Source organism: Bordetella tumulicola (assembly GCF_965138755.1).
In the GTDB taxonomy this organism is placed as follows: domain Bacteria; phylum Pseudomonadota; class Gammaproteobacteria; order Burkholderiales; family Burkholderiaceae_B; genus Bordetella_A; species Bordetella_A tumulicola.
Genome location: NZ_CBCSFP010000002.1, coordinates 717,390 through 773,180, shown reverse-complemented (window position 1 = coordinate 773,180; position 55,791 = coordinate 717,390). Strand labels below are relative to the sequence as shown.

General features: G+C 59.9%; 57 protein-coding genes and 1 pseudogene. 23 read left to right on the top strand and 35 right to left on the bottom strand.

Annotation, left to right across the window (positions count from 1 at the left end; translation table 11 throughout):
* The 8 genes from ACNAZS_RS09330 to ACNAZS_RS09295 all read right to left on the bottom strand — a co-directional run bounded on the left by ACNAZS_RS09330 (position 1) and on the right by ACNAZS_RS09295 (position 7,680).
* Entirely contained in the window at positions 1-1,353 is a 1,353-nt protein-coding gene (locus tag ACNAZS_RS09330) for a class-II fumarase/aspartase family protein (protein ID WP_415788484.1), read from the bottom strand.
* Positions 1,354-1,419: 66 nt separating this feature from the next.
* Positions 1,420-2,382 (bottom strand): Bug family tripartite tricarboxylate transporter substrate binding protein, encoded by a 963-nt coding sequence (locus tag ACNAZS_RS09325; protein WP_415788482.1) that lies wholly within the window; start codon positions 2,380-2,382, stop codon positions 1,420-1,422.
* Positions 2,383-2,412: 30 nt separating this feature from the next.
* The gene (locus tag ACNAZS_RS09320) at positions 2,413-3,081 is read right to left on the bottom strand and encodes a 3-oxoacid CoA-transferase subunit B (protein WP_415788480.1); all 669 of its coding nucleotides are present in this window, start codon (positions 3,079-3,081) and stop codon (positions 2,413-2,415) included.
* On the bottom strand, positions 3,078-3,749 hold the full coding sequence (locus ACNAZS_RS09315; protein ID WP_415788478.1) for a 3-oxoacid CoA-transferase subunit A: 672 nt from the start codon (positions 3,747-3,749) through the stop codon (positions 3,078-3,080). The genes ACNAZS_RS09320 and ACNAZS_RS09315 overlap by 4 nt, the downstream gene beginning before the upstream one ends.
* A gap of 37 nt (positions 3,750-3,786) precedes the next feature.
* On the bottom strand, positions 3,787-4,956 hold the full coding sequence (locus tag ACNAZS_RS09310; RefSeq protein WP_415788476.1) for an acetyl-CoA acetyltransferase: 1,170 nt from the start codon (positions 4,954-4,956) through the stop codon (positions 3,787-3,789).
* Positions 4,953-5,372 (bottom strand): Zn-ribbon domain-containing OB-fold protein, encoded by a 420-nt coding sequence (locus ACNAZS_RS09305; protein ID WP_415788474.1) that lies wholly within the window; start codon positions 5,370-5,372, stop codon positions 4,953-4,955. The genes ACNAZS_RS09310 and ACNAZS_RS09305 overlap by 4 nt, the downstream gene beginning before the upstream one ends.
* Positions 5,373-5,395: 23 nt before the next feature.
* Positions 5,396-6,298 carry an SDR family oxidoreductase gene (locus ACNAZS_RS09300; protein WP_415788472.1) on the bottom strand — a complete coding sequence of 301 codons (903 nt, stop codon included), beginning with the start codon at positions 6,296-6,298 and terminating at the stop codon, positions 5,396-5,398.
* Between the two features lie 362 nt (positions 6,299-6,660).
* A complete protein-coding gene (locus ACNAZS_RS09295; RefSeq protein WP_415788470.1) occupies positions 6,661-7,680 on the bottom strand; it encodes a LacI family DNA-binding transcriptional regulator in 1,020 nt (339 codons plus the stop codon).
* Between the two features lie 161 nt (positions 7,681-7,841).
* Here ACNAZS_RS09295 and ACNAZS_RS09290 point away from each other — a divergent pair, with 161 nt between their 5' ends.
* Both ACNAZS_RS09290 and ACNAZS_RS09285 read left to right on the top strand, forming a co-directional pair.
* Positions 7,842-8,717 (top strand): isocitrate lyase/PEP mutase family protein, encoded by an 876-nt coding sequence (locus ACNAZS_RS09290; protein WP_415788468.1) that lies wholly within the window; start codon positions 7,842-7,844, stop codon positions 8,715-8,717.
* A 93-nt stretch (positions 8,718-8,810) separates the two neighbouring features.
* The gene (locus ACNAZS_RS09285; RefSeq protein ID WP_415788465.1) at positions 8,811-9,782 is read left to right on the top strand and encodes a Bug family tripartite tricarboxylate transporter substrate binding protein; all 972 of its coding nucleotides are present in this window, start codon (positions 8,811-8,813) and stop codon (positions 9,780-9,782) included.
* A 171-nt stretch (positions 9,783-9,953) separates the two neighbouring features.
* Here the strand turns inward: ACNAZS_RS09285 and ACNAZS_RS09280 are convergent, their stop codons facing one another.
* From ACNAZS_RS09280 to ACNAZS_RS09270, 3 genes are all read right to left on the bottom strand, one after another.
* Positions 9,954-10,304, bottom strand: a complete 351-nt coding sequence (locus ACNAZS_RS09280; RefSeq protein WP_415788463.1) for a VOC family protein — start codon at positions 10,302-10,304, stop codon at positions 9,954-9,956.
* 146 nt (positions 10,305-10,450) lie between these two features.
* Complete coding sequence (locus ACNAZS_RS09275; protein ID WP_415788461.1) at positions 10,451-10,666, bottom strand: hypothetical protein; 216 nt, start codon at positions 10,664-10,666, stop codon at positions 10,451-10,453.
* Between the two features lie 101 nt (positions 10,667-10,767).
* Positions 10,768-11,097 carry a cupin domain-containing protein gene (locus ACNAZS_RS09270; RefSeq protein ID WP_415788459.1) on the bottom strand — a complete coding sequence of 110 codons (330 nt, stop codon included), beginning with the start codon at positions 11,095-11,097 and terminating at the stop codon, positions 10,768-10,770.
* Positions 11,098-11,200: 103 nt separating this feature from the next.
* Between ACNAZS_RS09270 and ACNAZS_RS09265 the strand changes: the two genes are divergently transcribed.
* From ACNAZS_RS09265 to ACNAZS_RS09240, 6 genes are all read left to right on the top strand, one after another.
* Positions 11,201-11,605 (top strand): group III truncated hemoglobin, encoded by a 405-nt coding sequence (locus ACNAZS_RS09265; RefSeq protein WP_415788457.1) that lies wholly within the window; start codon positions 11,201-11,203, stop codon positions 11,603-11,605.
* Positions 11,598-12,818, top strand: a complete 1,221-nt coding sequence (locus ACNAZS_RS09260; RefSeq protein WP_415788455.1) for an NnrS family protein — start codon at positions 11,598-11,600, stop codon at positions 12,816-12,818. The genes ACNAZS_RS09265 and ACNAZS_RS09260 overlap by 8 nt, the downstream gene beginning before the upstream one ends.
* An 80-nt stretch (positions 12,819-12,898) precedes the next feature.
* On the top strand, positions 12,899-13,819 hold the full coding sequence (locus ACNAZS_RS09255; RefSeq protein ID WP_415788453.1) for a LysR family transcriptional regulator: 921 nt from the start codon (positions 12,899-12,901) through the stop codon (positions 13,817-13,819).
* A gap of 180 nt (positions 13,820-13,999) precedes the next feature.
* Positions 14,000-14,986: a Bug family tripartite tricarboxylate transporter substrate binding protein gene (locus ACNAZS_RS09250; protein ID WP_415788451.1), complete on the top strand. Its 987-nt coding sequence runs from the start codon at positions 14,000-14,002 to the stop codon at positions 14,984-14,986.
* Positions 14,987-15,029: 43 nt separating this feature from the next.
* Entirely contained in the window at positions 15,030-16,394 is a 1,365-nt protein-coding gene (locus tag ACNAZS_RS09245; protein ID WP_415788449.1) for an acyclic terpene utilization AtuA family protein, read from the top strand.
* A gap of 51 nt (positions 16,395-16,445) precedes the next feature.
* Positions 16,446-16,772, top strand: coding sequence for a DUF4387 domain-containing protein (locus ACNAZS_RS09240; protein WP_415788447.1), 327 nt, complete (start codon positions 16,446-16,448; stop codon positions 16,770-16,772).
* A gap of 80 nt (positions 16,773-16,852) precedes the next feature.
* On the opposite strand, the gene ACNAZS_RS09235 is transcribed toward ACNAZS_RS09240, so the two are convergent.
* Positions 16,853-17,767, bottom strand: coding sequence for a LysR substrate-binding domain-containing protein (locus ACNAZS_RS09235; RefSeq protein WP_415788445.1), 915 nt, complete (start codon positions 17,765-17,767; stop codon positions 16,853-16,855).
* Positions 17,768-17,946: 179 nt separating this feature from the next.
* Between ACNAZS_RS09235 and ACNAZS_RS09230 the strand changes: the two genes are divergently transcribed.
* The 5 genes from ACNAZS_RS09230 (at position 17,947) to ACNAZS_RS09210 (ending at position 22,862) form a co-directional block, all read left to right on the top strand.
* Positions 17,947-18,894 carry a Bug family tripartite tricarboxylate transporter substrate binding protein gene (locus ACNAZS_RS09230; protein WP_415788443.1) on the top strand — a complete coding sequence of 316 codons (948 nt, stop codon included), beginning with the start codon at positions 17,947-17,949 and terminating at the stop codon, positions 18,892-18,894.
* Positions 18,891-19,655 carry an SDR family oxidoreductase gene (locus tag ACNAZS_RS09225; RefSeq protein ID WP_415788441.1) on the top strand — a complete coding sequence of 255 codons (765 nt, stop codon included), beginning with the start codon at positions 18,891-18,893 and terminating at the stop codon, positions 19,653-19,655. Before ACNAZS_RS09230 ends, ACNAZS_RS09225 begins: the two co-directional genes overlap by 4 nt.
* Positions 19,656-19,797: 142 nt before the next feature.
* The gene (locus ACNAZS_RS09220; RefSeq protein WP_415788437.1) at positions 19,798-20,571 is read left to right on the top strand and encodes an HpcH/HpaI aldolase family protein; all 774 of its coding nucleotides are present in this window, start codon (positions 19,798-19,800) and stop codon (positions 20,569-20,571) included.
* The gene (locus ACNAZS_RS09215) at positions 20,565-21,887 is read left to right on the top strand and encodes a Rieske 2Fe-2S domain-containing protein (RefSeq protein ID WP_415788435.1); all 1,323 of its coding nucleotides are present in this window, start codon (positions 20,565-20,567) and stop codon (positions 21,885-21,887) included. The genes ACNAZS_RS09220 and ACNAZS_RS09215 overlap by 7 nt, the downstream gene beginning before the upstream one ends.
* A gap of 15 nt (positions 21,888-21,902) precedes the next feature.
* On the top strand, positions 21,903-22,862 hold the full coding sequence (locus ACNAZS_RS09210; protein ID WP_415788433.1) for a PDR/VanB family oxidoreductase: 960 nt from the start codon (positions 21,903-21,905) through the stop codon (positions 22,860-22,862).
* A gap of 141 nt (positions 22,863-23,003) precedes the next feature.
* Here ACNAZS_RS09210 and ACNAZS_RS09205 read toward each other — a convergent pair whose 3' ends face one another.
* The 5 genes from ACNAZS_RS09205 to ACNAZS_RS09185 all read right to left on the bottom strand — a co-directional run bounded on the left by ACNAZS_RS09205 (position 23,004) and on the right by ACNAZS_RS09185 (position 28,092).
* A complete protein-coding gene (locus ACNAZS_RS09205; protein WP_415788431.1) occupies positions 23,004-24,017 on the bottom strand; it encodes a histone deacetylase family protein in 1,014 nt (337 codons plus the stop codon).
* 148 nt (positions 24,018-24,165) lie between these two features.
* A complete protein-coding gene (locus ACNAZS_RS09200) occupies positions 24,166-25,149 on the bottom strand; it encodes a threonine/serine dehydratase (protein ID WP_415788429.1) in 984 nt (327 codons plus the stop codon).
* 60 nt (positions 25,150-25,209) lie between these two features.
* Positions 25,210-26,493, bottom strand: a complete 1,284-nt coding sequence (locus ACNAZS_RS09195) for an MFS transporter (RefSeq protein WP_415788427.1) — start codon at positions 26,491-26,493, stop codon at positions 25,210-25,212.
* A gap of 25 nt (positions 26,494-26,518) precedes the next feature.
* Positions 26,519-27,703, bottom strand: a complete 1,185-nt coding sequence (argE, locus tag ACNAZS_RS09190; protein ID WP_415788425.1) for an acetylornithine deacetylase — start codon at positions 27,701-27,703, stop codon at positions 26,519-26,521.
* Positions 27,700-28,092, bottom strand: coding sequence for a RidA family protein (locus tag ACNAZS_RS09185; protein WP_415788423.1), 393 nt, complete (start codon positions 28,090-28,092; stop codon positions 27,700-27,702). The genes argE and ACNAZS_RS09185 overlap by 4 nt, the downstream gene beginning before the upstream one ends.
* A gap of 228 nt (positions 28,093-28,320) precedes the next feature.
* Here ACNAZS_RS09185 and ACNAZS_RS09180 point away from each other — a divergent pair, with 228 nt between their 5' ends.
* Positions 28,321-29,313 carry a helix-turn-helix transcriptional regulator gene (locus ACNAZS_RS09180; protein WP_415788421.1) on the top strand — a complete coding sequence of 331 codons (993 nt, stop codon included), beginning with the start codon at positions 28,321-28,323 and terminating at the stop codon, positions 29,311-29,313.
* A gap of 142 nt (positions 29,314-29,455) precedes the next feature.
* Positions 29,456-30,550, top strand: coding sequence for a molecular chaperone DnaJ (locus tag ACNAZS_RS09175; RefSeq protein WP_415788419.1), 1,095 nt, complete (start codon positions 29,456-29,458; stop codon positions 30,548-30,550).
* A 111-nt stretch (positions 30,551-30,661) separates the two neighbouring features.
* On the opposite strand, the pseudogene ACNAZS_RS09170 reads toward ACNAZS_RS09175, so the two are convergent.
* Positions 30,662-31,229: pseudogene (locus tag ACNAZS_RS09170) on the bottom strand (zinc-binding alcohol dehydrogenase family protein); the annotation flags it as partial.
* Between the two features lies 1 nt (position 31,230).
* Positions 31,231-31,672, bottom strand: a 442-nt coding sequence (locus ACNAZS_RS09165) for an alcohol dehydrogenase catalytic domain-containing protein (protein WP_415788417.1), incomplete at its 3' end; no start/stop codon positions are given.
* 89 nt (positions 31,673-31,761) lie between these two features.
* Here ACNAZS_RS09165 and ACNAZS_RS09160 point away from each other — a divergent pair.
* Positions 31,762-32,688, top strand: a complete 927-nt coding sequence (locus ACNAZS_RS09160; RefSeq protein ID WP_415788415.1) for a LysR family transcriptional regulator — start codon at positions 31,762-31,764, stop codon at positions 32,686-32,688.
* A 65-nt stretch (positions 32,689-32,753) separates the two neighbouring features.
* Here the strand turns inward: ACNAZS_RS09160 and ACNAZS_RS09155 are convergent, their stop codons facing one another.
* On the bottom strand, positions 32,754-33,389 hold the full coding sequence (locus ACNAZS_RS09155; RefSeq protein WP_415788413.1) for a LysE family translocator: 636 nt from the start codon (positions 33,387-33,389) through the stop codon (positions 32,754-32,756).
* 316 nt (positions 33,390-33,705) lie between these two features.
* On the opposite strand from ACNAZS_RS09155, the gene ACNAZS_RS09150 reads away from it, so the two are divergent.
* Positions 33,706-34,146, top strand: coding sequence for an SRPBCC family protein (locus ACNAZS_RS09150; protein ID WP_415788411.1), 441 nt, complete (start codon positions 33,706-33,708; stop codon positions 34,144-34,146).
* Positions 34,147-34,231: 85 nt separating this feature from the next.
* Positions 34,232-34,879 (top strand): class I SAM-dependent methyltransferase, encoded by a 648-nt coding sequence (locus ACNAZS_RS09145; RefSeq protein WP_415788409.1) that lies wholly within the window; start codon positions 34,232-34,234, stop codon positions 34,877-34,879.
* Between the two features lie 57 nt (positions 34,880-34,936).
* Here ACNAZS_RS09145 and ACNAZS_RS09140 read toward each other — a convergent pair whose 3' ends face one another.
* Genes ACNAZS_RS09140 through ACNAZS_RS09130 form a run of 3 tightly spaced genes read right to left on the bottom strand, consistent with a single transcriptional unit; the run spans position 34,937 to position 37,597 of the window.
* A complete protein-coding gene (locus ACNAZS_RS09140; RefSeq protein ID WP_415788407.1) occupies positions 34,937-36,124 on the bottom strand; it encodes an L-dopachrome tautomerase-related protein in 1,188 nt (395 codons plus the stop codon).
* Positions 36,115-36,558, bottom strand: a complete 444-nt coding sequence (locus tag ACNAZS_RS09135) for a GlcG/HbpS family heme-binding protein (RefSeq protein ID WP_415788405.1) — start codon at positions 36,556-36,558, stop codon at positions 36,115-36,117. The genes ACNAZS_RS09140 and ACNAZS_RS09135 overlap by 10 nt, the downstream gene beginning before the upstream one ends.
* 25 nt (positions 36,559-36,583) lie before the next feature.
* A complete protein-coding gene (locus tag ACNAZS_RS09130) occupies positions 36,584-37,597 on the bottom strand; it encodes a zinc-binding alcohol dehydrogenase family protein (protein ID WP_415788403.1) in 1,014 nt (337 codons plus the stop codon).
* Positions 37,598-37,738: 141 nt separating this feature from the next.
* On the opposite strand from ACNAZS_RS09130, the gene ACNAZS_RS09125 reads away from it, so the two are divergent.
* Entirely contained in the window at positions 37,739-38,665 is a 927-nt protein-coding gene (locus tag ACNAZS_RS09125; RefSeq protein ID WP_415788888.1) for a LysR family transcriptional regulator, read from the top strand.
* Positions 38,666-38,787: 122 nt separating this feature from the next.
* Here the strand turns inward: ACNAZS_RS09125 and ACNAZS_RS09120 are convergent, their stop codons facing one another.
* From ACNAZS_RS09120 to ACNAZS_RS09085, 8 genes are all read right to left on the bottom strand, one after another.
* Complete coding sequence (locus tag ACNAZS_RS09120; RefSeq protein WP_415788402.1) at positions 38,788-39,498, bottom strand: alpha/beta fold hydrolase; 711 nt, start codon at positions 39,496-39,498, stop codon at positions 38,788-38,790.
* 59 nt (positions 39,499-39,557) lie between these two features.
* Positions 39,558-40,433, bottom strand: coding sequence for a DMT family transporter (locus tag ACNAZS_RS09115; protein WP_415788400.1), 876 nt, complete (start codon positions 40,431-40,433; stop codon positions 39,558-39,560).
* Between the two features lie 62 nt (positions 40,434-40,495).
* Positions 40,496-41,032: a TetR/AcrR family transcriptional regulator gene (locus ACNAZS_RS09110; RefSeq protein WP_415788398.1), complete on the bottom strand. Its 537-nt coding sequence runs from the start codon at positions 41,030-41,032 to the stop codon at positions 40,496-40,498.
* 595 nt (positions 41,033-41,627) lie between these two features.
* Complete coding sequence (locus tag ACNAZS_RS09105) at positions 41,628-42,452, bottom strand: polysaccharide deacetylase family protein (protein WP_415788396.1); 825 nt, start codon at positions 42,450-42,452, stop codon at positions 41,628-41,630.
* Positions 42,449-43,321 (bottom strand): polysaccharide deacetylase family protein, encoded by an 873-nt coding sequence (locus ACNAZS_RS09100; RefSeq protein WP_415788394.1) that lies wholly within the window; start codon positions 43,319-43,321, stop codon positions 42,449-42,451. The genes ACNAZS_RS09105 and ACNAZS_RS09100 overlap by 4 nt, the downstream gene beginning before the upstream one ends.
* 19 nt (positions 43,322-43,340) lie before the next feature.
* A complete protein-coding gene (locus ACNAZS_RS09095) occupies positions 43,341-44,453 on the bottom strand; it encodes a C45 family autoproteolytic acyltransferase/hydolase (RefSeq protein ID WP_415788392.1) in 1,113 nt (370 codons plus the stop codon).
* Between the two features lie 32 nt (positions 44,454-44,485).
* A complete protein-coding gene (locus ACNAZS_RS09090; RefSeq protein WP_415788390.1) occupies positions 44,486-45,469 on the bottom strand; it encodes a Bug family tripartite tricarboxylate transporter substrate binding protein in 984 nt (327 codons plus the stop codon).
* A gap of 12 nt (positions 45,470-45,481) precedes the next feature.
* Positions 45,482-46,549: a Bug family tripartite tricarboxylate transporter substrate binding protein gene (locus ACNAZS_RS09085; RefSeq protein WP_415788388.1), complete on the bottom strand. Its 1,068-nt coding sequence runs from the start codon at positions 46,547-46,549 to the stop codon at positions 45,482-45,484.
* A 144-nt stretch (positions 46,550-46,693) separates the two neighbouring features.
* Here ACNAZS_RS09085 and ACNAZS_RS09080 point away from each other — a divergent pair, with 144 nt between their 5' ends.
* A complete protein-coding gene (locus tag ACNAZS_RS09080; RefSeq protein ID WP_415788386.1) occupies positions 46,694-47,590 on the top strand; it encodes a LysR family transcriptional regulator in 897 nt (298 codons plus the stop codon).
* Between the two features lie 180 nt (positions 47,591-47,770).
* Here the strand turns inward: ACNAZS_RS09080 and ACNAZS_RS09075 are convergent, their stop codons facing one another.
* A complete protein-coding gene (locus ACNAZS_RS09075) occupies positions 47,771-48,169 on the bottom strand; it encodes a Fur family transcriptional regulator (RefSeq protein WP_415788385.1) in 399 nt (132 codons plus the stop codon).
* 169 nt (positions 48,170-48,338) lie between these two features.
* Between ACNAZS_RS09075 and ACNAZS_RS09070 the strand changes: the two genes are divergently transcribed.
* From ACNAZS_RS09070 to ACNAZS_RS09060, 3 genes are read left to right on the top strand one after another with little or no spacing between them, the layout of a single operon-like run.
* The gene (locus tag ACNAZS_RS09070) at positions 48,339-49,319 is read left to right on the top strand and encodes a CobW family GTP-binding protein (protein ID WP_415788383.1); all 981 of its coding nucleotides are present in this window, start codon (positions 48,339-48,341) and stop codon (positions 49,317-49,319) included.
* Between the two features lie 49 nt (positions 49,320-49,368).
* The gene (locus ACNAZS_RS09065) at positions 49,369-51,480 is read left to right on the top strand and encodes a TonB-dependent receptor (RefSeq protein ID WP_415788381.1); all 2,112 of its coding nucleotides are present in this window, start codon (positions 49,369-49,371) and stop codon (positions 51,478-51,480) included.
* A gap of 6 nt (positions 51,481-51,486) precedes the next feature.
* Complete coding sequence (locus ACNAZS_RS09060; RefSeq protein ID WP_415788380.1) at positions 51,487-53,019, top strand: PepSY domain-containing protein; 1,533 nt, start codon at positions 51,487-51,489, stop codon at positions 53,017-53,019.
* Positions 53,020-53,033: 14 nt separating this feature from the next.
* Here the strand turns inward: ACNAZS_RS09060 and ACNAZS_RS09055 are convergent, their stop codons facing one another.
* The 3 genes from ACNAZS_RS09055 to ACNAZS_RS09045 all read right to left on the bottom strand — a co-directional run bounded on the left by ACNAZS_RS09055 (position 53,034) and on the right by ACNAZS_RS09045 (position 55,722).
* Complete coding sequence (locus tag ACNAZS_RS09055) at positions 53,034-53,783, bottom strand: SDR family NAD(P)-dependent oxidoreductase (RefSeq protein ID WP_415788378.1); 750 nt, start codon at positions 53,781-53,783, stop codon at positions 53,034-53,036.
* Between the two features lie 104 nt (positions 53,784-53,887).
* Positions 53,888-54,805: an MBL fold metallo-hydrolase gene (locus tag ACNAZS_RS09050; protein ID WP_415788376.1), complete on the bottom strand. Its 918-nt coding sequence runs from the start codon at positions 54,803-54,805 to the stop codon at positions 53,888-53,890.
* 89 nt (positions 54,806-54,894) lie between these two features.
* Positions 54,895-55,722 (bottom strand): alpha/beta fold hydrolase, encoded by an 828-nt coding sequence (locus tag ACNAZS_RS09045; protein ID WP_415788886.1) that lies wholly within the window; start codon positions 55,720-55,722, stop codon positions 54,895-54,897.
* Between the last annotated feature and the right edge of the window lie 69 nt (positions 55,723-55,791).

The window sequence follows — 55,791 nt, the reverse complement described above, 5'->3', positions numbered from 1 at the left end:
TCATACCGTGGGCAAGCCAAAGCTGCGCATGCGGTCGACCATCTGCGGAGCCGCACCCAAGTAGTTGGCAGGATCGCATAGGCGGTCGATAGCGGCACGATCGAGATGCTCTGTGATGCGCGGCTCGCGAGCCAGCACGTCGGCCAGGGGTCGCCGTTCGGCCATGGCCAAACGGCAGGCATCGTAGACCACGTCGTGGGAAACCTGGCGTCCCAGGTGCGGCGCCAGGCCCATCATCACCGCCTCGGACACAATCAGGCCGCCAGTCAGATCCAGATTGCTGCGCATACGCTGCGTGTCGACCTCCAGGCCGCCAAGCATGAATTTCGCCTGGCGCAGCGCACCCGCGGTCAGCACGAATGATTCGGGGATCGCCGACCACTCGATATGCCAGGGGCCGGTTGCACGCTCGAAATCCTGCACCATGGCGTCCAGCGCCAGGCCGGCGTGCTGTCGCACGGTCTTCGAAGCACTGAGCATGAGCTCGCAGGAAATGGGATTGCGCTTTTGCGGCATGGTGCTGGATGCGCCGCGGCTCTTGACGAAAGGCTCAAAGGCCTCGGCGATCTCGTTGGTCATCATCAGCATGATGTCCAGCGCGATCTTGCCCAGCGCGCCGGTGACCAGGCCCAGGAACTGCACGGTCTCGACCAGGCCGTCGCGCGCGACGTGCCAGGTGACGGGCGATGAGTGCAAGCCCAGATCGCGCATCAGTGCCTCGTGCACCGCAAGACCCTGATCGCCAAGCGAAGCCAGCGTGCCGGCCGCGCCGCCAAACTGGCCAATCAGCGCGCGCGGGCGCAACTGGGTCAGCCGCTCGCGATGGCGGCGCACCATCAGCAACCACACCGCAACCTTGTACCCGAAGGTGACGGGCAACGCGTGCTGCAAATGGGTGCGGCCGGCCATCGGCGTGTCGCGATAGCGCAGTGCCAGCGCATCGAGAATGTCATCCAGCTCGGCCAGGTCGGCCTCGACCAGAGCCAGCGCATCGCGCACCTGCAACACCGTTGCGGTGTCCATGATGTCTTGCGTGGTGGCTCCCCAGTGCAGATATTCGCCTTCGGGCCCACACATCCGCGCGAGCTGACGCACCAGCGGCAGGATGGGATAACCCACGATCTCGGTCTCGGCCTTGAGTACGTCCAGGTCCAGGCGTGCAGCGTCGGCGCGAGCGGCGATGGCGTCTGCCGCAGACTGCGGAATGATGCCAAGGCCGCCCTGCACGCGCGCCAACGCCACCTCGGTCTCGACATAGCGGCGCAAGGTGGCCGCGTCGTCGAACACGGCGCGCATGGCGGCAGTGCCGAACATGTCTTTGAAAATGGAGGATTCAATCACAGAAATAGGCATGGTATGCGTGCGGTCCAGATGCGGAAAAAGGCCGGCGCTGTCCCGCGGACTGCGCCGGCTCGAGGGTTACTGAAGCTTGATGCCGGCGTCCGTGATGACTTTGGCCCAGAACGTCGTTTGCTGCTTGATGTAGTCCATGAAACCCGAGGGTGTGGACGCCGTAGGGATATAGCCGAGATCCTCCACGGTCTTGACGAACTTGGGATCCGCCAGCGACTCGGATACGGCCTTGTTCAGCACGGCGATGATGTCGTCGGGCGTACCGGCCGGAGCCAGCAGGCCATACCAGCCCTGTACCTCGTAGCCGTCCAGGCCGGCTTCTTGCACGGTGGGCGTATCGGGCGTCAGCGCCAAGCGCTGCGGGCTGGTGACGGCCACCAGGTGCAACCTGCCCGCCTTTGCCAAGTGCAGCGAATCCGGGCCGGCAAACACCGCATCGACCTCGCCGCCCATTGCCGCCGTTACCGAGGGGCCGCCCCCCTTGTACGGCACGTGCAACAACTTCACGCCGGCCGTCGTGGCGAACAGCTCGGTCGCCAGATGACTGGTATTGCCATTGCCCGCCGAGGCCACCGATAGACTTCCCGGGTGCTCTTTGGCATATTGGATGAATTCGAGCACGGTCTTGGGCGCGAACTTGGGATTGGTGTAAAGCGCCAGCGGCAGCTTGGCCACCATCGATATGGGGGTGAAGTCCTTCACCGAGTCGTATGGCAGGTTGGCGTACAGGCTCGGGTTGATCGCGTGGGCGGCCAGCACCATCACCATGGTGTAGCCATCGGGCTTGGCGCGCGCCACGTACTGCGTGGCAATGGCTCCACCGGCTCCTGGTTTGTACGACACCACCACCGGTACGCCCAGCCGCTCCTGCATGACGGCAGCCAGCGGCCGAGCCACGGCGTCGGCGGTACCGCCGGGCGGATACGGAATGATCATCTCCACGGCGTGCTCGGGAAATGCCGCGGCGCAGGACGCTGCGGAAAATGCCAGCGCGACGGCGCCGAGCAGGTACTTGAATGGCTGCTTCATGGTTGTTGTCTCCCTTGTGCGAGGTTTTTTTCAAATAAAGAACAGTTGATCGGAAAAACTCAGCGGCGCGTCGGTGGCGGCCCGTAGCATTTCGCGCGTCAGGCCCTCGGCCATAGCTCGCACCACGAAACCCCGTTCATGATCGACGTCGATAACGGCCATGTCTGTGTAGACCACGTCGACCGAGCCCTTTCCTGTCAGGGGGAACGTGCAGGCACGCAGCAACTTGGGCCGGCCGTCGCGGGTGGTGTGCTCCATCACGACGATGACCTTGCGCGCGCCGGCCACCAAATCCATGGCACCGCCGATGCCAGGCACGGCCTCGGTATCATCGGTAGCCCAACTGGCGATGTCACCTTCGCACGACACCTGGAATGCGCCGAGGATGGTGGCATCCAAGTGGCCGCCGCGCATCATGGCAAACGACAAGGACTGATCGCTGATCGAAGCGCCCGGAATCAATTGCAGGCGCCCCTTACTGGCGTTGATGAGATCCTCGTCGCCCGCGTCGCCTGGCGTGACATCCTCAATACCCAAGATGCCGTTCTCGCTATGCAGGATGATCTCTTTGGCGGGATCGAGATACTTGGCCACCAGCGTGGGCATGCCCAATCCGATGTTCACGTAGCTGCCCGCAGCGATGTCCGCGGCCACCAGTTGCGCGACACGGTCGCGGCTCAGTTTCTTTGTGTTGTTCATAGTCCGCTGTCCTTGCGCACGACTCGGCCGACGAAAATGCCGGGAGTCACGATGGTATCGGGGGCAATGAGGCCCAGGGGCAGGATGTCGTCGACCTGGACTATCGCGGTGGTCGCCGCCATGCACATCACCGGCCCGAAACCGCGCCCGGCCAGGCGATAGGTAAGGTTCCCCCAACGGTCGGCGTGATAGGCCTTGACGAGCGCAAAGTCCGCACGCAGCGGCTCTTCCTGTACATAGCCCTTGCCTTGGTAGATGCACTGCGGCTTGCCCTCGGCGATGGGCGTGCCATAGCCGGTGGGGGTGTAGAACGGCCCAAGCCCGGCGCCGCCGGCACGCATGCGCTCGAGCAGCGTGCCCTGAGGCACCAGTTCCAGTTCGATTTTTTTCTGCCGGTACAGTGCCGTGAACACGTCGGCGCCCGACGATTTCGGATAAGTGCAGATCATTTTGCGCACGCGTCCCGCGGCCAGCAAGGCGGCCAGGCCGGTCGTGCCGGTGCCCGCGTTATTGCTGATCACGGTCAGGTCGGTGGCGCCGTGCTCGATCAATGCGTGCAGCAACTCGCGCGGCAGACCCGAATCGCCGAAGCCCGTTACCATCACCGAAGCGCCATCGCCGATGCCTGATACGGCATCGAGCAGGGAAGGAGAAATCTTGTTGATCATGTCTATCGTTTACCTATGATGAGCCGCGGATGAGTTTTCATAACGTCGCCGCACTACCCAGGATGGCCGTGGACTGGCTGGACAGCGTGGCGCCATTGCCGTGCACCAGGGCCACGTCGACCGATTGCTGGCGCTCGCCGGCTTCGCCGCGCAGTTGGCGCACAGCCTCGATCACCAGGAATACCCCATACATGCCCGGATGGCCGAACGACAATCCGCCCCCATTGGTGTTGACCGGCAGCGTGCCGCCGGGCGCAATCGCGCCACCGCTGACAAAGCGGCCGCCCTCGCCCTTGGGGCAAAACCCAAGGTCCTCCAGGAACAGGATGGTGTTGATCGTGAAGGCGTCGTATAGGCAAAGCAGATTCACGTCCTGCGGCGACAAGCCCGCCATGCGCAGTGCACGCGGCCCCGACTCGGTGGCCGCGGTGACGGTGAGATCTTCCATGCTGGAGATCTGCCGATGCCAGACTGCGGTCGCATTGCCCAGCACATAGGCGGGCGGATGCGGCAGATCCCGGGCGCGATCGCTACGGACCAGCACAAAGGCGCCCGCGCCGTCGGTAAGCAGGCAACAATCGCGCACGGTCAGGGGATCACATACCATGCGCGCATCCAGCACGTCCTGGATGGACAAGGGATCGCGTGAGTACGCTTCGGGATTGAGCCGAGCCCATGCACGCGCCGCCACCGCCACCTCGGCCAGTTGCTCGCGCGTGGTGCCGTACTGCGCCATATGGCGTCCGGCCGCCAGCGCATACGCGCTGATCGGCTGCAGCGGCTCATAGGGCGTCTCGTAAGGCTGCGGATCCAATACCTGGCGCATTTTCCCTACCTCCGCACGATTGACTGCACCGGTGCGCTGAGTGCTGCCATAGCAGACCAATACGGCGTTGCACTCGCCCGCCATCAACGCCTGGACAGCAGGCAGAAGATGGGCCACGAAGCTCGAGCCGCCCAGCATGGTGCTGTCGATGAAGCTGGGCCTGATGCCCAGGTATTCGGCCACAGGCATGGCCCACATCGTCGCCGACGCGCTGCACGTGCACAGTCCGTCTATGTCGGACATGCGCAAACCGGCATCGGCCACGGCACGCGCCGCGGCCTGGGCCAAGATCTCCATTTCCGTATAGCCGTGCGCCGAGCCCAGTCCGGCCTGGCCGACACCGACTACGGCGGCGGCGCCGCGCAATGCGTTCCCGCTCATTGGGCGCCCTCCAGCAACTCGAACACCACCAGACTCTGTTCGCCCGCGCGACGCACTTCCCCGTGCACGCGGTGGCCTATGCGAGGCACGGCCGGATCGACGCCTTCGATCCGGCTCATCATGCGTACGCCCTCGTCCAGATCGACCAGGCAAAGATTAAGGTCCCCGCCGGCCTGCGCCGGGCGACGCATCACCGTCGTGGCATAGATCGTGCCCAGACCGCACGGCGCGACCCATTCGAACTCTTGTCCGGCGCAGGTCGGGCAAGCGATGCGCGGATAAAACACGGCCTGGCCGCAGCCGCAGCAGCGCGGAATACGCCACTGGCCTTCCTGCAAATAGCGGAAGTACGTCTGTTGCGGGCCGATCGGGCCCGGCTCCCCGGCGGTGCCGGCCATTTTTGCTTGCACTGACATAGGCGTTGTCTCGCGAATAGATTTCAGATGGGATCCCAGCTCACCACGTCGGGCGAGCGCTCCAGGGCATGAAAGCTGGCCTGCAAGGCCGGCATGGCCACCTGGGCAATGCTGCATGGCGTCCAGCCATCACTCATGTGCACCGAGCGCACCGGACGAGGCTGGCTGAACAGGAATATCTCGTTGGCGCGCACACCGAAGATCTGGCCCGTGACTGCGGCAGCCGCATCGCTGGCCAGGTACACGGCCATGGGTGCAATCTTGCCGGCGTCCAGCTTCTTCAGCTTCTCGATACGCGCCTCGGCCTCGGGCGTATCGCCCGGAATAGAGTCGGTCATGCGGCTCCAAGCAAACGGAGCAATGCAGTTCGAGCGCACGTTGTACTTCTGCATGTCCAGCGCGATGGACTTCGAGAGCGCCACGATGCCAAGCTTGGCCGCCGAATAGTTCGCCTGGCCAAAGTTACCGACCAGGCCCGACGTGGACGTCATGTGCACGTAGGCACCACCGTTTTGACGCCGAAAATGTGGTGCTGCCGCGCGACTGACGAAAAATGTGCCGTTCAGGTGCACGTCGATCACCGAGCGCCATTCTTCCTCAACCATGTTGTGAAAGTAACGGTCACGCAGATTGCCGGCGTTGTTGATGACCGCATCGATGCGGCCATAATGATCGAGCGCGCAGGCCACGATGCGTTGGGCGCTGCTCCAGTCCGACACGCTGTCGGCGCATGCCACCGCCGTACCGCCCGCCGCACGCAACTCGGCCGCCAGGCTTTGCGCGACGCCGCTGTCGCCGCCTTGTCCCGACAACGAAACCCCCACATCGTTGACCACGATGCGGGCACCGGCACGGGCCAATGCTTGCGCAATGCCCCGGCCGATGCCGCCGGCCGCTCCGGTAAGAACCACTACTTTGTCTTCCATGCCACCTATCCGATAGAAAGGCCAAGAACGATCCACCTCTATGCGGATGCCCCTGTTCCCATGTCCAATGCATTCATTTTATTTGTATGGACCTAATAATAAGTATGAACATATTATTTTGTCAATTCAAATGCTGTGGCGGATATGAGCGCAGCGCATGCGGGCCAAGGGAGTCCAGGCATGGCCGATGCCGGGGCGCACGGCCGACCGGCATGTCCCCAAAAAAGTTTTCCTTGTCGTCATACAATCATATCGATATCATCTGAGCTTGCAGAGGCGGCAGCACCCTGCCCGAGCAGGCAGCCGCGCTCCAGGTAAAGGCAATCGGAAAACAAGGAATGCAGCGTTACGCCGCCAAGAGATCAGGTACTGCCGCGCTGGATGACGTCGAAGCCCAGGTCAACTGCGCGCGATCCGGCGTACCTATCCATGCTGCGAGCGATGATTGCCTCGGCGCTGCGCACGCCGATCTCGTAGCGCGGAAAACGCACCGTCGTCAGTGGAGGAATCGTATGCTGCATCAGGTCGTTGTCATCGGAAGCTGCCACCGCGATGCGATCAGGCACAGCCAGGCCGCGGCGCTGGCATTCGAAGACCGCACCCGCGGCAAGCACGTCGCCAGCGAAGAACACAGCGTCCACGGATGGATCCGTATCGACGATTTGTCCCAGGGCCTGCGCGCCGCTTTTCAGGCCAGGCTCGACCTCGAGGATGAGCGACGGCGCCACCGACAAGCCCAGTTTGCGCAAGCGCGTGATGAAGCCCCGCCGCCTTTCACGCAGCCGGTCGTTATTGCGCACCGGCAGGCTGGCAAAACCCATGTTGCGATAACCCCGCCCGGCCAGATGTCCGGCCATCGCGGCGCCCGCTGCATAGTTGGAATAACTGACCGCGATGTCGATGGGGTTGGACACCAGGTTGCCGGTCTCGACGCACGTGATGGAATGGTTGTTCTTCAAGATCTGCACGGCACGGGGGGTGTGCCGCGTATTGTGCAAGATGAGGCCGCAGACGCGCTGCGCCACGTAGGCGGCGATCAGTTTTTCTTCTTGCTCGAGCGAATAGCCGCAATCGGAAATCATCAACTGGAAATCGTGACGTCCGAGCACGTCGGAGATCCCCTGGATCATCTCGGCATACAAGGCGTTGCGCAGGCTGGGAACAATCAGCGCAACCAGCGTGGTGCGGTTCGAGGACAAACTGCCCGCCACCCGGTTGGGCACATATCCACTTTGCTCGATGGCGAGGCGGACCCGCTCTTGTGTTTCGGGCGACACCATGCCGGGAGCGCGCATCGCCCGAGACACCGTCATTGGCGACACGCCCGCGAGACGCGCCACGTCTTTCATCGACACATCCGGATTGATTGCTTTCCTGCCCACTTCGTATCCCAGTGCGAATTGCGCGGCGAAAGGCCCAGCCGCCGATTCTACGACAAACTACGACACTTCCCGCCGCCGCGTCCGACTTGCAGCCCGATTTTTCCGCGCGAAATGATATCGATACCATTCGCGCTCGCCCTTTATCCACATAGGAGAATGCATTGAACCGTTCCGCCAGATTCCGCGCCCTGCTAAAGAAGCCGCCCTTTGTCTGCATGGGCGCACATGACGCCGTCACGGCCATGCTTGCCGAACAGGCGGGCGCACCGGCCATTTATATCAGCGGATTTGCCGCCTCGGCCATCCTGGCCGGCCAGCCCGACGTGGGCGTGCTGACACAGACCGAGATGTTCGAGCACATCCGACGCATCTGCCGCGTAACCACGGTGCCCGTATTCGCCGACGCCGATACCGGCTACGGCGGCCTGCTGGACGTGCAACGCACGATCCGGCTGTGGGAAGAAGCCGGCGCTTCGGTGCTGCACCTGGAAGATCAGGCCGTGCCCAAGAAATGCGGCCACTTCGCCGGCAAACAACTGGTATCCAAGGAAGAAATGCAGCAGAAACTGCGCGCCATGCTGGATGCGCGCACCGATCCGGATTTCTTCGTGGTGGCCCGCACCGATGCCATTGCCGTGACCGGATTGGCCGACGCGCTGGACCGCCTGGAAGCCTATGCCGCCGCTGGCGCCGACGGGTTGTACGCCGATGCGCCGGAAAGCGTCGACCAGATGCACGAGATCGTGCGCCGCCTCAAACCGTTGGGCAAGCCGATTCTCTTCAACATGGCCCGTTCGGGCAAGAGCCCCTACCTGTCGCTTGCGCAAGTCCACGACATCGGCTTTGACTACGCGCTTTGCCCCATCGAGCCGATGTTTGCCATGCACAAGGCAGTAAAGGAAATGATGGAGACGTTCATGCGCGAAGGCTGCGCAACCAATGCCGTCGCCGACCGCTTGACGAGCTTCGACGATTTCAACAGTTTCGTCGGGCTGGACCGGGCCATCGCCCGCGAATCGAAGTACGCAGCAAAGTAAGCAGCACTTTCTTCCAACCGCAGTACCACACGCGGCGCGCGACCCGGCGAACATCGATACGCCGGTGCAGCGCGCCCATCAGGAGACAAAATCATGAAACAGTGGTTGCCCATTGCAATTCTCGCCCCTGCCCTAGCGCTGGGTCCCGTCGTCGCCTATGCGCAGGACAGCGATTTCCCCAACAGGCCCGTGACCCTGATCGTGCCCTATTCCCCCGGCGGCGGCAGCGACAACATCGCCCGCGCCACGGCGCAGTTCCTATCGAACCACTGGAAACAATCCGTGGTCGTGGAAAACAAGCCCGGCGCCGACGGGCTAATCGCCACGCGCATGGTCATGCGGGAAAAACCCGATGGCTATACGCTGCTGATATCGATCCCGGCGATCGCAGCGTTGAAGTACATCAACAAAGAACTAAAAGACGATCCACTGGTCAAGCTGCGCCCGGTCAGCATGCTGGCAACCGGCCCCACCGGCATCGTGGCCAAGGGCGACACCGACATCAAGACCATCACGGACCTGAAGAAAACATGCAGCCAACCGAACGCCCAATGCAGCTGGGCCAGCGGCGAACCCTTCACGTTGCTGGCGGGCTCGGGGCTGGTGGATAAGATGGGGCTCAATGGCAAGATGACCAACATCCGCTACGCCGGCACGTCAGCGGCCATCAATGACATCATCGGCGGGCGCGTCACCATGGTGGTGACGGGCACCTCTTCGGTATTGCCTCACCACAAGGCCGGCACCATGAAGATCCTGGCGGTCAGCAGCGCCCAGCGCCTGCCGCAAATTCCCGATGTGCCTACCTACGCCGAAGAAGGATTGGGCGACGTCGAATTCACCAACAACTGGTATGGGATCTTCGCACCCGCCGACACGCCCGATGCGGTGGTCAAGCGCATTGCCGATGCGATGAAACTTGCGGCCCAGGATCCTGGCGTACTGAAGGTGCTGCAGCCGCTGTTGATCACGCCCGTGGGCAATACCCCAGAAGAGTTCACCAGCATCGTGGCGCGGGACCAAAAGACCGTGGACAAGTTGTCGGATAGATTGCAGGCCCAGTAGCGTCGGAAACCGGCAGGTGGTCCGCCCTACCCCAGCCGCAGGCCCGTGGCCTTGATGATCTTGCCCCACTTGTCCATCTCGGCCTGGATAAACAGGCCGAAGGCCTGCGGCATGCAGGCTGCCACTGCGCTTCTGCGGCAGCCTGCATGACCTGAGCGATCGCCACCTCGATTAAATGTGAACAAGTATATTAATCAGTCTTTCAAATGGATCGCGGACGTAAAAACGCCTAACTCCCCAGGGCTCGCTTGCCGGCCCGTACTCGATCGAAAAGCCGGCATCCTTCATCTGTTGGTATGCCCCGTCAAGATCATCCACCTCGATTGACAAGTCCGGCACTGGCGTACCAGAGCCTCCTTCGGAGGCAAAACTGATTTGAACCGTCATCTGGCTTTGTGACCCGTAGGTCCGAATCCATCCGTGGTCCATCAATAAGTCCATGCCAAGGATGTCTTGGTAAAAAACCCGGGCGCGCTCCGGGTCTTTCGTAGCGAAGTTGGCGACTACACGCTTAACCTTCATTCGTTTACCTCATCCGTGATCTAAGCCATTTCTAGTGCGGCATCGTCCGTGATGTCAAGGTATCGCACGGCGCTAGGTAAGTGTGGTGGGCGATATGGCCTATGTGTTCTCGGTGAGCGCTTATCGATGATATTCAAGGTCCTGTATCATTTTCGACGCTCGCAGCGTTCTCTTCCCTTGTCAGTGAGCACCGCGATTTCCACACCAATTTTCTCTGGGTCGCTCGTTACCCCCTGTCGCACCGACATGATCAATCCCAGTCGTCGTAACACGCCAAATACGACTGGATTTTTGTGCCACGGAATTTGCCGCAACCGTACTTGCTCCAACACGGCAAGCACTTGACTCTCCGTCAAGTCCATTCTCTCCTCCATTCATTCCTTTCATCGCCCTCGCCCGGGATACATCAACCAAGAATACGCCTTTAACGAGACACATCGCGGTGTTTAGCGTGATGTATCAATCACGCGTTCCGCAGTAAGGTTACCAGTAACGTCGCATTCGACTGCGCATGGACGGCATGCTGCTTTCCGGCTGGTAGGGCGATCAACTGACCCGTCGTAATTTCACATGTTCGCGACGGCAGTACCACCCTAACCTTCCCGGTTAGGCATTGAATCGTTATTTCGCCTGCGACATGGTGTTCGGGCAGTTGCTCCCCGGCCCCAAGCACCAGTTGCATGACTTGCAAATGATTTGTCTTGAGCAGACTGCGACTGAACGTCCCACATTGATCTTCATCTGTGGCGTAAAGATCGATCACATCGAGCAATTGTGCATGTTTCAGAGCCACGACACTTCTCCGTTTAGATAAAGGATCACACGGTGATGCTTGCAAAATTCCTGCACAAGTATAAGATGTATTATAAATACACCTTATATTATCGGAGCAATTCTTGCGCTCGCCTAACTTATGCACCGAGCAGGAAATCACGGACCTGGTGCACAATTTTTATACCACCGTCCGCCGGGACGCTATGCTGGGCCCGATCTTCAATGCCCACGTTCAGGACTGGGACCATCATCTTGCCAAGCTCGTGGATTTTTGGTCCTCGATCCTGCGCGGCACGCAACGCTTCAAGGGTACTCCTATGCCCAAGCACGTGGCGCTGCCCAATTTGAATGCCGAGTTGTTCAAACGATGGCTAACTCTGTTTTGCGAAGCAACGGCGGCGCAGCCCAACGAGGCGATGGGACAGACAGCCTACGAAATGGCGCAGCGCATCGCTCAAAGCCTGTGGTACGGATACCAGCTTAGCCGCTGCCCTGCCGTGCCCCCTAGGGAACTGGGCCATGGCTGAAATGCTGCAAGTCTCTGAACCAGTGCGGCCCCGGCAGCCACCCCAATGGCGGGCCTTCCTTGAACTTGGTTTTCGACCTTTGTATCTGGCCGGCTGCTTTTGGGCCGCCTTCTCGGTCGCCCTGTGGGTCTACGCCCCCAACATGCTGACGGGAATCATGCCCGGCGTGCTTTGGCACGCGCACGAAATGCTCTGGGCGTTCATTGCCACTATCGCCGTGGGTTTTTTGCTGACCGCTGCCGCCACCTGGACCGGCATCAATCCACTTAGCGGACCGCTCCTTGGTGCGCTTGGCAGTCTATGGATAGTGGCGCGCGTCGGCTATCTGCTACCTGGCATGCCAGCATTCACGATCGCAGCCTGCAGTGAGCTAGCGCTCTTCGTCTGGGCGGCGGCAGCGTTGGGCAACGCGATCTACCGCACGCGCAGCCGCCGCAACTACGGCGTGCCACTGCTCGTGCTGGCGCTTGGCGTGACCGACGCACTCTATCTCTTCGCGCTGCTGGACGGCGATTACCTACTGCTGCTACAGCGCTTTAACACAGGGCTACTCTGCATGGCGGTGATTGCATTGCTGGTCGCCCGGCGCGTCATTCCGTTTTTCGCCATGCGCGCGATTCCGGGTCTGACCATTCCCATGCATACGCGCAGCGGCCAATGGCAGATTGGCGCGGGTGTCATCGCTGTCATTTGCAGCCTGCTGCAGTTTCACGTCGCATTAGCCATTGCGCTGGCCGTGGCCGGAGTGCTCGCCCTGGTGCAGGTGCGGGCCTGGAAGCCCTGGGCAGTACGGCGCGCGCCGCTGCTTTGGATTTTGTACACGGGCTACGGCGCGCTTGGCGCGGGATTACTGGTGGCGGCGGCACGGTCCGCAGACTGGGTCGGGCATGAGGCCTGGCCGGCGCACGTCATCGGCGTCGCGGGGTTTTCGGTCCTCATCATCGGCATGGTGACGCGCACCGCACTTGGCCACCTGGAGCGCCCCCTGCAGACCGACAACGCGATGGTAGCCAGTTATGCGCTGGTGATTGCGGCGGCCGCCCTGCGTCTGATCGCGCTTCTGCCGACGGCACTCTCGCTTGCCGCACTGCACGCCGCGGCCACAGCGTGGATATTGGCTTTTGTTCTCTGTCTTTGGCGCTTCTTTCCGATGATGATCCGACCACGCGCCGATAAATCGCCCACATCCCCGATTTCCTCTATATTGCGTTGAGGGCGGACTACGCATGCGCTTGACCACCATGAAAGTCCCCTATTGAGTCAGCCATCTGAAACGACGAACGTGCGATGCACATGAACCTGCGCCAACTCGAAGTATTCCGAGCCATCATGATCAGTGGGTCGGTCAGTGGCGCGGCGCAATTACTGCATGTCTCGCAACCCGCAGTCAGTCGCCTGATTGCATATACCGAGCAGAGACTCGAATTGGTGCTCTTCGAACGCATCAAGGGCAGGCTGTACGCCACCAAAGAAGCGCGACAGCTCTTTGGCGAATCCGAGAGTATTTATCAAAATCTGCAGCGATTCAACGAGCTGGCACATGGTCTGTCGCGCCAGGCTGGTGGTGCGCTGCGAATCGTCTGCAGCCCCAGTCTGGCCCACGGCCTGCTGCCGCTCGCCATCGCGGCTTTCGCTCGCGTCTACCCCGACGTCCGTATTACGTTGGCCGGCCTGCAGCTCAGCGATCTCGTCGACCGGGTAACCACTCAGCGTGCCGATCTGGCCGTTGCCATGGTGCCCTTGCAGCACCCGCACCTTCAGGTGCACAACGTCTTTCGCAACCGGGTGGTGGCAGTATTGCCGCCCGGGCATCGGCTATTGCGCAAGGCGCGCATTGCGGTGAGCGACCTACGTGGCGAGCGCCTCATCGGCTATCACCCGGATACGCCGCTTCAGCAAGCGATTCAGCAGATGTTCGACGCCAAAAAAATCCTACCCACGCGGGTGGCCGAAGTCGAGCAGATTCATGTGGCATGCGCCATGGTGCAGTTGGGCGTTGGCATTGCGCTGATCGATGAGCTTGCCGTACTCAACGGTGCGTGGTCGACCCTCGAAATTCGCCCCATCGTCGCGCCCATCGATCTGCAAGTTCGCTTGGGATACCTACGTTCCGAACCCCTCTCGGGCCTGGCGCAGACATTTGGCGGCATGTTGGAAAACCTGGAACACCCGGCGCTACATCGCGTCGTCGCACGGCCTGCAGGAAAACCCTAAGCAGCCCGCAGATAACGGCACAGCGCGGCACATAACGCCGTGTTATAGCATTTTGACATTTAGTAATACGACACGCGCGGCCACGCTTTCTAAGATCAGTTTCAGGGGAAGTCGGCACATGCATCCCACGATGGATCGGCCCGACTCATAAAACTGTTTGTTCGGCCGGGAAAATTAGCCATGAAATGCGCTGCCTTGCTTCGCCGTGTAATTGCCGTTCTCGCTGTCTGCTCAGTCGCCTTACCTGGGGGCGTCAGTGCCCAAGCAACCTTCCCTGATAAACCCGTACGGGTCATCGTCCCCTATCCGGCAGGCGCGTCGCTCGACGCGGTGATTCGGCCCATTGCCGATGCCTATATGAAAATGACCGGCCAGCCCATGATCATCGAAAACGTCGGCGGTGCGGGTGGCCAGATCGGGGTTTCGCAAATCCTGCAAGCCAAGCCCGACGGATACACCGTAATCATGGCCACCAACGCCCAGGTGTCGATCGCGCCCTTTGTCTACACCAATCTGCGCTACGACCCCGTGCAGGATCTCGTCCCGATCGTCCATTTGATCGACAGCACGGCGGTGTTATACGCCAGCGCCAAGTCGCCATACAAAACCTTTGCCGACGTGCTGGCCGATCCCCAGGCCAAGGCCGGCACGGTCACCTTTGCCTCTGCGGGCAAAGGGACGGTCACGCACCTGGCGCTTGAATTGCTCAGCCGCGAGTCCAAGATCAAGTTCAACCATATCCCCTACCGCGGCGCCGCACCAGCGTTGCAAGACTTGGCAGGCGGTCAGGTGTCGTTGCTGTTTACGTTCGTGGGTTCGGCTCAATCGTTGACGGCTTCAGGCATGGTGCAGCCACTGGCGGTGGCATCCAAGCGGCGGCTACCGGGCTTGCCCAACGTCCCCACATTTGCCGAGCTCGGGTATCCGGCCATGCAGGCATTTACCTGGATGGGTCTGATGGCCCCAAAAGGCACGCCCGAATCTTCGGTGCTGGCTTTCAACAAGCAGATCCAGGACATCCTCGCGCAACCCGAGATCAAGGCCCGCATGGACGCCTTGAGCACCGAAATCCGCGGCGGCGCTCCTACCGCGTTCAAGGCCATGATCGCGGCCGACACCGAGCGGTGGAAAAAACTGTCGACCACCGTCAATATCATCGCCGACTGATCGCCGTCCTTCACCGATCGTCTCACGCACTAGGGAAATCAGCATGAAACAAGTCATGGGTGTCGCGCCGTCAGGCTCGATGGGTAGCGGCTACAACATTGCGTCCTTTAAACGGGCCATGTCACTGTCGCCAGACTTCATCGGCCAGGATGCAGGCTCAACAGACATGGGGCCGTACTACTACGGCGCTGACAAGCCATTCCTACCCGAGTCGGCTTATCGCCGAGATCTAGAAATCATGTTGAGCGCGGCGCGCAGCGCCCGGATCCCACTTTTGATCGGTTCAGCCACCACCAATGGCTCGCGCCAGACGCTGGATCAGATGATCCGCCTGGTGCACGAAACGGCACAATCACAGAAACAATCCTTCAAACTTGCTGTGATCAATGCCGAGATCGATAAGTCATACCTAAAGACGAAGATCGCGCAAAATGGACCTCTCGAAAGCATTGGGCCGGAGGCGGTCTTGACGGCTGACACGGTCGATGCGGCCGGCCCCGTCGTGGCGCAAATGGGCATGGAGCCATTCATGGCCGCCCTGGACGCAGGTGCCGACGTCATCATCGCCGGCCGGGCCTGCGATGACGCGGTCTTTGCCGCCATGCCCGTCTTGCGCGGCTTTGACCGCGGCTTGTCGCTGCATTGCGGCAAGATTCTCGAGTGCGCGGGCTTGTCGGCCATTCCCTACGACCTCGGCGAGCCCATGGTTGGCCGAGTGCGCAAAGACCATTTCGAAGTCGAACCCGGCAATGCCGACTATCGATGCACTACGGTTTCGGTGGCCAGCCATTCACTTTACGAACGTTCGGATCCGTTCCTGCAGGCAGGTCCGGGCGGCATCAACAACCTCACCGGCGCGCAGTTCGAACAGATCGACCCACGCACCGTGCGCGTGACCGGCAGCACCTTCGTTGCCGACGATCAGTACCGAGTCAAACTCGAAGGCGCCGAGCATGTCGGTTACCGCAGCATTGTCATCGTCGGCATTCGCGATTCGGTCATGATCGAACAATTGGATTACGTTATCGAACACGTGCGTGAACGTGCCGAAGAGCGCTTCGGCATCAGCCGCGACGGCATTCATTTGATGTTTCGTGCCTATGGTCGCGATGGCGTGATGGGCGCCATGGAACCTGATCGCCACATCGTTCCCAAAGAAATCGGTCTGGTGATCGAAGCTGTGGCTGCCACCCAAGACCTGGCTACGGCCATTGTGATGTTCTCGCGTGGTGTGATGCAACATGCCGATTACCCCGGCATTCTGACGACAGCCGGCAATATGGCTTACCCCTTCTCGCCGTTCGGCATTCCCGTGGGCCCGGCATACCGATTTTCGGTCTACCACCTGATGCCCGTGGCCACGCCCCTCGAGTGCTTCCCGATTCACTACGAAGCCGTCAAGTACTAGGCACGTCATGCCAAACAAGCAACCGTTTTGTCTTCAACACCCGAGATCACTATGTCCACCACAGCCCGTCCGCTGACCGACTACGCGAAAGTCATTCGCAGTAAAAACTCAGGCCCGTTCGAAGTGACCTTCGATGTGATGTTCGATGACCGAGTACCCTACGAGATCGTCAAGAACAGCGGCGCCATTACGTTTGACACGATTGCCGCGGCCTTTGGGATTCCGCGCGAGCAGGTACTGGTGTGCACCCCGTTCGATGCCGGGATGGCGATCAAGATCACCATCCGTCGCAGCGTCAGTTCGGGCGATCTGGACGACCGCGATGTGTACGGTTGCCAGCAGCACGTACCGCTCACACGCATTGCGGTGCAAATGTAAGGGCATTGAGGGCGCGTTCGTCACCACTCGAACTGACAAGCCCTCGCGGGCCTTGCGCCCTACATCGATTACGGTCCACGCTATGCCACCGCGCCACGCCGCGAACCCTTCGCGCCCGGCGCGGCGTGCTTGAGCCATCTTCCGAATGCGAGAACCGCATCCAGTTTCGGCGAAGTTCTGGGGCAAAGCAACGCGTACGCTCGCCGAGCGGGCACCAGTTCGCCCGCGATGATGCATAGATTGCCTTTGCGCACCTCTTCCTGCACCAAGGCAATCGGGGCGAGCGCGACGCCCAGCGAGTCCATGGCCGCCACCAGCGCGAAATAGAGTTGGTCAAAGACCTTGGCCGCGGCGTCCGGTGCGCGCCGGATACCGTTACCGCGCATCCATTCCGACCAAGCGTTGTTCTCGGAACGGGACACGAGCAGCGTGGCTCGCACCAGATCTTGAGGCGAAAATACTTCATTGTTGCGCTGGTATTGGGGGCTACATACGGGTACGGAGCCGCCGTCCAGGAAGCGCTCGGCGCGCAGGCCGCGTGGCGTGGCATCGATACGCCGGATGGCCGCGTCGTAGCCACCTTGCTCGAAATCGACCGGCTCTATCGACGTCGACAACTCGATCTGGAAGCCGGGCTGGGTATTGTCGAGTTCGCTCAAACGCGGCATCAACCACCACATCGCCAGCGACGGTGGGACCGATACGCGCAGTGTCGATCCGGACTCGTTGAGTTGATGCAACGCGTCGCTCGCGTCGAGCAAGTTGTCGAATGCGCGCTCCACTGCGTGGGCCAGTTTGATACCTTCTTGCGTCAGCGTCAACGCTCTCGAGCCGCGTATAAAAAGCGCTATCCGAAAATGGCTTTCGAGCGTGGCAACCTGCCGGCTGACAGCGCCGTGTGTGACATGCAACTCGTCGGCCGCCTTGGTGAAGCTTCGATGCCTGGCAGCTGCATCGAACGCCTTCAGGGCATTTAGGGGAGGAAGTTGTCTCATCGCTCTCTCGCGCCGCAGCGGTCTCTGGACCTGTGAGTTTTTCTCACATTGTAGGTGAAAAAGTCGATTGTTTCCGATTCGTGTCATCACCCACAATGGCTATACGAAAACACCAATAATCCACGGAGAGACAAACAATGCGAGAGACCTGTAGAAAAGGCGTCCCATGGCGCCGCGCCATGCTGAGCATGGCAGTCACGTTGTTCGCCGCTACAGCATGGTCTGCCCAACCCATCCAGATCGAAGGTCCTTTGAGAATCGTGTTGCCATTCGGCCCTGGCAGTGGCACGGACATCTATGCACGGCTGGTGGCAGAAAAGCTGGGGCCCGCGCTGGGCACAACCGTCATCGTGGAGAACAAGCCGGGCGCCAACGGCATCATCTCTGCCGAGTCGGTGGCCCGTGCCACCCCTGACGGCAATACGTTGCTGTTCACAACGAACACGACGCATGCCGCCAACCCCAATATGTTCAAGCGGTTGTCATACGATCCGGTCAAAGACTTCGCGCCCATCAGTAAGCTCGGCAATCTGACCTTCCTGCTGGTCGTCGCTGCCGACTCACCCTACCAACGCCTGGGCGACCTGATTGCCGCCGCCCACGCGAAGCCAGAACGGGTGTCGTTCGGCGCATCAAACAGCTTCGGCACCGTATCGGGATACAAGCTCGGCAAAATCACCGACTCGCAGTTCTTGTATATCCCCTATAAGAGTTCGCCACAGATCATCACCGACCTGCTGGGCGGCCAAGTGCAATTCGCCTTTGTCGACGTCGCGGCTGCCACTCCCATGCTCAAGTCCGGCCGGATGCGTGCACTCGCCGTGCTGGCCGACCAGCGCTTTCCCACGCTACCTTCAGTGCCCACGATGAAGGATCTCGGTTACCCGCAATTTGATGTGGTGGCCTGGTTCGGCATGTTCGCGCCGGCCGGTACCCCCGGCCCGGTCGTGGACGCGCTCAACAACAAACTGGTTGCCGTACTGCAGGATCCTGCCCTACGACAACGCGGCGCCGAGTTGGGTATCGAGATCTTCGGCAGCTCTCCACAAGAGCTCGCCGATTATGTAGCGTCGCAGATTGATTTGTGGAAAGCCCTGACCGCAGATGCAGGATTGACGAAGCAATGAACTCCCTCAAAGCTCATCGCGTGGCGCTGATAACCGGCGCTTCACGAGGAATAGGCGCAGCAACGGCGGTGGCGCTGGCCCGGCAAGGCTTCCAGATGGTATTGGGCATGCGCGATACACGCCATGCCCTCGAGGTCTTGGGGCAGATCGAAGCAGTCGGCGTTGCAGCTTGGGCGGTGGAAATGGATGTGAGCAACTCAGACTCGGTGCAGGCTGCAGTCGACTTCTGTCTGAAACAAGCCGGGCAGCTGGATGCACTCGTTAACAATGCCGGCCGCATCGATCCCATCTCCCTACTTGCCGATACTGACGTGCAAGCATGGGTGGAAAGCCACAACGTCAACCTGGGCGGCCCTTATCGGGCCATACGATACGCGCTTCCCGCGTTGCTTCGCAGTCCAGCCCCTACCATAGTGAATCTGTCTTCAGGCGCCGCGCATGCCACGCGCGAGGGATGGTCGGCCTACTGCAGCGCCAAGGCAGGCCTGGCTATGTTGACCCGCTGCGTGGCACACGAGTATCCCCAGGTCGCCTGTTATGGCTTCCAGCCCGGATTCGTCGACACTGCCATGCAGGCGAGCATTCGCGCATCGGGCATCAACGACATCAGCCGCCTGGCACGCAGTGCGCTGGCGCCGGCGGAACACCCCGCCGCCTGCATCGCCTGGCTTTGCGCCACCCGGCCGAGCGACATAGCGGGACGCGAGCTGTCGATCAACGACACGGCGCTGCAGGCCTCCATGAAGGGATCAGCGAAATGAGGACGGCGGGAAAGACCATCATCACTTGTGCCGTGACAAGCGCTATCCATACGCCGAGCATGTCGCATTACTCAATGAAGTGCGGCAGATGCTGGCGCCAAAAGACCGCGATGCGGTCTCCTTCTGAGAAAAGAGCCTACAAATGAACCTATTCAAGGAAAAACTGCTGCGCAGACAGCCACAGTTCGGGCTATTCGCCATGTCGTTAACGGCACAGACAGCGGACGCCCTAGTGCCCAGCGGTTTCGATTTTCTGATGTTCGATGCCGAACACACACCGACGGCGCTGCCCATTCTTTATTCGCAAGTGCTGGCGCTCGCCTCGTCTCGCACTGCATGCCTGGTGCGCATGCCCGGACCGGACCCGGTGGCGTTCAAGCCGGTGCTGGACATGGGGATAGCCACCGTCATGGTACCGAACATACGTAATGCCAAAGAAGCAGCCCAGGCGGTGCGCGCCGTGCAGTATCCGCCTCGCGGCATCCGTGGAGTGGGCGGCAGTGTGCGCGCTACGCGCTACGGCCGCGATGCCGACTACTACGCGCAAAGCGCCGAACAGATCTGTCTGCTGCTGCAGATAGAAAGCGCGGAGGGTCTGTCCAACATCGAGGCGATCGCCGCCGTCGAAGGCGTCGACGGCTTGTTCATCGGGCCGGTCGATCTTGCCACTGACCTCGGGCATCTAGCCCAGGCGACTCATCCCGCCGTCATACAGGCGTGCCTGGATGGCGTGCGACGCATCCGGGCAACCGGCAAGGCGGCCGGCATCCTGGCGGGCGAATCCCAGGCGCAGGCGTATCTGGACGCCGGCGCCACCATGGTGTGCCTTGGTTCGGATTTGGGACTTCTCACCAAGGCGGCCGACGCTCTTGCCGCGCACTGGATTCAAAGTAACGCATCGGAGGAAGCATGCTAAGCAGAGCGGACAACGAGATATTGACCCGCACCGGTCCGGATACGCTCATGGGAAAGCTGTTCCGCAGCTATTGGCTGCCGGTTGCCCTGGCAGAAGAGGTAGCATCCCCCGACAGCCCGCCGGTGCGCATCAAAGTACTGAGCGAAGAACTACTCGTGTTCCGGGACAGTGAGGGCAAGGTCGGTGTCATCGAGCCCCGGTGTCCGCACCGTGGGGCGAACCTCTTCTTCGGCCGTAACGAAGAAGGCGGCATACGATGTGCGTTCCATGGTTGGAAGTTCAGCGTCATGGGCGAGTGCCTGGACATGCCTACCCTGGAGCCTGCGTCAGTGCCCAGAATGTGCGAGAAAGCGCGCATCAAGGCCTACCCCGCCCAGGAATGGGGCGGCTATATCTGGGCGTACATGGGCGGCGAGGACTTCCCTCCTCCCCTGCCGCACATGGAGTTTGCCCTGGTACCCGCCAGCCACCGGCACGTTTCCAAGAAGTTCCAGGAATGCAACTGGGCTCAAGCGGCGGAAGGCGGGGTGGATACGGCGCATTTCTCGTTCCTGCATCAACCGCTCGCCGAGTCCGACGACCAGTTGGCAGAGCGGGCTGCGCGCGCCACGCGCGGGTACTCCACACAGACCATGGGTCCGGACCATGTTCAATGGATGCGCGACGACGCGCGGCCCCGTTATGAAGTCAGGAAACACGCCAGTGGGCTTGTACTGGGTGCCTCGCGCAGGGCATCGGCCGGGCACGCATACTGGCGCATTGCACAGTATCTGATGCCGTCGCACGGTTACACGCCCAGTGCCACGCCGGGGCAGACATATCATGGCCAAACGTGGATACCCATCGACGATGAATCATGTTGGGTCTATGTGTATTCGTGGAATCCGTTACGACCGCTGACCGACGAGGAAATCGAGGGCTACCGCAGCGGCGGAGCCGTCTACCCTGCCATGGACGATCAATGGATGCCTTTGCGCAACAGATCCAACGACTATCTGATAGACCGGAGAATACAGAAATTGGAAAATTTCACCGGCATCGTCGGAGTATCGGAACAGGATGCCGCGATCCAGGACAGCCAGGGTCGCATTGCGGACCGGACACGGGAACTGCTCGGCCCCACCGATATTGGCGTGGTGCAGTTCCGCCGGCTAATGCTGGCGGCGGCCAAAGGCGTGGCGGCAGGCACGCCCCCTCCCGGCGTGGAGTCCGCCGACAGCTACCGGGTCCGGGCCGGTGGCATCGTGGCCGACGCATCGCTCGGCTTCGACGATGTCATGCGCGAGCGTTTCGGGCACGCTCTTGGCGAGTTTTGAAGGGTGGATTCGGCAATGGCGAGCTTCCTGCCGATGCGCATCGGCGAAATCCAGCGTATCGCCGATACCGTGGTCACGATTACGCTGGAAGGCGTCCAGGGCAGCCCGCTGCCCTCTTACGAACCGGGCGCGCACGTAGACATTCGGTTGCCTAACGGTCTGCTACGCAGCTATTCGCTAACCGCACCCTACGACCGCACACGCCCCTACACGATCGCGGTGCATCGTGGCCGGGCCAGTGGAGGAGGATCGTCGTACATTCACGAGCACCTGAGCCCGGGGGATGAGGTCGAGGTATCGGTGCCACGCAACCTGTTTCCCCTTTTGCCGGGCATGCACACCAGTGTGCTGATTGCTGGTGGCATAGGAGTCACTCCACTGTACTGTATGGCGCAACACCTCACCGCCCAGAGGCGGCCATGGCGTCTGGCTTATGCCGCCCGCAGCCGCGGCGCCGCTGCCTTCGCCGATGCATTGCAGACGCTGGCAAGCCAGGCGTCTGCGGGGCTCACCCTGCATTTCGATGATGAGGCGGCGGGCCATGTATTGAATATAGAGAACTTGATAAAAGAGGCGCCCGCCGATGCGCATTTCTATTGCTGCGGTCCGGGCCCCATGTTGGACGGGTATCACGCGGCATGCTCCGCCCTGGAGCGTGAACGGGTTCACTGCGAACGCTTTGGGGGTCAAGCCATCCAGGCTGCCAGTGGTAGCTTCGAGATCGAACTCACCCGCTCCAGCAGGACACTGCACGTCGGGCCGGACCAAACGATACTCGACGCGTTGCTGGATGCCGGCATCGACGTCGAGTATTCGTGCATGCAGGGTATTTGCGGAAGCTGCGTGACCCCTGTCCTGGACGGCGAGCCCGACCATCGAGATGCTTTTCTCAGCTTGGACGAGCAGGCGGCAGGTGATCGAATCATGATCTGCTGTTCGCGCTCCCGCAGTGCAAAACTGGTTCTCGATCGCTAACCAGTATCCCGTTCTGTCCACCTGAGATCAGGCATTCCGTACCAAACGAAACGTCGAGGATTGGTCGCGGCCGACCAACGTGTAAGCCGATCGCGACCTACCGGCTGCGCGCTGAAAAACGCGCAGCGCTTCGAGCTGTGTTCATCGCAGCCCCGCAAAGAACGCCTCAGCGTTTTCTTGCAGACCTTCGATGTAATAGCCGCCTTCCTGCACCACCAACACCGGCACACCAAAACCAGCCACCGCACGGCCGATGCGCTCGAAGCCAGCGCTGCTGACCGCGACCTTGGCCTGCGGGTCGCGTTCGAAGATGTCAAAGCCCAGCGCCAGCACCAACACATCGGGCTGGAACACCTGGATGGCCTCCACGGCAATGGCGAGCTTGTCGAAGAACACCGCTTCGGTCGATCCATGCGGCATGGGTAGATTCAGGTTGTAGCCAAAGCCCTCCCCGGCGCCTTTTTCGTTGTCGTAGCCGGCCACCACTGGGTAGAAATTTTCGGGGTCACCGTGGATCGACACGTAATAGACGTCGTCGCGTTGGTAGAAGATCTCCTGGATACCCTGCCCATGATGCATGTCGGTATCCAACACGACCACGCGGCCGTACTTGCCGCGCAGGCGCTGCGCGGCGATGGCGCTGTTGTTCAGATAGCAGAAGCCGCCCGCCGCATCGCGGCGAGCGTGGTGGCCGGGCGGGCGGCACAGCGCGTAGGCGTGACGATCGCCTGCCAGCAGGGCATCGGCACCGGCCACGGCCGACTGTGCTGACCAATAGGCCGAATGCCAGGTGGACGGCCCCACCGGACAGCTACCATCGGCCAAGTAGCGCGCTGCCTTGGCCAGCACGCCGCGCAGGGCATTGGGTTCGCGCACAAACACGTTGGACACGACTTCGTCGCCCCAGTCTTCGGGCAGTTGCTTCCATTCTTGATGGGCGGTCTTCAGAAACTGCAGGTAGTCGAGCGCATGCACGGCGGTCAGCGGCGCCATGCCCGCATCGGACGGCTGTCGCACGTCGAACCCCATGTGCTTGACCGCGCTGACCAATGCACTGGCACGGTCTGGCACTTCTTGCGGGGTGCGCATTTTGCCGCGCGAGAAATAGGTTTGCGGATGATGCAGGGCCTGGTCGGGATGGTAGTAGGCTTTCATGGCGGTCCGTGGGTTGGCGGGTTTACCGGGCGGTGCCCGGCGCGACAAGGGTGTAGGGCATTGTGGACCAGAATCGACGTGGGCCAAAGTACCAATTCCGCATTCGCGACACGTACCGCTTGGCCGGCAGGGCCGGCCGTATGGGTGTTCAGCCTATGCCCAGGTGCCGCGCGAACGTGGCCGGGTCGGTGTTGGTGCCGCACAGCAGCACACCGACGCGCTTGCCGGCCAGGTCGGTTTTCAGTGGGCCCACCAGCGCGGCAGTGGCGGTGGCGCAGGCCGGCTCGGTGGCCAACTTGAGCTGGTCGAACAGCAGGCGCATGGCACTGCGCAGTTCGTCGTCGGACACCTTGACCAGCCGGTCGACGTTGCGGCGGCACAGGTCGTAGCTGTACTGCTCGGTGTGTGGCGCCATCAGGCTGTCAGCAATGCTTTGCATGGGACCCATCTTGATGGGGCCGCCGGTCTCGAAGCTGCGGTGCATGGCGTCGGCGCCCTCGGGTTCCACGCCGATGACCTGGCATTGCGGGGCGGCCAGCTTCACGGCGGTGCTGATACCGGCCATCAGGCCGCCGCCGCCGATGGGCACGATCACAGCATCAAGATCGCCCGCCTGTTCCAGCCATTCGTAGCCCAACGTGGCGGTGCCCAGCACCGTACGGTAACCGTTGAAAGGGTGTACGAAAAAGCGCCCTTCCTCGCTTTCGATGCGATGCACGGTATCGAAGGCAGTCTGACCGTTCTCCGCCAGCACCACTTCCGCGCCGTACTGGCGGCACAGCGCCACGCGCGCGGGGCTGGCGGTCTTGATCATGACCACCTTGGCCGGAATGCCCAGGCGCATAGCGGCGTAAGCCACCGCCACAGCGTGGTTGCCCGCCGACACGCAGGTGACTCCGGCCGCACGTTGCGCGTCATCCAGCGCCAACAGGTTCGAGAATGCACCGCGTGCCTTGAACGTGCCGCTGGCCTGCAACAGCTCGAACTTGAAGTTCACTGCCGTACCCGCCACGGGTTCGAAGTCGGCCTTTTCCATGATGGGCGTGGTGCGCACCCAGCGCTGCAACTGGGCGTGCAGATCGGCGATGGCGGATAGATCGGGAAGAGTGGTGGTGTCGAGTTGCTGTGTCATGAGGGTTCCTGCTTGATACGAAACGGTGGCAGGCGCCTGCCACGGGCGGGCGGCCTGCCTTTAGCGTAGTCCCAGCCGTTTGCGTACGGCAAACAGCGAGGCGAGGCTGATCAGGGCAGCGAAAATCAGGTAGAAGCTGGGCGCCAGTTTGTTGCCGCTGACGGCGATCAGCCACACGATGATGAAAGGCGCAAAGCCGCCGAAGATGGTTACTGCAATGTTATAGGACAACGACATCCCGGTCGTGCGCGACTGGGTGGGGAACAGGTCAGTCAAGAGAGCAGGCAGCGCACCGAAGTAGCCCGACAACAGGATGCCGATGATGATCTGCACCACGATCATGGTACCGAAGGTCGGCGAAGCCGCCAACAGTGCGAAGAGCGGGTAGATCAGCACCAGGAACAGCACGGCCGCCGTGACCATGACGCCGGTGCGGCCATGACGGTCGGACCAGTGACCCACCATGGGCGCGCAGATGAACTGCACCACACCGGTGACCAACGTGGCCGCAAAAGCCGCCGCGGGCGGGATGCCCAGTTGCTTGACCGCGAAGGTGGGCATGTACAGCACCAGATACGTGGACACGGTGCCCAGCACCACGGTGCCGATGGCCAACACCAGGCGCAGACGATGGGTGGTGAACGTGTCGGCCAGCGGCGTTTCAGTGCGCTCGGATGCCAGGAACTCGGGCGTTTCGTTGATGCGGGTACGGATGTAGTAGGCCACCGGGCCGATCAGCAGTCCGAATAAAAACGGAATGCGCCAGCCCCACGATTCCATTTGGTCGGGCGTCAGCCATTCATTCAGGCCCGCGCCGAAGCCGGCGGCCAGCAGTGTCGTCAGGCCCTGGCTGGCCACTTGCCAACTGGCGAAGAAGCCGCGCCGGTTCGGCGTGTGCTCGGCCAGAAAAGCCGTGGCGCTGCCGAATTCGCCGCCGGCCGAGAAACCCTGGATCATGCGCGCGGCCACGATGCCGATGGGTGCCCAGATGCCGATAGTGGCGTAGGTGGGCATGATGGCGATCAGCAGTGTGCCCAGCATCATCAGCATGATGGACAACGTCAGCGTGGCGCGTCGGCCGACGCGATCGGCGTAGACGCCCAGTACTACCGCACCCAGCGGACGCATAAAGAACGACACGCCGAAGGTGCCCAGTGTCAGCAGCAGCGACATGCTTTCGTTATCACTGGGGAAGAACAGTCGCGCGATGGTGACGGCGAAGAAACCATAGACCACCAGGTCGAACCATTCCAACGCATTACCGATCGAGGCGGCGGCGATGATGCGCCACGCGGGGGGTGACGTCCTGCCGGCAACCGGTTGGAACGTCGTTGCGGTATTCATGAATGGCTCTCCCTGGGACTTGTGATTATGGTTGTGCAAGACTGTCGATGACGTTGGACAGGAACGTATGGCATTGCGCGACCTGTTCCAGTGCGACGAATTCGTTAGCCCGGTGGGCCTGCTGGATATCGCCCGGCCCGCAGATCACGGCAGGGATACCGGCCTGCTGGAACTGGCCGGCCTCGGTACCGTAGGCGACCTTGCGGTGGGCGGTATCGGCGGTCAGGGCGCGCACCAGTTGCGTGATGGCGGCCTGTTCGGATGCGTCCAGCGACGGCGCGCTGGCCAACGAGGTCAGCTCGATAGCGGCATCCGGATGCTCGCGTCGCATGCGCGGCAGCAACGTGTCCTGTGCATAAGACTGGATGCGCGCGTAGAACTGTTCGGGATCGGCCCCAGGCAAGTTGCGGTGTTCGAACTCGAACTGGCATTGGCCGGGAATGGTGTTGACGGCGATGCCGCCCTGGATGGTGCCGACCTGGGCCGTGCTGAAGGGCACATCGAAGGCCTCATCGAACGGTCCGGCGGCGCGCATGCGGTCGGCCTGCTCGCGAATGAAGCAAATCAGTTGCGCGGCGTACTCGATGGCGTTCAGACCCTTGGGGGTCAATGACGAATGGGCGGCATGCCCGCGTACGCAGCAGCGCCAGACATTGATGCCCTTGTGAGCCACGATCACCCGCATCGAGGTCGGTTCGCCGACGATGCAGCCGTCGGGCCGCACACCACGCGCCTTCAGCTGAGCCAACATCAGTGGCGCGCCCACGCAGCCCACTTCTTCGTCATACGACAGGGCGAAGTGAATAGGTTTTTTCAAGGCAATGCCGGTCATGCGCGGCAACAGCGACAGCGCGGTACCGATATAGCCTTTCATGTCGCAGGTGCCGCGGCCGTACAGCCTGCCGTCGCGCACTTCGGGTCGGAACGGGTCGCTGTCCCAGTCCCGGCCATCTACCGGCACGACGTCAGTGTGGCCCGACAGCACAATGCCGCCCTGCGTGCTGCCGTCGGCGGCCGGCACGGTGGCATACAGGTTGGCCTTGGCACCGCTGGCATCGTGGCTCAGGTGCGATTCGATGCCGGCCTGACGCAGCGTGTCGCGCACCATCTCGATCAGGCCCAAATTAGAATGCCGGCTGGTGGTGTCAATGCCGACCAGACGCTGGATCCAATCAACTGCCGCCTGGGGCGCGACGCGATCGGTGCTCATGTGCGCACCCCGGCATGGCACGCCGTGGCTTCGATCTCGACCAGCGCGCCCGGCACCATCAGGTCGGCGCGCACGGTCGAGCGGGCAGGCAGCACGACGTTGCCAAAGAACGTGCCATAGGCCGCGTCGAATGCGGCAAAGTCTTCGACGCGGGTCAGCCAGACGGTGGTCTTGACGATGTCGCTCGCGCCCAGGCTGGCGGCCGAGAGCTGGCGCACGATGTTTTCCAGGCAAGTACGGGTTTGCGCGGTCACGTCGTCGCCTACGATGCGGAATCCTTCGTCAAAGGCCATCTGGCCCGACACGAAGACCAGTTCGCCAGCGCGCCGGGTCATGGAAAAGTTCGGTTGGCGGCGGGGCGCGGAAGTGGCCGTGACATCGTGCTGCATCAGAAAACTCCAGACGGATCGGTGGGGGCAGCTTAGCCCTCTACGCATAGGTACGCTTATGCGCACGTGCATGCTTTGTTTGCTGAATGGTAGAAATCGCCACAATCGCGCTTCTTATTCGGGTTTTCCCGCGGTTTTCGGCATGAATCACACCTTGGCTTGACGATGCGTAAAGCCCCCCGGTAACGTTACTGCCGCCCCCTCTGGCTCCGCCTGGACTGCTTCGCCGTGAATAACCTAGTCGTCAATCGCTTGCATGCCTATGTGCCGCACACCTACGAGGTGGTCGGCCTGGAACCCGTCGGCTCGGCTTGCTTCATCAAGACACGGCCGGTGGGTGCCGGTATGTCGGGCTACCGCGATACGCTAGTGCTGGGCGCCGGCCTGTCGGCCAGCTGGGCCGACGTTACCCGGCCACGCGCCATGGAAGAACACTATGACTGCAGCGGTGCGCTGAAGATTCACCTGCGCATGGCCGGTTATTCGTCGGTGACCGACGGCGGCGAAGTGCCGCATGGCGTAGAGGCGTTGTCATGCAGTGCCTTGCTGCAGCCGCGCGGCGCCCGCAAGATCGAAATTTTCGGCACCGGCGACCGCGAACGGTCGGTCACCATTTCGTGCACGCGTGCTTACCTGGTAGACGAACTGGGGCTGGATGCCGGCCGCTATGGCGGTGCGCTGGGTCGCTACCTGGACGACGATCCGGTCGCGTTCGCGCTGTTCCGGGCCGGCATGACGGCCGCCATGCAGCAAGCCGCGCAATGTTTTTTCGAACCGACAGATGACCGCCACATGCGCCGCCTGCTGTTGCAGGCACGCGCCGAAGACATCGTGCGGCATTTCTTTGCCTGCATGCCCACAGGCGACACAGCAGGCGAGGTGCGGCCGCGCGATCGGGCGATGGCCGACCGGGTGGCCGCACACCTGGACGATGCGTTCCGTGATCCGCCCAGCGTACGGGAACTGGCCGACCAGGCCGGCGTCAGCGTCTCGAAGCTGTCGCGCACGTTCAAGGCCGTACATGGCGCCACGCTATCGGAATACTTGCTGTCGGTCAGAATGCGGCATGCCATGGCGCTGATACGCGCCGCGCGACTACCGGTGACGCAGGTGGCTTTTGAAGTCGGCTATGAGCATGCCGGCAATTTCTCCACCGCGTTTCGCAGGCATTACGGTGTATCGCCGCGGGCCGTCGGTGTTACGCATCGTGGAAGGTCGTGAGCGTAATGTCCGAAACTCTGGCGCACCGTCAGACCATACAAGCAGCGGGCAATATGTCGATTCGGCCACAGAAGACCACGCAGCAGGACGCCTACTACAATGTCGCCTGTTTCCCATCTGAGGCGGGCAAGACTATCTTTTTATGAATAAGGCGAGCGAACAAGCAGTCAATATCGTGGCCGGACTTGGCGAGGCGAAACTCTCCAAGGGACAGGAGACATTCAATGCCCTGACCGGACAGATCGAAGAGCGGCGGGCCCGTCTGCTCATCTGGGAAGAAATGCGGCCGACGTTTCAGAAAAAATATGTTGATGTCCTGTTGCCCTTGCAGCGCGAGTCGACAGATCTGCAAGTCAAGATGGTCCATCTCCTCAATGACGCGTTCGATAACAAAAGCCTGACGAAAGGCGAGCGGCGTGCGCTGTCGGATCTGATTGCAGAGATGGCAGGCCGCTTGGTCGACGCCTGCGATGACGTGGCGGTGAAGGCAATCTACAACATGCATAGCCGGTCCGACTACGACAGTGAAACGGTGGTCGAGCTGGACGTTGAAAGCCCCACCCCAGACGCGGTCCTCGGCATTGAGGCGGGTGACGATGGCGATTTCGATTCACCTGATGAACTGCTACGGCGATTGGACGCCGAGATTCAAGCGCGAGACGACGCCAGAGAGCGAGCCAAGGAAGCGCGGCGAGCCGCTCGAAAGCAATCGTCACCCAAAAAACGTGCCGCCCAGACGTTGCAGGATTCCGCGCAGGCGGAGTTGAGCAAATCCATCCGGCAGGTCTACCGTAAGCTCGCCAGCGCCTTGCATCCCGATCGCGAACTAGATACACAAGAGCGGCTGCGCAAGACAGCCCTGATGCAGCGAGCCAATCTTGCCTATAAGAAGAAAGACCTGCTGACGCTACTGGCGTTGCAGTTGGAGCTCGAGCACATCACCCAACAGGCGCTGAGCGGTATCAGCGAAGATCGATTGCAGCATTACAACAAGATTCTCCAAGAGCAGATCGGCGAACTGGATGAGGAAATCCAGCACGTCGAACGCGGTTTTCGGCAGGCGTATGGAATTCCCCCCTCCACCGACGTTTCCCCCGACACAGTTCTACGCAGCCTGCAGAAAGAGGTCGTTATGCTGCAGAGATACATAAGCGATCTGGCAGGGAGTCTGCGTTTGTTCGAAGATATCGAACGGTTGAAGGATAGCCTAGGACAAATGAAGCGTATGGGACGCTAGCAACACCTCGAACTCGCCATAGCCCACTCGCACGGTAATTGGGTGTCTTTTGAGTTTGTCTGAAGCTTGGGTGGATGGATAGCGATGCGAGTTAGCGGGGCTTTTCCTTGGTCAAAAACCCGTCAACACCACTTTCCCTTGTGCCTTGCCGCTCTCGATGAGGGCGTGGGCGCGGCGCAGATTCTCGGCGTTGATAGCGCCAAGGTGATTATTCGCGGTGCTACGGATACGACCGGCGTCCACCAACTCAGCCACTTCGCCTAGCAGCCGGCCTTGCTCGCCCATGTCGGGCGTCTCGTACATCGATCGAGTAAACATCAACTCCCAATGCAGCGAGATGGACTTGCTCTTGAGCTTCATGGCGTCGAGGCTGTCCATATCGTCGATCACCGCCAGTGCACCTTGGGGCTTAAGACTTTCAATGATCTGTTCGTAGTGCTGCGCGGTCTGAGTAAGCGCCGCCACGAAGTCGACTTGTTCGACACCTGCGGCCTTCAATCCGGAGAACAACGGTTGACGATGGTCGATCACAGCATGAGCGCCCAAATCCAGGCACCACTGGCGCGTCTCAGGCCGCGAGGCGGTTGCAATGATTCTGAGCTGCGTGAGCTGGCGAGCAAGTTGAATCAGGATCGAACCCACGCCGCCTGCACCGCCCACGACCAGCAGCGCTTGCCCGNCCCCCCCACCCTTGGCGATGCGCAAACGGTCAAACAGCAGTTCATAGGCGGTGATGGCGGTCAGTGGCAACGCGACGGCCGCGGCATCGTCCAGCGATTGAGGCGCACGCGCGGCGATGCGTTCGTCCACCACATGCAGTTCGCTGTTCGCACCTGGACGGTTGATGGCACCGGCGTAGTAGACGCGGTCACCGACGTTGAACTGTGACACCTTGTCGCCCACGGCTTCAACAATACCGACAGCGTCCCACCCCAATACCTCAACCTCGCCTTCGGCCGGTTTGCGGGCCCGGCGGATTTTGGTATCGACCGGGTTGACAGAAACAGCGCCAACTCGCACCAGTAAGTCGCGCGGTTTGGGCGTGGGGATAGGCAATTCAACGTCTTCGAGCGCGTCAGCATGGGTGATAGGCAGATTACGGCGGTATCCGATGGCTTTCATGGCAGGTCCGTTATGAAGAGAGTCAATAGGCAGCACTGTACAAATTCAATTTAAAATTGAGAAGATCAAATAAATTGAATGATTTTCAAATGATTATTGAAAATATTGGCGACTTACGCGTCTTGGTACAAACCGCGCGTACCGGTAGCCTCACTGGCGCAGCCGGCGTGCTGGGGATCACGCCGGCGGCAGCCAGCGCTACGCTGAAGCGACTGGAAACCCAACTCGGGGTGCGGCTCTTTGAGCGATCCACACGGGCAATGCGGCTGACGGCCCCTGGCCAGACACTGCTGGACTATGCTCGCCGAGCGCTCGATCTTGTGGCAGAGGGCGAGGCGCAAGCGACGGCAGACCGTGCTGGCTTGGTTGGCCTGATTCGCGTAGCGGCACCCTCTGATCTAGCGCGCTCCACCATGTTGCCCTGGTTCGACGAGTTCATGGAAGCGCACCCGGGGGTGCAACTCGCACTGTCGGTCGGTGACCGTACGCTGGACGTGGTGCGCGATGAGGTGGATCTAGCGATCCGCTATGGCAATCTCGTTGATTCCCGGCTAGTGGCACGCCGCCTGGTGCTCGCCGTGCCAGTGGTTGTAGCGGCGCCCAGCTACTTGGCGCGGCATCCTATTCCACGAACTCCGATGGAACTCACCCAGCACAACTGTCTGGCATACGACCGCGCCGGTAAGCCGCACCGCACGTGGCGTTTTGCGCGCGACGGCCAATGGACGGAGGTGCGCGTGAACGGCGACCGCAGTGTGGACGACGCATCGCTCGCTCGGCAATGGGCCATTGCGGGTGCCGGCATTCTGCTCAAATCGCCTATCGAGCAGCGGCAGGAAATGGCGGACGGCCGACTGGTGCGTTTGCTGACTGAGTGGCAAATCGACAGCTACCCGCTTCACGCACTACTACCCAGCGGACGCTTCGTGCCCGTCCGCGTGCGTGCGCTGGTGAACTTTCTGGCGTCCAAGTTCGAGGGCGTTTCTGACGAATTATCGCGAACGATGAGCCGATAGATAGTGCCGACAGATCCAAGCACCAGGAATGTACGGGAAGACAATTTAACCCCGTCCGGCCGCTATCAGCGACTCGTACCGGAACGCAGCGTCAGCACCAACACGCCGGCGCCGATCAGCGTCAGCCCAGCGCCGGCATTGAGCCTGGCGGCGACGGCGGGACGGGACACCAGCCAGCCCGAGAGCTTGGCCGCGAATGTCCCGACCAACGAGAACACGACGAAGGTCAAGGCGGCGAAGATACCGCCATAGACCAGCATCTGAATCTGGACTGACCCGCGGGCGCTGTCAGCGAACTGCGGCAGAAAGGCCAGAACGAACAGTCCGGGCTTCGGGTTGAGAACGTTGGAGAAGAATCCGACCGCCAGGACCTTACGCAAAGGCAGGTGATCGGCCTTGCGGATCGTGATGAGATTTTTGGCGCGCAATGCCTTCACGCCTAGATAGATCAGATAGGCGCCGCCGGCAAGCTTGATCGTCCAGAACAACATTTCCGAGGTCTGCATCAGCAGCGACAGACCGAAGGTGGCTGCCAGCGTGTGCACCATGATGCCCCCGGCCGCACCGAAAGACGAGACGGCGGCGGCCGCACTGCCCTGACTCAGGCCGCGGCTCAACGCCAAGATGTTGTCCGGACCGGGCGAGACCACGATGATTCCACAGGCAAACAGGTAAGTAATGAGAACTTCCATCGGGAACATCGCAATCTCCTGGTATTGAGTCGCGGGGCCGGTGTCCGGCTCGCGGCCTTGCCCGCGCCGCCAATGATACCCGAGCCATGGCCACCGACCAGGCGATGACCCAACGTCGTAACGCCTCCCGGACTGCAGCCGACTGCTCTGGCACAAGGGCGTGCCCTGCGCACTCGATCACGTCTACCCGGACTCTTTCGCCTAAAGTATCGCGCAATAGTGGCCCGATACGAATCAAGGCAAATTGAAAAGCAAAAAACGGATTTCTCGAAAGGCGCGGGACGCCTCATCGTCGAGGTGTTCCTAACGATCCGGAGAAACATCAATGGCAAAGGCTTACTACAGTACCGTACTCGATCACTCTGCCGACGAAGTCTGGTCTGTCATTCGACCGTTCGACCATTACGGCTGGGCCGGCGTACCAAGCGAGACGACCATCGAAGACGGAAGGAAAGGCGATCAAGTAGGCAGCATTCGACGTGTCGTCACCCACGACAGCACCATCCGACAAATCTTGCTCGCCCATTCCGATACGGAGCGCTCCTACAGTTATGCCTTCTGCAGCCAGCCACCGATGCCTGCCCGCAATTATTCGGCGACGATCCGGGTAACTCCTGTCACCGATAGTCAAAAGGCATTCGTTGAATGGTGGGCGACATTCGACTGCGCAACCGAGGATTACGACAAGCTCATCAACCATTTCGAAAACAAAGGCTTCGCAATCTGGCTCGGCGCGCTTCGCCAGTTTATGAAAAAGGCGGGATAGTGGAGCTGCGCGGTGATCCAACCAACCTCGCCTAGCCAGTCGTGCAACAATTGCCTCACGTCCCCTTTCTACCGTGAGGCCCCGCATGCCCCTGAGTGCCGAAGAGCTGAACCGAATCTCACAACAGACACTGCGCCATTACGAAGATCGCGCCGAGGAATTCCGCGCCGGCACGCTCGATCATGACGTCAGCCAGAACATCGCTGCACTGCTGGACAATATCCAGGGCCCGCCACCGTATCGCATCCTGGATTTCGGCTGTGGCCCGGGACGGGACCTGCGCGCCTTCGCGGCGCGCGGCCATCATGCCATCGGACTGGAGGGCGCAAGCCGGTTCGCAGAGATGGCGAGAGAGGCTTCAGGCTGCGAGGTATGGCATCAGGACTTTCTGGCGCTGAATCTACCGACCGCCACCTTCGACGGCATCTACGCCAACGCATCGCTGTTTCATGTGCCTAGCCAGGAGCTGCCGCGCGTGCTCGCCGATCTGCGTGCCGCTCTGAGAACGGGCGGCGTCCTGTTCACTTCCAACCCTCGCGGCGCCAACGAGGAAGGCTGGAATCGCGGCCGCTACGGTGCATATCACGACATCGACATGTGGCGCCGCTATGTGGAACACGCCGGCTTCACTGAAATCACGCACTACTACCGCCCCGCCGGTTTGCCCAGGGACCAACAACCATGGCTGGCAAGCGTGTGGCGCGCCGCGCCTTCGACCGGGACCGCGCCGTAAATTTCTGCTGCCTGCGTAACCTGCTCGAATGCCTGAAAAGCCCCCTCACACACCAACTCAGGTTGGAGCTGGCGCGGCGTCGATTTTCACGCGCAGCAGGCTGTAGGGTTTGTCGCGCAGATCCTTGCCATCATGGAATCCTGCCTGACGTTGGAGTTGGTTGGCGATGAAGTACAGGTAACCGTCAGGCCCGATCGACAGTGTGTCTGGCCACAAAATCCGGGGATCGTGGACGATGGTCTGCCAGCTGCCATCAGCCAATCGCTTGCGGATGCTGTTATGTTCGTAATCACCAGCGTATACGGCACCGTTGGCGTCAGCTTCAAGGCCATCGGAGGCACCTTTTTCACCCAGATCTTTCACCGCGGCCGCCAGTTGGGCCTCGCTGACGTTCGGATCCCGCAGCAGCGCGGTAGGCACGGCGTACAGATGGCGGCTGGACAAAGGGCAGAAATACAATGTCTTACCATCGGCAGACAGCGCAATGCCATCGGATGCCACGGTCAGTGTCTTCGGTTTGCCGTCCGGGCCCTTGGTGATGAGTGCCTGCTGCCCCTCCACCACAGGGATGAAATTCGGATCCGGAGAGGTCGATTTGTCACCATTCAGGCGCCGTACGGCTTTGCCGCTGGCGATGTCCATCACGATGATGGCGCCAGGGCCGGAGATGGATGAGTCAGTGACATATACCACGCCTTCCTTGCCGATGCGGAAATCAAAGCGCATGTCATTCACATAGGTGCTAGCCAGCATTATGCTAGCCGGGAATACTAGGGTTTTGACGACCTTATTGCTGGCCAGATCCACCGCCACCAGTTTCGCGCCGCCTGCCTTCGGGGCCGCAAAACCGGGGGCTGCGGTATCTAGCAGCCAGACGCGGCCCTTGCCATCGGCAACCACGCTCTGCACGCTGATCAGGCCTTTGGCGGGATCTTTGGTATCTTCGCGGTTGAACGCGGCATCGGGGTAAGGAAAGACCTGACCCTCACGGATTTCGCCGACGGTGAACGCCACATCGTCTCCCCATTTCGGGTAGTTGACAAAGATGCGTCCGTTATCGGTAACGGTGACACCGGTGGGCATCGCGTCATGGAAGGCGAACACTTGGTCGAGCTGCCCAATGGTTTTATCTGCCGGAGCATTTGCAGGCAATGATGTGAATTCGGTGGCGAAGCTGGCCTGGCTTGCTGCTGCAACCGAAATGACGAGTGTAGATGCGAAAAAACGAGACGACTTCATGGACATGAGTGGGCTCCTGACAGAAAACCGGCGTTACGCAAAGCCTCCTCGGCAGCCTCGTGGTCCTGGACAGAGGTTCCGCCAGAGATACCGATGCCACCCACGAGGCGCCCTTCATGAATGATGGGCACGCCACCGCCCACCGGTGTCATGCGCGGATGATGGGCCAGCCCCGCCACGGTGGGGTCCGCCATGTACTGGTTCCATTGATGCGTAGTCATGCCAAACGAGGCAGCCGTCCAGGCCTTGTCAGTGGCAACACCGACGGTGAGAAAAGGCGCCGTATCTGCGCGCTCAAAAGCACGCAGGTGACCCCCTGCATCGGTGATGGCGATGGTCGCAGCGAATCCCCGTGCGGCACAGGCGCGGCGCGCTTCTGCCAGCAATGCTTGTGCGGCATCCAGGCGGATCGTTGCCGTATCGATAATTTTCTGAGTCATATGCGTGCTTCTTTTCCAGTCAGTTTCAGGAGTTGGCAATCACGACTTTGCCGATCATGTTTCCGGCCTCGACCAGGGCATGCGCTTGTATCAGGCTCGCCGCGTTGATACCGTCGATACGCTGAGTCAGGGTGTGCTTGATGTCTCCCCGATCAACCAATTCGGCCACGCGGCGCAACAAGGCATGTTGGCGACTGATGGTGGCGGTGGTGAACATGGCTCGGGTGAACATCAGCTCCCAGTGGATTGAAATAGACTTGCCTTTGAATGGTCCGATATCCAGATCCACCGGGTCGTCGATGAGCGCGAACTGGCCCTCGGGACGCAGCACGGCTGCGATCTGCGGAACATAGGCGGCGCTTTGATTGAGACCGACGACATGAGTGACGTGCTGGATGCCGAGCTCGGCCAATTGCGGCGCCCAGGGCTGGCGGTGATCAATCACGTGATGCGCGCCATGCTCTACAACCCACTGACGCGTCTCTGCTCGCGAAGCGGTGCCGATAACGGTCATGCCCGTCAGCGTGCGCGCCAATTGGGTCAGGATGGAGCCGACGCCGCCTGCCGCGCCGATGATCAGCAGTACATTGTTGTCGGTCGGGTCGGCCGCCTGGACACGCAGACGGTCGAACAACAACTCCCAGGCGGTGATGGCCGTCAGCGGCAGCGATGCAGCTTCGGCGAAATCTAGCGAGGTTGGCATTGGTCCGACGATGCGCTCGTCCACGGCCTGTAGTTCGCTATTGCTGCCCGGCCGCGTGATGTCACCGGCGTACCACACGCGATCACCTTGCTTGAAGCGCGTCGTCCGCGCTCCTGTGGCACGAACGATGCCTGCGGCGTCCCAGCCGAGGATGCGAGATCCACTCGCAGGAATGTCGCCACCGAGTCGGACCTTGGTATCAACCGGGTTGACCGATACCGCTTTGACTTCGATCAGCAGGTCGTAGTCACGCAGTTCGGGGGTGGGCACCTCGATGTCTTGCAGGGCCTGCGGGTTGCTGATGGGGTGGTTTTGAGAAAAGCCGATGGCCTTCATGAGAAAACTCCTTTGAAAATGGACGATGACCAGATCCCGGAAGGCCATTGGCTGTTGGGGATGAAAGAGCCTCATGCTAACTTTCTTCAATTTGCGGATAAACTGGATGAAAACCAAAACACTTTCTTTGATTCGATGAAAATCATTCGACTTGATGACGTTCAGATCTTTGTGAGCACGGCAGACGCCGGCAGTTTCTCGGAAGCAGCACGTCAGCTGAACATCGCGCCAGGGCTGGCGAGCGCTTCTGTGCAACGGCTCGAGAAGGCCCTGGATACCCGTTTGTTCACGCGCTCGACCCGCAGCATGCAACTGTCAGAGGCCGGCGAGCGCTACCTGCCGCACGCGCGGATCATGTTGGGCGCGCGCGAGCAAGGCGAACAGGCCTTGGCTGACGGCCGATCGGCATTGACCGGCCCGCTGAGGCTATCGATGCCCTCCGACTTTGGACGCAACGTACTGCTGCCGTGGTTGGACGACTTCCAACGCCAGCACCCAGGTCTGTCGCTACACCTGAAAATAAGCGACCGCGCCGCCGACCTTATCCGCCAGCCGCTGGATGCCGTCGTACGCTACGGCACGTTGCCCGATTCATCGCTTCTGGCCCTGGCTCTGGCCGGCGACAACCGGCGTGCGTTGTGCGCCTCACCGGCCTACATCGAGCGACACGGCGCACCGGCCAAGCCCGACGACCTGCGGCGGCACAACTGCCTTCGGTACGTATGGAGCGAACAGGTCCACGAGCGCTGGCGCTTCACCTTGCCCGGCGGCGAGCGCACCGTGGCGGTCACGGGCAACCGCATCAGCGACGATGCCGATGCGGTGCGCCGCTGGGCCATTGCCGGGGAAGGCCTGGTCTACAAATCGCGACTGGACCTCATCGACGATCTGAAGGCGGGGCGGCTGGTGGAGTTGTTCCCCCCAGCGCATTGCGAGCCCGCGCCGTTGCACCTGATCTGCGCCCACCGTTCACAGCTGACGACCGCAATCAACCAATTGCATAGTTTCGTGCGAGAACGTTGCGCCGCCTTGCTGGCCAGCCATCCGCCACGAGACGACATTGGATGAATTAACCAAGCCGCACGGTGTGTACCCGAAGCAGATCACCGATTGGAAGCCTATTGCCAGAGCGAGTGACGGGTATGTTCAACGCAGACACAACCTACCGAAGGTTCACAACCAGTGCAACATCATTCTGGCGCTTCGGCCAATAGCAATGCCGCCAAATCTGCCGGCCGATCCAGCATGATGGAGTGCCCACATGGGATCTCATGGACGATCCACCGGGGATCGGATTTCAAGCGGGCATGTGTTTGCACAAACCAATCCCCACCGTTCTTTGTTGCGAACACGTAAGTCCGATTGGCAACCGGCGCTGAATCCACCCCTGCTTTCACCCCTTGCACGAAGGTAGCCAGCGGCTGCGACACCGACATTGAGTCGACCCTGACCGCGTCTGCTTCATTCACGTTAAATACCGCAGCGGGAATCGGGGGGATCATTCCGCCATTCCGATTTGCCTGCGCGAAGAAAGCCAGCGCTGTTTGGTCACCTGTGATATCGACGAGGGACTGTCCATCTGCTGGCGCATAGGCATCTAGATAGAAGAGCGTGCGGATGCGCTCTCCAATCTCATGCGCCACGCCAGTGATAACCAGTCCACCGTACGAATGACCACATAATATGGCGTCGGAAAGATCCTCGTATTTGAATACGTTCACAATGTCCTGAATATGCGTGTCCAGATTGATCGCCCGATCGGCTAAGTGAGCCCGCTCTCCCAGACCCGTCAGCGTAGGCGTGTAGACATCGTGTCCCGCTTCGCGAAGCTTTCGGGCGACCCTTGCGTAAACCCACCCGCCTTGAAAGGCGCCGTGAACTAGAACGAATTTCGCCATCATTGATTCCTTTGATTGGCATTAAACATGCGGTGGTGGCATCTAGCCTTGTTCACCGCGCCTTATCCCATAGCTCGTATGTGCTTTCGAAGGGATATTGGCCACTGACTGAGTGCGACACCCGAAACACAAATAACTGCGCCCAAGATCAGCATCGGGGTGATTGGCTCATGCCTGAAAGCAACACCAGCGCCAATGGCGAAGAAAGATTGAAGTAAGGCATAGGGCGCGACTTGAGCCATTGAGAACCGAGCAATCAACCAAAACCATGTGATGAATGCCACGATGCCGCCGAGCATGACGGTGAAGGCAAAAGCCAGCCACTCTGAGCTAGATGCGCTTTGCAAAGCTTGCATCTGACCGCTCTCCACGATCAGCGACAGTCCCAGAAGCTGGAACGCTGTGAAAAATGACATCCAGGCAAAAAGCCTCACTGGATCGAACGGGCCGAATTTCTTAGCAAGCACATTTCCAATCGCCAATCCAATCGCGGAGACAACGATAAAGAACATCGGAATAGCCGGAACGTTCAAGCCGGGATCGACAACGGCAAATGCGACACCACACAGTGCAATACCGACGCCGAGCATCACGCGAGCAGAAGGTCTCTCGCCCAGCATGGGCCAAGCAAGCATCAGTGTGAAAGGGGTCCAAAGCTGATTGGCAATTCCGGCGATGCCCGCCGGTGCTTGGGTCAACCCGATGAAGGCACCAGCGAAGTTCACGCCTCCCATGAAAAGAGAGATCAAGAAGACGACCCCAATATCCTGCCTTCGAATACGCCCAATAAAAGGGATGAGAATCGCCGCGATTACAGCGAATCGCAGGCCAGCGAAAAGCAGCGGTGGCAGCACCGTGAGCCCGGCTTTGATGACCACATATTGGAGGCCCCACAGCAGCGGTACAAGCAAAGCTGCCGCGATATGAATAGCATTCATTTATAAACCATTCGGTCTAAAATTAATCAAAAATAAACGCCTCGCGCCTTAATCTTCGGTGATCAGGCTACGAGGCTGCTAATAAGCATTTGTACGGCCGCCCTGGCTCTTTGCGGCTCGGCCTTGATCTTGCGAACAACACGTAAGCCCTCGAGGAAGCAAACCAGCATGTGAGCTGTCGCGGTCGGGTCGACATTCTTGGCCAAACTGCCCTCTTCTTTCGCACGCGCCAAGGCCTTGATCAAACGCGCCTCCATCGCTTTAAAAAAATGGGCAATCCGCTGCGAAATTTCCTGATCCCAAGCCGCGAGCTCCATAGCAGTAGCCACCACTAAGCAGCCGCGCTGTCCAGCAGCGCCGTCGGTACGCGCGACATAGCCGTCCATGCATTCCTTGAGTCCCTCGAGGGCATTGCGGCCAGAAGCAAGCTCTTCGTCCAGTCGCTCGAGCGCTTGACTGATGTAGCGATCGAGGGCCAGAAGGAAGAGCCCGTGCTTGTCACCAAAGGCTGCGTACAGGCTACCTCGGGAAAGCTTCGTCGCCCCCATGAGATCCGGCAGAGATGTGCCTTGATAGCCCTTCGTCCAGAAGATCTGCATTGCTCGTTCGATCGCCTGGTCAGGGTTAAATTCGCGGGGGCGCCCTCTCTGTCGGTCAGATAAATTGTTTGTGCTGAGCATTGGCAAATTATAGATCGTTTAGTCCAGAAATGTAAAACAAAAGATATGACGAAAAATATGAACCACATTCAGGACAGACCCTTATGTCAACTCGGCTTGCGATCCCTAATGAGTCACTGCGTCTAGAAGCGCCGCTCGCGTTAGGTACTATCGTCCCAATACTCGGTGCCTTCTACTTCGGCTCAGTTTGGCTTAAGCGAAAGGCGAATCCTAAGGGCTATCCCCTCCGTGAAGACTTCCAGCCGTCTCAATTGCAATCACTCAAGGCATTTCTGAAAACAGCCATTACCGGAACGAGGTATGAGGTTTCTAACTCTCGCTATGACTACGGAAGAATCAGACCAAGATCTAGTGGACGGATCGACGAGGCCGATAATGTGGAATTGCCATAGGCCCACAAAGATTTCCAAACACTGACCGCATGACAGGTATTCCACTCATCATCCTCGGGTTCTTGCTGGCGGGAAGTCCAGATTTCCTCCAAAAGCTAGACCGATCCTCGAGGACCATACCACTATATCTGCGGCGCCCTACGTGTAGGGAACGCCTCGGTGTCAGTGCGAGCTTCCCTCCATGCATCAGCCAGATCCGCAGCACGATAAAACTCAACATCAGGACGACTTGCCATTGTCCGGATGAAATCGCCCACTATCTGCACGCGCGGTAACCGGGATGAGCCGACATCACCGCGAGTGTGCAAGGTAAGGTTGATATATCCGCCCGCGTTGTATTGGGCATCGGCCTCCTCTACCCAGGCTTTACGGACTCGAGCATCGGTGTGGCGGTGCGTATAGAAAGTGGCATCGGTCAAATAATCGAACACCGGCAATTCAACCAATGTTGACCCCGAAAGCCCACGCATGACATAAGGCACGTCGTCGTCTTGGGCACTGCTGTCGTACAGATAGCCCAAATCCGCCAATGCGGGAAGCGTTTTCTCAGTCACCAAACCATTAGCCGCGCGCCACCCCACGGGCCGGTGGCCCGTTATCTGCTGCAGCATGTCCCGGTCTTGCTCCAGTGACTCGAGGAACGACGCTCCCCCCACTTCCGCCTGTACTTTGCCGCGTACCGCAATTTCGTGACCCTGCTTGAGGACTGCATCAACGATGTGCAAGTGCCGCTGTGCGTCTTCGGGGACCATGAAAAAGGTGACGTGAACTCCCGCATGCGAAAACTCATCGAGCATGCGCCAGACTCCTTCTCGAGCACCGTAGCGTCCATAAGAATGACGTCCGAAAAGCCCACCTTTCCCTGCATTCGCCGCATCCAGGGATTCCGTATCCACGTTGACGCCGATCACTACGGGGCAACGCGCCAATTTAGCTTGCAAACTCATATCCGAACCTCGTCAAAACAATGGGGCGTCTGGTTGATATGCTCATACAGGTCAATCAACCGGGTGAAGTGGACGTCGCGATGTCGCTGAATATGGCGCAAGGTTTCCTCAATGGCGTTCGTACGGCTCGGCGTGCCCGAGCCCCAACCCGATCGAGGATGTACCGTCAACATAAAGAACCCGCCTTCCGAATAGCGCAAGTCGAACTCACGCTTCCATTGATCAATGACCTCGGAGACAGGCGTCATCGAAAAATTGAAGAAAGGAAAGTCATCAAGGCTATAGGTGTTGTTAGGAATCTCGACCATGGATTGTTCGCCACCGATATCGAGCATATAGGGCGAATCGGCATCCTTGTCACTGCTGTCGTAGCAATAGCCCAGGCTTTTCAGCGTAGGAAGCGTGACGCCGGTTTTCTGTCCCGACGGTGAACGCCAACCGCGCGGTGATACGCCAAGCAGGTCGCTCAGGATCGTGTGCGTAAGTGTCAGACGACGAACTTCTTCCTCGGGCTCGAGCAACATCCCTTCGTGCACATAGCCATGCGCACCGATTTCATGACCCGCCTGTGCGATGCTTCGAACGGCTTCCGGAGAGCATTCTGCATCGTAGCCTGGCACGAAAAACGTCGCGGGTATGGCGAGCCGTTCGAGCATATCAAGATGGCGCGCAATACCGCGCCGAGCAGAGTAGCGTCCAGCGGAGTGGGCGCCAAAAGGCTCCAGCCCCTTGCCTACCTCATTACCGGTTCCATCGAAATCCACGGTGAACGCCACCACGCACCGCGCATTTTCTGGCCAGGCGGACGCTTGCAGACTGTCCGAACCCACATGGGGACTACGGGTTACCTTGGGATAAGCTAAAGGCATGATGCTCCTCGTGATCAGGTTAATCGCTGAAACCATACGACGTGAACGTGGGATCCAGGGCGGGAAGCGCGGCAATCTCCATCGCCCGGTCAACCGGTCGCATCACCACCGTTGCCACAGTAGCGCTCAGATTGCTGGCAAGATTCAGGCGCGGAGGCCGGCAAACCGCCCACGGCGTCGCGAAATCGTCGAGCAAGGCTGCCTTCACCCTCGCCACGTCGATCTGGCCCAGATGCGGCTCCAGAAGTGAACGCACCCGCAGGTCGCGATATAAGGAGTCTGGTGTCGTGGCAATGCCAACATCCTTGAACTTGCCCAAGGCAACCTGGCTCTGCCAGTGATTTGCATGCACGATCAGACCGCGCTGCGCATACGTCACGAATGTCTCGTCAGGCGCACACTCGAAATTGATGGCAATCCCCCCTTCGTGACCCAATATTATGTTGTTCGATCCTGATTTCGGCGTTAGATAGGTGGCATGGATAGCGAGTGCGTAATGCTCATTCTCCAGAATTCTGCGACGAATCAGAGGTAGCGGCACACCCACCTTCTGGTAGTCGATGCTTGACTCCAAATAATTGGCCGTCAGCGATATTCCTGCACTGTTGAGGCCCGAGCGCGCCAGCGCCCCAGCTTCGGTGAATGTCAGGATGTCGGGCCCGTCGTCCCTGCGTATGCGCAAGACGACGGCCGTCTCGGCACACTCCATTTTCCAGTCCCAATTCTGGGCATGAATAATCTGCCCGTCGGCCGACGCTTCGGGCAGTACAACCAGACCTGTGCAACCATCCAGGTCGCCTGCGCCGATCAGAGATTCGCGCAGGGCCGGATAGGTCGCAAGTTTCAGGATTTCCGTTCTGGCGTTAAGCAGCACCACGTCTTCGAACGAAATGTCGGCACCTGTTGCGATGCCTCTAAGTTCAATGACATGGTTGGCATCGAACTTTTCCATGACGGGCAAGTAATCACGAACAATGGACTCAAGGACAGCGCGTGTCAGGCAGAGGCGTTCGAGCTGGCCCGTGTAGTGTTCTATACCTTTATAGATGCGGTCGGCGGCTTGCTTGCCATATTGCTTGCCGCGTTGTTCGGGTGAGCCTGAAATTTCAATGAGGGGGAAGGGAGTCGTCATTCTTTCGTCTGTCTATGTCGTATTCGGTTTGGTTAAATCAGTCCTGCATTCTTGAGCAGATCGCCAGATTCTTTATAAGCGGCATGCGCATAGGCCTCGAATGCCGCAGGATTTCGATACCATTCCGGCTGATTCAGAGTATTGAGTACGGCGATGATTTCCGGCTCCTGCATCGCCCGGTGAAAACCCTCGTGCAAGCGTTGCACGATATCGGTGGGCAATCCGACTGGACCTGCAAGACCCAATGGGGAACTGAGAACCACGTCGTATCCCTGCTCCCGCGCAGTGGGCACGTCAGGCCATGCCTTGAATCGCGTCTCCCCCAATGCGCTCAGCAGACGTAGCTGGCCACTCCTGATGTAGGGGACGTATGTCCCAACAGAATCGATGACCGCGTCGACATGTCCGCCAATCAACGCCACTGCCATGTCGGCGCCGCTCTTGTATGGGATATGCTGAAACGCAACGCCGTACTTCTTCTGGATCGACACCATGGTAATGGGCACAGACGTTGTGGGGTCGCCCGCCGCATACTGGATGGAGCCAGGTTTTTCCTTGCCGATTGCCATGAACTGCGCAAAAGACTTGATTGGCGAGTCCGCACGCACAACAGCGCAGAACTCAAGGCTCGTCATGCCGATGATGTACGAAAAGTCAGTCAATGGCGAAAAGGCCATTTTCGGTTCGAGCCACGGCGCACGAAACGCCGAGCTCGAGAGCATACCCAGGGTATAACCGTCGGGGCGCACCTTGGATAGTATGGCGGCAGACAAGGCCCCGCCCGCGCCGGGCTTGTTGTCGATGACGATGCTCTGGCCAAAATGCCGGGATGCTGTTTGGGACAGTACGCGCATGTACTGATCAACAGATCCGCCGGCACCAAAGGGACAGATCAAGGTGATGGGTTGCGAGGGAAAGCTTTGTGCGCGCACATTTAGCGGGCAGAGGCCCAACAGCGCAGGTACCCCAAGTGCCTTGATCAGGCTGCGACGAGATCGCGAGTGTTCCATTGTCATGAGGCGCTATCCTCAGCTTGCCGGCTTGATATTGCCGGCTTTTACAATGCGAGCGGACTGGGCCGCTGTGTCTGCGATGAACTTGGCCATCTGCGCCGGCGTTGTGTATTCCGTTTCCAACCCCGCCGCCTTCAGATTGTCGAATATCGGCGAGGCCAAGACGGACTTGAGTGCTTGGCTTATCTCGTCAATGGCCATTGGTGGCGTACCCGCCGGTGCCATGATCCCGCCCCAGCCGATGGATACCACCTGCGGATAGCCACTTTCTGAAATGGTGGGCGTGTCGGGTAATACATGTGAGCGCACGCTACCAGTGGTCGCCAGCGGAATCACTCGCCCCGCCTTGATGTGAGGCAATTGGTTAATGACCGTATCCATCAGGATAGGATATTGCCCACCCAGAAAGTCGGTGACTGCGGCAGCGCCGCTGCCGTAGGGAACGCCTGGCAAGTCCAGATCCGCCTCGCTCTTGAGAAACTCCATGGCCAAGTTACTGGAGCTGCCCGTCAGCGTGATGCCATAAAAATACTTACCCGGATTGGCACGAACAAGGGCGATAAAGTCCTTGAAATTTTGAGCCTCGAAATCGGGGCGCACAACCAGGACATTGTTGTACTTACAGACCAGCGATATCGGCTCAAAATCTTTCTGCGGGTCGTAGGGCAAATCGTCATACAGGAATTGATTCACAGTATGGGTGCCGGTGATCCCAAAGAATAGGTTGTAGCCATTAGGCTTGGCACGGGCGGCCGCCTGGGCGGCAATGATCCCTGCGGCGCCGGGCAAATTCTTGACTACCACTCGGTTCTTCAGTTGCTGCGCGATGCCGGTTGCAGCGAGTCGCGCGACGACATCGGTGCCTGCCCCGGGGCCACCGGGCACGATTAATTCGATGGGCGTGTTATCACGATAAAAGGGCTGACTCTGCGCCCTCAGCGGGCTCATGACGCCAAGACTACCCAACGCGGTAGCACCTAAGCCGGTCAGAATCATTCGCCGCCGACGCAAAATAGGCTCGCCTGTTTCGTCTCGGTGAACCAACCGAGTCTTGCTTGAAGAAGTATCAGTAGGCTTTTTCAAATCGCTCTCCCCTCGTTACGCACCCAAACTGGGATGTCTCGTGTTGTTGACCATTCTGTGACAACTTAATAAAACAGTAAACCTAGAATAAATTTCAATACAATCAAGAAAAACTTTATTGATAAGTCGGCATGGAGGCATGTGTTGAGCAATATTCGCTTTTTCCGTACATTCGTTGAAGTGGCCCGGCACGGCTCTTTCGTCGCCGCCTCCGAGCAGGTTTCCCTGACGCCCACCGCCGTTGGCCTGCAAATCCAGGCACTGGAGGCTTATCTCGGATACTCCGTGGTGGATAGGATAGGAAAAGGCATTTCCTTGAACCAACGTGGGCACCGTTTGCTGCCCTTGGCTGTTCAGATGCTGAAACTGTGCGATCAAATGCAGCTTGCGGATCCGGATCAAAGCAATTTATCCGGGTCACTCAAAGTTGCCTCGATCGCCACGTCCATGGGATTGGTAGTGCGATCAGTGCTTAAGATGCGCGCGCGCCATCCAAACGTGCTCGTGCAACCCGGCGTGAGCTATTCAGGTGACTTGCCCACGCGCGTGAAAGAGGGCGAATTGGACGCCGCCCTGTCAGTCAAGAGTGCCCATAAAACACCGGCCGGAGTGCTCTGGACTCACTTATACCGTGAACCCCTGGTCTTTATTGTCAGCGCGCGTGCGGACAAGGCGCTGGATGTCCGTGCACTCCTGGCCGAAAAATTATTCTTGCGCGTGTCGCTGGCGTCCACCACGGGAGTACTCATCGATCGATTCATGAGGCGACAACACCTGAAGATGAACAATTTCCTGGAAATGAACGCAATGCGAACCATCGTCGATCTCGTGCGCGACGACTTAGGCGTAACGATACTTCCCTTATTTCCAGGCTCGGACTGGGAAAAAGACAAAGGGCTGCGGATCATTCCTTTTGACGATGAACTCGCTTGCCGCAATATCGGTCTATTTGAAAACGAAAGCCGAAGCTTTCTGACAAGCGTGCTGCGCCACCATTTGACCGAAGAACTGAAGGAAGCACCGGGTATTGTGGGTCGATGAAATGTAGAAAGAACTCTTGGCCGATCAAGATCAAACCGGCCGCCGCAAGACCTCGTAGAGCGAAAAGCATCACTAACCTTACGGCGATATTATTTAAATAATCGAATGTTATAGAGCACCCTTGACTGTGTGGACATGCCAGACGGGGGGCTGTCCTACTCTGCGACAGTGATCCGAGATTCAATCCGGCGAACACTGCGCGCAAGTGCCACGCATTTCAATCGTTGCAGACCTCAACTTGAATGCGTGGTCTTTTGACCAAGATTGCAGCCGCTTCTCTATCGCTAGATCGGTCATCTCTTCTGCTTGTCCGCAATGGGTACAGATGGCAAAGGCCGCCAAACCATGAGCGTGGGGATGAGGATGCGAGCAGGCGACGAAAGCATTCAGGCTATCCAGCTTATGGACGAGACCCAATTCCATCAATTTGTCGAGTGCCCGATACACCTGTTGGGGGGCCCGCAGACCTTGCTCGCGCAATTGGTCCAATAGGCCATAGGCGCTCGTTGGCACTTTGACGCGCAATAGCGTTTTTAGTACGAGCGTTTGATGATTGGTCAGCTGAGGTGGCGATGTCATAGACGCACTCTAGCGCAGCCAAATGATCAAATCCAGTACGTTATGTTATAACATAACGTACCATACCATGGCGATAGCGGCTGCGCTCAGAGCTCCGACTACCGCGATCATGTGCGCGCTGCGGTCTATTGCGCACATCCCGTATCTCTTAACCTATTGAGGCCCGACCATGGCGAAAATTCCAGTCACCATCCTTACCGGCTTTCTCGGCAGCGGCAAAACCACCTTGCTCAACCGTATTCTGCAGGAGAACCACGGCCACCGAATCGCCGTCATCGAGAATGAATTTGGCGAGACAGGAATCGACAATGATCTGCTCGTCCAGGAAGCGGACGAGCAGATCATCGAGATGAATAATGGCTGCATTTGTTGCACTGTGCGCGGCGACCTGATTCGTATCCTGGGGGACTTGGCTAGACGCCAGGCGGCGGGCGAGGCAAGGTTCGAACGCGTCATCATCGAAACGACGGGTTTGGCCGACCCCGCGCCGGTCGCGCAGACATTCTTCGTGGACGATGAGATCGCCGATGCGTATTTGCTCGACGCTATTGTTACGGTCGTCGACGCCAAGCACGCTCCCCAGCAACTTGACGAGCACCACGAAGCGCAGGAACAGGTCGGCTTTGCTGACCGAATCCTGTTGTCCAAGACTGACCTCGTTCAACCCAACGAAGCGCAAGAGCTAGAGCAGCGGCTGCGGCGCATGAACCCACGGGCACCGATCTCGCGTGTCAACTTCGGCGAGACCGCGATTGCCGAAATCCTGGACATCCGGGGCTTCAATCTGAATGCCATCCTGGAAATCGAGCCGACCTTTCTGACCGATACAGACCATGAACACGATGACGATGTCGGCAGCTTCGTCTTCCATTCCAAGACGCCCTTCGATCCGGTATTGCTGGAAGATTTCTTCGGTGGCCTCGTTCAGGTCTACGGAAATGATCTGCTGCGCTACAAGGGCGTGCTATCGGTAAAGGGCGCGAACCGGCGCATGGTGCTGCAGGGCGTGCACATGATGGTGGGCTCGGAGCCCGGGACCCCGTGGAAGGCGGACGAGCCGCGCGAAAGCCGAATCGTTTTCATCGGCCGCCGACTACCCCGTGACGTATTCGAACATGGCCTGACGCAGGCCCTGGCGTCCTCTCACTAAAGTCGGACACGGCCCCTTCCATAGCCGTGACAAACAACAAGACATCGTTATGCGAATTATCGGTATCGCTGCGTTGCTCGGCGGCAGTGCAGCTCTGGCTCAGGAAGTCACAGCGCCGGCAGCAACGCTGGCACCGGTCGAAGTCCACGGCGTCTACACCACGCCGGGCAGTTCACTAGGATTGGATATCCCGCAGCAGGTAGGATCCAGGTTGGGCCTATCGCCGATGGAAACACCCGCCAGCATCAGTGTCATGAACAGCGAAGAAATGGCCGATCGCGGCCTCACCCGCGCACAGGATGCCGCAATCCGCATGCCAGGCATCACGGAAGCCCCCTCCCCAGGCAATGGGGGAACATCTTTGGTGGCCCGAGGCTTTGTTGGGCATAGCTCGGTCGCACAGCTCGTTGACGGGACGCGCCAGGTAGTCGCCGCTGGAACGGTCACCTACCCCTTTTCCACTTGGCCCCTTGAATCCGTGGAAGTCCTGCGGGGCCCGGCGTCGGTACTGTACGGAGACGGGGCGATCGGCGCGGCCGTGAACTACGTCACCAAAAAGCCGATCTGGGATGAAACGCAACGCGAGGCATTCTTGGGCGTGGGCTCGTATGGCGTGGTGCAAGGTGGCGTCGGTCTGCGCGGGCCTGTCAATGATGTCGTCGCGTATTCCATTTATGTCGATGGGGAGCGCAGCGACGGCTACCGCGCGCTAGAGGACGTCCAGCGACGCAACTATGCATTGGCGCTTTCAGTCAAGCCGACGTCACGATTGACAGCGACCTTCTCGTTGGATGGCGGCGTCAACGACGATGCGCGCTACTTCGGCACACCCCTGCGCGATGGCAAGCTCGATGACAGCCTCAAACGCATCAATTACAACGTCTCCGATGCCGCGGTGCGTTACGACGACCGCCTTTGGCGTGCCAAGGTGGAGTATGAGATCAGCCCCGATGTGCAGTTGCGCAATGAGACCTACTATCTGACGTCCAAACGCCACTGGCGCAATGCAGAGTCCTATGGCTTCGATACCACTGGCAATTCGATCATTCGCGAGGACTATCTGGAGATCCGTCACGACCAGGAACAGACGGGTAATCGGTTCGATATGACGCTCGATGGCCAGATCGGCGGGATGCGCAATCGGCTGGTCGCCGGCGTCGACTGGTATCGCACCACCTTGCTGCATTCGAACAATTCTCCGTATGGAGGCAGCAGCACCGTCGACCCCTATGACTTCGACCGCGGAGAGTTCGACAGCCCAGATCCGACCACACGCGGGCGCCGCGCCAAACTGCAGACGACTGCGCTTTTCATCGAAAACGCGCTCGATGTAACGCCAGAATGGAAGCTGGTCGGCGGCCTGCGCCACGAGCACATGCGGCTCGACGACAACAATCTGCGTACGGGTGTGCGGCAAAGCAAATCCTATGATCCCACTACGGGCCGGATCGGCGTAGTGTGGGCGCCAAAAGAGACACTGTCCTTCTACGGACAGTATTCCACGGGCACTGATCCGTTGAGCGGCGCGCTCTCCTTGCCTGGTGGCGGAACAGATCTCGATCTTACCCGCGGCCATCAGGTCGAAGCGGGTGTCAAAGGCCTCGTGCCGTCGATTCGCGGCGAATGGACCGCGTCGGTCTACCGCATCGAAAAGCGCAACCTGCTCTCTCGCGATCCGGATGATCCCACGATCACGCAACAGGTGGGCCGCCAGTCCTCCACGGGTATCGAACTGGCGTTCGCGGCAGAACCAATCTCAGGTTGGACCATCGACGCCAACATCGCGCTGCTGCGCGCCCGCTACGACGACTTCAGCGAAGTGGATTCGGGAGCATCGATATCGCGCAGCGGCAACGTGCCCACGGGCGTACCCGAACGCATGGCCAATCTTTGGACGACATGGAGATTTGCGCCACAGTGGAAGATCGGCACGGGCGTGCGCTACGTCGGCGAGCGGCCGACCAATGCGGCCAATTCGCGATGGCTGCCGAGCTATACCGTCGTGGATGCGGCGCTGACCTACGAACACTCGCCCAAGCTGAGCTTCATGCTGGCGATCAAAAACCTGACCGATCGCGACTACGCCGTGTCGGGCTCCGACTCCACCTGGCTGCTCGGCGCGCCACGGACTGTCTTGCTGACTACACGCGCTACATTCTAGGCAGTCATGGCTCAATCCAGGTTCAAGGCTACGCTCATTTGGCTGCACAAATGGATAGGGGTCGTTCTGGTCCTGTTCTTTACGATGTGGTTTGCCAGCGGCATCGTGCTCTATTTCGTGCCCTTTCCCGCACTGACCGAGACAGAGCGGCTCGCCGAACTCCCCGTGATCGAAGCCGGCAGCGATTGCTGCCTGAACGCGGAGGAGGCGGCGCGCCTAGCGGGTCTGCAGATAGGCGCAGCCAGGCTGGGCATGCATGCCGACAGTCCCGTCTGGCGGGTGCTCACCACATCACGTGACACATCCTCCAGGCAATCAGATCATTGGCAAATGCTGGATGCCCGCACGGGTGCATTGCTACCCGCCATGGATGCTGCCCAAGCTGCGGCAGTTGCAGAAGCGTTCAGCGAACGACACGCATATGCTGTTGAACCCGTGGAGCGCGATCAATGGACGGTCCCGCAGGGTCTCGACCCATATCGGCCGCTATACAAAGTGAGCATGGGCGCCGGCGCGCAAGGTGATGATGGCTTGGAACTTTACGTTTCAGCCCAGGCTGCAGAAGTCGTGCGCGACACCCGGCGCGCCGAACGCTTCTGGAACTGGCTCGGCGCCGTCCCGCATTGGATCTATCCCACGGTACTGCGGCAATTTCCGCGTGCCTGGCACCATGTGGTGGTATGGCTTTCCGTTCCCGGCGTAGTGCTCGCGGTCAGCGGCCTGGCACTTGGCGCGTGGCAGTTATTTCTGAATCGGTCGCGCTGGATTCCCTACCGAAAGTTCTGGATGCGTTGGCATCATATCCTGGGACTGGCAGCGGCCGTTTTCACATTGACGTGGATTTTTTCCGGCTTGCTGTCCATGAACCCGTTCGGCGTATTCAGTCCAGGCAGGCCCAATAATGCCGAGCTGCAGAACTGGCATGGAACCATCAAGGGGCCGACGCTACCGGTGCGTGATGCACTACAGTTGACCAAACGGGACGGCGACAACGTCCGTGAAGTACGCCTGATCAGCGTCGATGGCGAGTCCTGGTACTTGATGCGCAGTGCTAATCATCAGCGACTGGTGCACGCCGATCGAAGGTTATTACCGGTCTCATTCGAACGCCTGCCCGACGAGTTGATAATCGGTGCTCTGGTCCGATTGCGAGATTCAGAGCCTACGCAATTGGACTATCTGCAGGCCTATGATTCGCAGTATTACTCCCGCTACCCGCTTTCCCCAGATAACCGCTGGCAGCGGCCGTTGCCGGTATGGCGCGCGGCGTGGGAGGACGGAACAACGATCTATGCGGATCCTGGCAGCGGCCGGCTTCTGTTGCGGGTAGACGACTCCGGTCGATGGCAGCGCATCCTCTACCATGGATTACATAGTCTGGATTTCTCCATACTGATGCAGCGGCCGCGATTACGGGATGCACTCGTCATCGGCTTATCCCTACTCGGGCTCGTCATGTGCGTCACCGCTTGTGTGCTGGCATGGCGATCGGTGTTCCCGAACAAGCGCAGGCGCACGCCTGCGCGTGACGATGACTAAGTTTCTTCACCCCGTCAAGTCAGCGCGATGCCTCCGTCGACACGCAGGACGACACCTGTAATGAACTGACTTTCATCTGACGCCAGGAACAGCGCAGCACTGGCCAGCTCGTCCGATTTCGCCAGCCGACCAAGCGGAATTGCCGACGCCATGCCCTGCTCGAACGCCGCTCGGTCTGATTTAGCGACGCCCAATTTTTCGAGAATGGGCGTGTCGGTGGGTCCGGGGCTCAGTACATTGACGCGGATCTTGCTGGCTTTGAACTCCAACGCCCAGGCGCGTGCAAAGGCCTCGATGGCGGCTTTAGAGCCGGCATAGACCGCATGATTTTCCAGCACTTTCGCACTCGCAATGGAACTCGTCAGGATAATCGAGCCACCTGCGCGCATCAACGGCAACGCCTTGGTGACGCCGAAGAACACCGCGCGCGTGTTGATGTCAAACTGGCTGTCGTAGCTGTCGACGGTCACCGCCGACGAAGGCTCGATGTTGTTCATGCCAGCATTGGCCATGTAGATATCGATGGCGCCAAACCGTTCGCCGACCTCGGCCATCATGCGATCGTGCGTCGACAGGTCGGCGACGTCGCCGACCACACCGAACGCGGTGGGTCCCAGTTGTGCCACCGCATCGTCGACGGCCTGTTGTCGCCGTCCAAGGATCGCGACACGCGCGCCTTCGGCAACAAAGGCCTGGGCAGAGGCCAGGCCAATGCCACTATTACCGCCGGTGATCACTGCGGTTTTTCCCGAGAGTTTTTTCATGGTTATTCCTTGATTGACATGGACGATGGACACGGCACCCTGCGAATGTGCGTCCCAGGATGCCGCGTGGCCATCACAATGAAGTCGTATGGAAGGCGGCGGAATCAGTAATCCCAGATGATGGGAACCCAACGAAAGGCTTTTCCATCGACCGCTACCCGACCAAGAGACGGAAACGGCAAATGCGCGGCCACCAACAGCCCACCGTTCTGAGCCAATTCTTGGAAAAGGCCGATACGAACGCGTGCCGACTCTTCGGGATCATGCTCGAAGCCGTTGTGCCAATCCGGGTGATCGAACCCGACCGGAAACATCGCGTCGCCCGCAAAGGTCAACCGTTCGCCGCCAGACACCAAGTCGACAATGCTGTGCCCTGGTGTATGGCCGCCGGTGACACGGACGAACACGCCCGGCGCGACTTCATGCTTGTCTTGAAAAATGTGCAGCCGGTCGCGGTATTCGTTGTAGAAACTCGTGGCAGTTGTCCTGAGCACGGCCGGCACGGGCTTGGGCATGACGGTGTGAGAGAAATCGGGCGACGTCCAGAACTCGACTTCGGCCGCCGACACATGGATGCGCACATCTGGGCGCAAGCGCTTCTTGACGTCGTCAACGAGTAGCCCGCCCACGTGGTCCATGTGCATATGGGTGATGATCACATCGGTCACGGATTCCAGAGCGATGCCCGCGGATTCCAATCGCTGAGGAAATTGTCCAGCACGCGGGAAACCCGGAAATTGCCCGCCCAGTCCGGCATCGATGAGAATGGTCTGGTCTGCGCTACGGGCCACCATCACATTCAACGGCCAGTCGAACGCGTCTGGCGGCATGAACATGTGATCTAGCCAATTCGCCAGGTCGACCGGATCCACATTGGTGGCCATCGTCGCCGTTGGCAGCGGCAAGACGCCATCGCTGACGACCATCGCGTCAATGTCACCAATCCTCAATGCATAACGGGAGGGAACCAGATCGACGGGTGTGACGCTAGTGGATTGCAAGGTGTTGTCTACGGAAAGCATGATGAAATCTCCTAAAGGACACTGGACCGCCGGCCACGATGTGCCGGCGGTGACGGCAAACGTTCGTTCGAGCGCTGGACCTGGCGTTATCAGTTGCGCAGGAAAGCCAACAAATCGGCGTTAATGCGGTCCTGCAGGGTCGAGGTGAGACCATGCGGTGCGCCGGGGTAATAGATCGCCTGGGCGTTCTTCACCAGTCGCACGGCCTTTTTCGCTGAATCGTGAATAGGCACGATCTGATCGTCCTCGCCGTGCATGAACAGTGTCGGCACGTCGATCCTCTTCAGGTCTTCGGTGAAATCGGTCTCGGAAAAAGCCTTGACGCATTCATAGGCGTTCTTCTGGCCGCTTTGCATACTCCACAGCCAGAACTGATCCAACAGTCCTTGCGAGACCTTGGCGCCATCGCGATTGGCGCCATAGAACGGAATGGCCAGCTCTTTGTAGAACTGCGAGCGATCGCCGGCCACGCCCTTGCGGATGCCGTCGAAAACCTCTATCGGCAGGCCTTCGGGATTGCTAGCCGACTTGAGCATCACCGGCGGCACTGCGCCGATCAGCACCGCTTTAGCCACGCGCTTGGTACCGTGGCGGCCAATGTAGCGCGCGACTTCGCCGCCACCGGTCGAGTGTCCAACCATCGTGATGTCCTTCAAGTCGAGCGACTCGATCAACTGCGCCAAGTCGTCGGCGTAGCCGTTCATGTCATTGCCAGACGAGGGCTGACTCGAGCGGCCATGTCCGCGTCGGTCATGCGCAATAACGCGAAAGCCGTTCTGCGCGAGGAAGTGCATTTGTCCGTCCCAGGCATCGGCGTTCAGCGGCCAGCCGTGCGAAAAGGTGACGACAGGGCCCTTGCCCCAGTCCTTGTAGTAGATCTGCGTACCGTCCTGCATGGTGATCGTATTGCTGGTCATGGTCGAACTCCCGTTAGGTTCAGGTTGGCGTTGCGAGGCTGCTTCGACGCGGCCGGCGAAGACACCGGC

What these genes read in the sequence shown, in the direction of transcription:
- ACNAZS_RS09330 (WP_415788484.1), bottom strand. Translation starts at nt 1,353, where the DNA reads ATGCCTATTTCTGTGATTGAATCCTCCATTTTCAAAGACATGTTCGGC.
- ACNAZS_RS09325 (WP_415788482.1), bottom strand. Translation starts at nt 2,382, where the DNA reads ATGAAGCAGCCATTCAAGTACCTGCTCGGCGCCGTCGCGCTGGCATTT.
- ACNAZS_RS09320 (WP_415788480.1), bottom strand. Translation starts at nt 3,081, where the DNA reads ATGAACAACACAAAGAAACTGAGCCGCGACCGTGTCGCGCAACTGGTG.
- ACNAZS_RS09315 (WP_415788478.1), bottom strand. Translation starts at nt 3,749, where the DNA reads ATGATCAACAAGATTTCTCCTTCCCTGCTCGATGCCGTATCAGGCATC.
- ACNAZS_RS09310 (WP_415788476.1), bottom strand. Translation starts at nt 4,956, where the DNA reads ATGAGCGGGAACGCATTGCGCGGCGCCGCCGCCGTAGTCGGTGTCGGC.
- ACNAZS_RS09305 (WP_415788474.1), bottom strand. Translation starts at nt 5,372, where the DNA reads ATGTCAGTGCAAGCAAAAATGGCCGGCACCGCCGGGGAGCCGGGCCCG.
- ACNAZS_RS09300 (WP_415788472.1), bottom strand. Translation starts at nt 6,298, where the DNA reads ATGGAAGACAAAGTAGTGGTTCTTACCGGAGCGGCCGGCGGCATCGGC.
- ACNAZS_RS09285 (WP_415788465.1), top strand. Translation starts at nt 8,811, where the DNA reads ATGAAACAGTGGTTGCCCATTGCAATTCTCGCCCCTGCCCTAGCGCTG.
- ACNAZS_RS09280 (WP_415788463.1), bottom strand. Translation starts at nt 10,304, where the DNA reads ATGAAGGTTAAGCGTGTAGTCGCCAACTTCGCTACGAAAGACCCGGAG.
- ACNAZS_RS09275 (WP_415788461.1), bottom strand. Translation starts at nt 10,666, where the DNA reads ATGGACTTGACGGAGAGTCAAGTGCTTGCCGTGTTGGAGCAAGTACGG.
- ACNAZS_RS09260 (WP_415788455.1), top strand. Translation starts at nt 11,598, where the DNA reads ATGGCTGAAATGCTGCAAGTCTCTGAACCAGTGCGGCCCCGGCAGCCA.
- ACNAZS_RS09255 (WP_415788453.1), top strand. Translation starts at nt 12,899, where the DNA reads ATGAACCTGCGCCAACTCGAAGTATTCCGAGCCATCATGATCAGTGGG.
- ACNAZS_RS09250 (WP_415788451.1), top strand. Translation starts at nt 14,000, where the DNA reads ATGAAATGCGCTGCCTTGCTTCGCCGTGTAATTGCCGTTCTCGCTGTC.
- ACNAZS_RS09245 (WP_415788449.1), top strand. Translation starts at nt 15,030, where the DNA reads ATGAAACAAGTCATGGGTGTCGCGCCGTCAGGCTCGATGGGTAGCGGC.
- ACNAZS_RS09240 (WP_415788447.1), top strand. Translation starts at nt 16,446, where the DNA reads ATGTCCACCACAGCCCGTCCGCTGACCGACTACGCGAAAGTCATTCGC.
- ACNAZS_RS09235 (WP_415788445.1), bottom strand. Translation starts at nt 17,767, where the DNA reads ATGAGACAACTTCCTCCCCTAAATGCCCTGAAGGCGTTCGATGCAGCT.
- ACNAZS_RS09230 (WP_415788443.1), top strand. Translation starts at nt 17,947, where the DNA reads ATGCTGAGCATGGCAGTCACGTTGTTCGCCGCTACAGCATGGTCTGCC.
- ACNAZS_RS09225 (WP_415788441.1), top strand. Translation starts at nt 18,891, where the DNA reads ATGAACTCCCTCAAAGCTCATCGCGTGGCGCTGATAACCGGCGCTTCA.
- ACNAZS_RS09220 (WP_415788437.1), top strand. Translation starts at nt 19,798, where the DNA reads ATGAACCTATTCAAGGAAAAACTGCTGCGCAGACAGCCACAGTTCGGG.
- ACNAZS_RS09215 (WP_415788435.1), top strand. Translation starts at nt 20,565, where the DNA reads ATGCTAAGCAGAGCGGACAACGAGATATTGACCCGCACCGGTCCGGAT.
- ACNAZS_RS09210 (WP_415788433.1), top strand. Translation starts at nt 21,903, where the DNA reads ATGGCGAGCTTCCTGCCGATGCGCATCGGCGAAATCCAGCGTATCGCC.
- ACNAZS_RS09205 (WP_415788431.1), bottom strand. Translation starts at nt 24,017, where the DNA reads ATGAAAGCCTACTACCATCCCGACCAGGCCCTGCATCATCCGCAAACC.
- ACNAZS_RS09200 (WP_415788429.1), bottom strand. Translation starts at nt 25,149, where the DNA reads ATGACACAGCAACTCGACACCACCACTCTTCCCGATCTATCCGCCATC.
- ACNAZS_RS09195 (WP_415788427.1), bottom strand. Translation starts at nt 26,493, where the DNA reads ATGAATACCGCAACGACGTTCCAACCGGTTGCCGGCAGGACGTCACCC.
- argE (WP_415788425.1), bottom strand. Translation starts at nt 27,703, where the DNA reads ATGAGCACCGATCGCGTCGCGCCCCAGGCGGCAGTTGATTGGATCCAG.
- ACNAZS_RS09185 (WP_415788423.1), bottom strand. Translation starts at nt 28,092, where the DNA reads ATGCAGCACGATGTCACGGCCACTTCCGCGCCCCGCCGCCAACCGAAC.
- ACNAZS_RS09175 (WP_415788419.1), top strand. Translation starts at nt 29,456, where the DNA reads ATGAATAAGGCGAGCGAACAAGCAGTCAATATCGTGGCCGGACTTGGC.
- ACNAZS_RS09160 (WP_415788415.1), top strand. Translation starts at nt 31,762, where the DNA reads ATGATTATTGAAAATATTGGCGACTTACGCGTCTTGGTACAAACCGCG.
- ACNAZS_RS09155 (WP_415788413.1), bottom strand. Translation starts at nt 33,389, where the DNA reads ATGTTCCCGATGGAAGTTCTCATTACTTACCTGTTTGCCTGTGGAATC.
- ACNAZS_RS09150 (WP_415788411.1), top strand. Translation starts at nt 33,706, where the DNA reads ATGGCAAAGGCTTACTACAGTACCGTACTCGATCACTCTGCCGACGAA.
- ACNAZS_RS09145 (WP_415788409.1), top strand. Translation starts at nt 34,232, where the DNA reads ATGCCCCTGAGTGCCGAAGAGCTGAACCGAATCTCACAACAGACACTG.
- ACNAZS_RS09140 (WP_415788407.1), bottom strand. Translation starts at nt 36,124, where the DNA reads ATGTCCATGAAGTCGTCTCGTTTTTTCGCATCTACACTCGTCATTTCG.
- ACNAZS_RS09135 (WP_415788405.1), bottom strand. Translation starts at nt 36,558, where the DNA reads ATGACTCAGAAAATTATCGATACGGCAACGATCCGCCTGGATGCCGCA.
- ACNAZS_RS09130 (WP_415788403.1), bottom strand. Translation starts at nt 37,597, where the DNA reads ATGAAGGCCATCGGCTTTTCTCAAAACCACCCCATCAGCAACCCGCAG.
- ACNAZS_RS09120 (WP_415788402.1), bottom strand. Translation starts at nt 39,498, where the DNA reads ATGATGGCGAAATTCGTTCTAGTTCACGGCGCCTTTCAAGGCGGGTGG.
- ACNAZS_RS09115 (WP_415788400.1), bottom strand. Translation starts at nt 40,433, where the DNA reads ATGAATGCTATTCATATCGCGGCAGCTTTGCTTGTACCGCTGCTGTGG.
- ACNAZS_RS09110 (WP_415788398.1), bottom strand. Translation starts at nt 41,032, where the DNA reads ATGCAGATCTTCTGGACGAAGGGCTATCAAGGCACATCTCTGCCGGAT.
- ACNAZS_RS09105 (WP_415788396.1), bottom strand. Translation starts at nt 42,452, where the DNA reads ATGAGTTTGCAAGCTAAATTGGCGCGTTGCCCCGTAGTGATCGGCGTC.
- ACNAZS_RS09100 (WP_415788394.1), bottom strand. Translation starts at nt 43,321, where the DNA reads ATGCCTTTAGCTTATCCCAAGGTAACCCGTAGTCCCCATGTGGGTTCG.
- ACNAZS_RS09095 (WP_415788392.1), bottom strand. Translation starts at nt 44,453, where the DNA reads ATGACGACTCCCTTCCCCCTCATTGAAATTTCAGGCTCACCCGAACAA.
- ACNAZS_RS09090 (WP_415788390.1), bottom strand. Translation starts at nt 45,469, where the DNA reads ATGACAATGGAACACTCGCGATCTCGTCGCAGCCTGATCAAGGCACTT.
- ACNAZS_RS09075 (WP_415788385.1), bottom strand. Translation starts at nt 48,169, where the DNA reads ATGACATCGCCACCTCAGCTGACCAATCATCAAACGCTCGTACTAAAA.
- ACNAZS_RS09070 (WP_415788383.1), top strand. Translation starts at nt 48,339, where the DNA reads ATGGCGAAAATTCCAGTCACCATCCTTACCGGCTTTCTCGGCAGCGGC.
- ACNAZS_RS09065 (WP_415788381.1), top strand. Translation starts at nt 49,369, where the DNA reads ATGCGAATTATCGGTATCGCTGCGTTGCTCGGCGGCAGTGCAGCTCTG.
- ACNAZS_RS09060 (WP_415788380.1), top strand. Translation starts at nt 51,487, where the DNA reads ATGGCTCAATCCAGGTTCAAGGCTACGCTCATTTGGCTGCACAAATGG.
- ACNAZS_RS09055 (WP_415788378.1), bottom strand. Translation starts at nt 53,783, where the DNA reads ATGAAAAAACTCTCGGGAAAAACCGCAGTGATCACCGGCGGTAATAGT.
- ACNAZS_RS09050 (WP_415788376.1), bottom strand. Translation starts at nt 54,805, where the DNA reads ATGCTTTCCGTAGACAACACCTTGCAATCCACTAGCGTCACACCCGTC.
- ACNAZS_RS09045 (WP_415788886.1), bottom strand. Translation starts at nt 55,722, where the DNA reads ATGACCAGCAATACGATCACCATGCAGGACGGTACGCAGATCTACTAC.